General features: G+C 61.7%; 43 protein-coding genes and 1 pseudogene (1 of these 44 running past the window's edge). 7 read left to right on the forward strand and 37 right to left on the reverse strand.

What is annotated here, in order from left to right; all coding sequences use genetic code 11:
* Positions 1-212: 212 nt before the first annotated feature.
* Genes HWX91_RS38825 through HWX91_RS38835 form a run of 3 tightly spaced genes read right to left on the reverse strand, consistent with a single transcriptional unit; the run spans position 213 to position 3,062 of the window.
* Positions 213-938: a winged helix-turn-helix transcriptional regulator gene (locus tag HWX91_RS38825; RefSeq protein WP_030103424.1), complete on the reverse strand. Its 726-nt coding sequence runs from the start codon at positions 936-938 to the stop codon at positions 213-215.
* Positions 939-973: 35 nt separating this feature from the next.
* Entirely contained in the window at positions 974-2,371 is a 1,398-nt protein-coding gene (locus tag HWX91_RS38830) for a HAMP domain-containing sensor histidine kinase (RefSeq protein ID WP_102857332.1), read from the reverse strand.
* 13 nt (positions 2,372-2,384) lie between these two features.
* A complete protein-coding gene (locus HWX91_RS38835; RefSeq protein ID WP_030103422.1) occupies positions 2,385-3,062 on the reverse strand; it encodes a response regulator transcription factor in 678 nt (225 codons plus the stop codon).
* Between the two features lie 357 nt (positions 3,063-3,419).
* Between HWX91_RS38835 and HWX91_RS38840 the strand changes: the two genes are divergently transcribed.
* A complete protein-coding gene (locus tag HWX91_RS38840) occupies positions 3,420-3,767 on the forward strand; it encodes a DUF4148 domain-containing protein (protein ID WP_102857477.1) in 348 nt (115 codons plus the stop codon).
* A gap of 59 nt (positions 3,768-3,826) precedes the next feature.
* Here the strand turns inward: HWX91_RS38840 and HWX91_RS38845 are convergent, their stop codons facing one another.
* The 21 genes from HWX91_RS38845 to HWX91_RS38945 all read right to left on the reverse strand — a co-directional run bounded on the left by HWX91_RS38845 (position 3,827) and on the right by HWX91_RS38945 (position 38,033).
* Complete coding sequence (locus HWX91_RS38845) at positions 3,827-7,027, reverse strand: multidrug efflux RND transporter permease subunit (protein ID WP_102857331.1); 3,201 nt, start codon at positions 7,025-7,027, stop codon at positions 3,827-3,829.
* Between the two features lie 12 nt (positions 7,028-7,039).
* Positions 7,040-7,588, reverse strand: a complete 549-nt coding sequence (locus tag HWX91_RS38850) for a GNAT family N-acetyltransferase (RefSeq protein ID WP_042277644.1) — start codon at positions 7,586-7,588, stop codon at positions 7,040-7,042.
* A 4-nt stretch (positions 7,589-7,592) separates the two neighbouring features.
* Positions 7,593-8,195, reverse strand: a complete 603-nt coding sequence (locus HWX91_RS38855) for a GNAT family N-acetyltransferase (RefSeq protein ID WP_028200686.1) — start codon at positions 8,193-8,195, stop codon at positions 7,593-7,595.
* Positions 8,196-8,199: 4 nt separating this feature from the next.
* A complete protein-coding gene (locus tag HWX91_RS38860; RefSeq protein ID WP_102857330.1) occupies positions 8,200-9,561 on the reverse strand; it encodes a TldD/PmbA family protein in 1,362 nt (453 codons plus the stop codon).
* Positions 9,561-10,997 (reverse strand): TldD/PmbA family protein, encoded by a 1,437-nt coding sequence (locus tag HWX91_RS38865; RefSeq protein ID WP_102857329.1) that lies wholly within the window; start codon positions 10,995-10,997, stop codon positions 9,561-9,563. Before HWX91_RS38865 ends, HWX91_RS38860 begins: the two co-directional genes overlap by 1 nt.
* Complete coding sequence (locus tag HWX91_RS38870; RefSeq protein ID WP_102857328.1) at positions 10,990-12,651, reverse strand: ABC transporter ATP-binding protein; 1,662 nt, start codon at positions 12,649-12,651, stop codon at positions 10,990-10,992. The genes HWX91_RS38865 and HWX91_RS38870 overlap by 8 nt, the downstream gene beginning before the upstream one ends.
* Entirely contained in the window at positions 12,648-13,763 is a 1,116-nt protein-coding gene (locus tag HWX91_RS38875) for an ABC transporter permease (RefSeq protein ID WP_102857327.1), read from the reverse strand. The genes HWX91_RS38870 and HWX91_RS38875 overlap by 4 nt, the downstream gene beginning before the upstream one ends.
* Complete coding sequence (locus HWX91_RS38880) at positions 13,717-14,769, reverse strand: microcin C ABC transporter permease YejB (protein WP_102857326.1); 1,053 nt, start codon at positions 14,767-14,769, stop codon at positions 13,717-13,719. The genes HWX91_RS38875 and HWX91_RS38880 overlap by 47 nt, the downstream gene beginning before the upstream one ends.
* Positions 14,770-14,777: 8 nt before the next feature.
* Positions 14,778-16,721: an extracellular solute-binding protein gene (locus HWX91_RS38885; RefSeq protein WP_244144191.1), complete on the reverse strand. Its 1,944-nt coding sequence runs from the start codon at positions 16,719-16,721 to the stop codon at positions 14,778-14,780.
* Positions 16,722-17,003: 282 nt separating this feature from the next.
* Complete coding sequence (locus tag HWX91_RS38890; protein WP_030103411.1) at positions 17,004-19,745, reverse strand: TonB-dependent receptor plug domain-containing protein; 2,742 nt, start codon at positions 19,743-19,745, stop codon at positions 17,004-17,006.
* A 383-nt stretch (positions 19,746-20,128) separates the two neighbouring features.
* Entirely contained in the window at positions 20,129-20,704 is a 576-nt protein-coding gene (locus tag HWX91_RS38895) for a helix-turn-helix domain-containing protein (RefSeq protein ID WP_028200667.1), read from the reverse strand.
* A gap of 303 nt (positions 20,705-21,007) precedes the next feature.
* The gene (locus HWX91_RS38900; RefSeq protein WP_102857325.1) at positions 21,008-22,213 is read right to left on the reverse strand and encodes a tetratricopeptide repeat protein; all 1,206 of its coding nucleotides are present in this window, start codon (positions 22,211-22,213) and stop codon (positions 21,008-21,010) included.
* A gap of 9 nt (positions 22,214-22,222) precedes the next feature.
* Entirely contained in the window at positions 22,223-22,654 is a 432-nt protein-coding gene (locus HWX91_RS38905; RefSeq protein ID WP_028200669.1) for an ExbD/TolR family protein, read from the reverse strand.
* Positions 22,655-22,712: 58 nt separating this feature from the next.
* The gene (locus tag HWX91_RS38910; protein ID WP_028200670.1) at positions 22,713-23,135 is read right to left on the reverse strand and encodes an ExbD/TolR family protein; all 423 of its coding nucleotides are present in this window, start codon (positions 23,133-23,135) and stop codon (positions 22,713-22,715) included.
* 12 nt (positions 23,136-23,147) lie between these two features.
* A complete protein-coding gene (locus HWX91_RS38915) occupies positions 23,148-24,053 on the reverse strand; it encodes a MotA/TolQ/ExbB proton channel family protein (protein WP_030103409.1) in 906 nt (301 codons plus the stop codon).
* A 77-nt stretch (positions 24,054-24,130) separates the two neighbouring features.
* On the reverse strand, positions 24,131-24,841 hold the full coding sequence (locus HWX91_RS38920; RefSeq protein ID WP_102857324.1) for an energy transducer TonB: 711 nt from the start codon (positions 24,839-24,841) through the stop codon (positions 24,131-24,133).
* Positions 24,842-25,814: 973 nt separating this feature from the next.
* Entirely contained in the window at positions 25,815-31,712 is a 5,898-nt protein-coding gene (uvrA, locus tag HWX91_RS38925) for an excinuclease ABC subunit UvrA (RefSeq protein ID WP_102857323.1), read from the reverse strand.
* A gap of 332 nt (positions 31,713-32,044) precedes the next feature.
* Positions 32,045-33,547 carry a cysteate racemase gene (cuyB, locus tag HWX91_RS38930; protein WP_028199803.1) on the reverse strand — a complete coding sequence of 501 codons (1,503 nt, stop codon included), beginning with the start codon at positions 33,545-33,547 and terminating at the stop codon, positions 32,045-32,047.
* Positions 33,548-33,653: 106 nt separating this feature from the next.
* The gene (locus HWX91_RS38935) at positions 33,654-34,973 is read right to left on the reverse strand and encodes an MFS transporter (RefSeq protein WP_028199804.1); all 1,320 of its coding nucleotides are present in this window, start codon (positions 34,971-34,973) and stop codon (positions 33,654-33,656) included.
* A 76-nt stretch (positions 34,974-35,049) separates the two neighbouring features.
* Positions 35,050-36,270 carry a CaiB/BaiF CoA transferase family protein gene (locus HWX91_RS38940; protein ID WP_042276799.1) on the reverse strand — a complete coding sequence of 407 codons (1,221 nt, stop codon included), beginning with the start codon at positions 36,268-36,270 and terminating at the stop codon, positions 35,050-35,052.
* A complete protein-coding gene (locus tag HWX91_RS38945) occupies positions 36,267-38,033 on the reverse strand; it encodes an acyl-CoA dehydrogenase family protein (protein ID WP_028199806.1) in 1,767 nt (588 codons plus the stop codon). Before HWX91_RS38945 ends, HWX91_RS38940 begins: the two co-directional genes overlap by 4 nt.
* Before the next feature lie 110 nt (positions 38,034-38,143).
* On the opposite strand from HWX91_RS38945, the gene HWX91_RS38950 reads away from it, so the two are divergent.
* The gene (locus tag HWX91_RS38950) at positions 38,144-39,016 is read left to right on the forward strand and encodes a LysR family transcriptional regulator (protein ID WP_028199807.1); all 873 of its coding nucleotides are present in this window, start codon (positions 38,144-38,146) and stop codon (positions 39,014-39,016) included.
* Positions 39,017-39,749: 733 nt separating this feature from the next.
* On the opposite strand, the gene HWX91_RS38955 is transcribed toward HWX91_RS38950, so the two are convergent.
* Positions 39,750-40,055: a single-stranded DNA-binding protein gene (locus HWX91_RS38955; RefSeq protein ID WP_028200666.1), complete on the reverse strand. Its 306-nt coding sequence runs from the start codon at positions 40,053-40,055 to the stop codon at positions 39,750-39,752.
* A 152-nt stretch (positions 40,056-40,207) separates the two neighbouring features.
* The gene (locus HWX91_RS38960) at positions 40,208-41,104 is read right to left on the reverse strand and encodes a LysR family transcriptional regulator (protein WP_028200665.1); all 897 of its coding nucleotides are present in this window, start codon (positions 41,102-41,104) and stop codon (positions 40,208-40,210) included.
* A gap of 175 nt (positions 41,105-41,279) precedes the next feature.
* Between HWX91_RS38960 and HWX91_RS38965 the strand changes: the two genes are divergently transcribed.
* Positions 41,280-42,023, forward strand: a complete 744-nt coding sequence (locus tag HWX91_RS38965) for an SDR family oxidoreductase (RefSeq protein WP_028200664.1) — start codon at positions 41,280-41,282, stop codon at positions 42,021-42,023.
* 163 nt (positions 42,024-42,186) lie between these two features.
* On the opposite strand, the pseudogene HWX91_RS38970 reads toward HWX91_RS38965, so the two are convergent.
* The 3 genes and pseudogenes from HWX91_RS38970 to HWX91_RS38980 form a co-directional block, all read right to left on the reverse strand.
* Positions 42,187-43,210, reverse strand: a pseudogene (locus HWX91_RS38970) (aldo/keto reductase).
* Between the two features lie 67 nt (positions 43,211-43,277).
* On the reverse strand, positions 43,278-44,987 hold the full coding sequence (locus HWX91_RS38975; RefSeq protein ID WP_028200663.1) for a tetratricopeptide repeat protein: 1,710 nt from the start codon (positions 44,985-44,987) through the stop codon (positions 43,278-43,280).
* Between the two features lie 203 nt (positions 44,988-45,190).
* Positions 45,191-45,739 (reverse strand): DUF4142 domain-containing protein, encoded by a 549-nt coding sequence (locus tag HWX91_RS38980; protein WP_028200662.1) that lies wholly within the window; start codon positions 45,737-45,739, stop codon positions 45,191-45,193.
* A gap of 403 nt (positions 45,740-46,142) precedes the next feature.
* Here HWX91_RS38980 and HWX91_RS38985 point away from each other — a divergent pair, with 403 nt between their 5' ends.
* Together HWX91_RS38985 and HWX91_RS38990 are read left to right on the forward strand one after the other, a co-directional pair.
* Entirely contained in the window at positions 46,143-47,126 is a 984-nt protein-coding gene (locus HWX91_RS38985) for a chemotaxis protein CheV (RefSeq protein WP_028200661.1), read from the forward strand.
* Positions 47,127-47,866: 740 nt separating this feature from the next.
* Positions 47,867-48,646, forward strand: a complete 780-nt coding sequence (locus tag HWX91_RS38990) for a hypothetical protein (protein WP_028200591.1) — start codon at positions 47,867-47,869, stop codon at positions 48,644-48,646.
* Between the two features lie 48 nt (positions 48,647-48,694).
* Here HWX91_RS38990 and HWX91_RS38995 read toward each other — a convergent pair whose 3' ends face one another.
* Together HWX91_RS38995 and HWX91_RS39000 are read right to left on the reverse strand one after the other, a co-directional pair.
* Complete coding sequence (locus tag HWX91_RS38995; protein WP_028200590.1) at positions 48,695-49,804, reverse strand: asparaginase; 1,110 nt, start codon at positions 49,802-49,804, stop codon at positions 48,695-48,697.
* A gap of 50 nt (positions 49,805-49,854) precedes the next feature.
* Positions 49,855-50,775, reverse strand: a complete 921-nt coding sequence (locus tag HWX91_RS39000) for a LysR family transcriptional regulator (protein ID WP_028200589.1) — start codon at positions 50,773-50,775, stop codon at positions 49,855-49,857.
* A 122-nt stretch (positions 50,776-50,897) separates the two neighbouring features.
* Here HWX91_RS39000 and HWX91_RS39005 point away from each other — a divergent pair, with 122 nt between their 5' ends.
* A complete protein-coding gene (locus HWX91_RS39005; RefSeq protein ID WP_028200588.1) occupies positions 50,898-51,803 on the forward strand; it encodes a DMT family transporter in 906 nt (301 codons plus the stop codon).
* Between the two features lie 7 nt (positions 51,804-51,810).
* Here HWX91_RS39005 and HWX91_RS39010 read toward each other — a convergent pair whose 3' ends face one another.
* The 6 genes from HWX91_RS39010 to HWX91_RS39035 form a co-directional block, all read right to left on the reverse strand.
* The gene (locus HWX91_RS39010) at positions 51,811-52,434 is read right to left on the reverse strand and encodes a pyridoxamine 5'-phosphate oxidase family protein (RefSeq protein WP_028200587.1); all 624 of its coding nucleotides are present in this window, start codon (positions 52,432-52,434) and stop codon (positions 51,811-51,813) included.
* Between the two features lie 157 nt (positions 52,435-52,591).
* Positions 52,592-53,854, reverse strand: a complete 1,263-nt coding sequence (locus HWX91_RS39015) for an MFS transporter (RefSeq protein ID WP_028200586.1) — start codon at positions 53,852-53,854, stop codon at positions 52,592-52,594.
* Positions 53,855-54,019: 165 nt separating this feature from the next.
* Positions 54,020-54,271: a hypothetical protein gene (locus tag HWX91_RS39020; protein WP_028200585.1), complete on the reverse strand. Its 252-nt coding sequence runs from the start codon at positions 54,269-54,271 to the stop codon at positions 54,020-54,022.
* A gap of 86 nt (positions 54,272-54,357) precedes the next feature.
* Complete coding sequence (locus HWX91_RS39025; protein ID WP_028200584.1) at positions 54,358-54,666, reverse strand: hypothetical protein; 309 nt, start codon at positions 54,664-54,666, stop codon at positions 54,358-54,360.
* 148 nt (positions 54,667-54,814) lie between these two features.
* On the reverse strand, positions 54,815-55,591 hold the full coding sequence (locus HWX91_RS39030) for a maleate cis-trans isomerase family protein (RefSeq protein WP_028200583.1): 777 nt from the start codon (positions 55,589-55,591) through the stop codon (positions 54,815-54,817).
* Positions 55,588-56,832 carry a D-amino acid dehydrogenase gene (locus tag HWX91_RS39035; protein ID WP_028200582.1) on the reverse strand — a complete coding sequence of 415 codons (1,245 nt, stop codon included), beginning with the start codon at positions 56,830-56,832 and terminating at the stop codon, positions 55,588-55,590. The genes HWX91_RS39030 and HWX91_RS39035 overlap by 4 nt, the downstream gene beginning before the upstream one ends.
* Positions 56,833-57,104: 272 nt before the next feature.
* Between HWX91_RS39035 and HWX91_RS39040 the strand changes: the two genes are divergently transcribed.
* Positions 57,105-57,671: the start of a branched-chain amino acid ABC transporter substrate-binding protein gene (locus HWX91_RS39040; RefSeq protein ID WP_028200581.1), read on the forward strand. The gene runs 633 nt beyond the window's last position; 567 of the gene's 1,200 nt are visible here — the first part of the coding sequence; its start codon is at positions 57,105-57,107; the stop codon falls past the right edge of the window.

A 57,671-nucleotide genomic window follows, 5' to 3' on the forward strand; every position in this document is an offset into this window, starting at 1 on the left:
AATAACGTTTCATCTTCCATTCGCTGTCCGCCCCCCATCTTTACATCAATCGGTTCGGGTGAGGCGACAACTAGCCTGACATGGGGGGGCGGCGGCAAAGAAAGTAAGTGCCGCCCCGCACAGGGGCAACGCTAATAGACCACTAACAAAACAAGGAAAGGCCAAAGCCCCAGATCAACAACAAAAAGCGCCGAACAGGCAAAAAACCACCACTACAAAACCGACACCTGATACCCAAACCGGCTAACAGTCTCAATCCTCACCTGAGGCACATCATCCGAAAGCTTCCGCCGTAACCTCGAAACAACCAGATTGACACTGGAAGGATCGACATCCTCCTTCTCGGGCCACGCATACCGGATCAATTGATCCCTCGCCACCGGCGCGTTAATCTGCCTCAGCAAACATTCAAGCAGCAAAAACTCCCGCCGCGTCACGGCAACCCGCCGTCCGCCGCATACCAACTCGCGAGTAGCCGCATCCAAAGAAGGCCCCCCAAACGAAGGCAAAACAGAAGCAGAAGCAGCAGAACCAGCAGACGCCGTAGCAGAAAAAAAACCGGCGCCCCGCGCGCACCCGACTCGCTGCAATGCAGCCATCCTCTCGTGCATTTCGATAAACGAATAAGGCTGGCAAAAACACGCATCCGCGCCGGCCCGCAAAGTCCTGGTGCGATCCTGCGCCGTAGCAGCCCCCAGCACCGCAACAATCGCAGCACCACTCCCGGCAGCAGCAAACTCCCCAATGAACCCCTGCAAGGAAGAATAAAACCCCACCTCGAGCACCATCAGAACAATCGCGTCGAACGGTTCCTGCGATGCAAGAAAAACCCCATCCCGCAGATCATCGGCTCGCTGCAAACTATGAGCGCTCTCCTGCAGCGCCTTGAAAAGCCATGCCGCTTCCGGATGAGAAGGCCCAACGAACAGAATGCGCATTCACCACCCTGTCAGGATAAAAAAAACGCATAAGCTCATGCCAGCGTCCTCGACCAGCATTCGATGGAGATCCTCGCGCCAGGCTGCGCATTGCCGATCTTCATCGTGAAGTCATGCACCCGCATCACCGCCGAAACAATGCTTAAACCGAGCCCCGAGCCGGCCAGGTGCCGCGTACTCTCCCCGCGATAAAACCGCTGCAGGACCGCATCGCGCTCGTCCGCGGCAATCCCCGGCCCGTTATCGACAATATCCACCTGCGGCCCCGCTGAAGTCTGCCGAAGCTCCATACGTACCGCACCACCCTCCGGCGTGAACTTGATCGCGTTGTCCATCAGATTGCTCAACGCTTCGAACAGCAACGCGCGATCGCCATGAATCGCGTCGACCGGTTGCGCATGCACGGACAACTGAATCAGGCGGCTCTCGGCGAGCGGCTCGTAGAGTTCACCCACTTCCTGCACCAGCGTCTCCAGTTGCACCTCGCCGAATCCACCGCGACGCTGCAGCGTGCCAATCTCGGAGATACGCAACATCGCGCGAAACCGGTCGAGCAAGGCATCGGTCTCCATGCGCGCACGTTCCACCAATTGCGATAGCGCAGGATCGTCAAGCGAGTCGGTATGCTCCGCCGCATGCGCGAGCAAGGTTCGCACATGCGCGAGCGGCGTACGCAAATCATGCGCGATACCGTCGCACGCGCCCTTCACTTCATTCATGAGACGCTCGACTTCCGCGAGCATATGGTTCACCAGATGCGCGAGCATATCTACTTCGTCGCGTCCGCCGATCGGCAGGCGTTGCGCAAGATCGCCCTGAGCAATACGCTGCGTGACGCGCCGGATCGCTTTCAGGCGGCGCATCTGCCGCACGCTCAGTGCGAGTCCACCCGCCACGCCTGCGAGCAGGCACACGATGCCGCCGCCCACCAGCGCGTTGATGATGGTCTCGCGAATCCGCAGAATATGCGTCAGATCGCGGCCGATCACGAGCGTCGATCCGTCCTTGCGCCGCTCGGCCATCGCGCGGACCACCGGCACCTGCTCGTTGCGTCCCTTCGCGAGCGCGAGATCGAGCGTCTTGCCGGTGCGGTTGGTGGGAAGCTGCGTCGGATACGAGAGAAGATCGCCGGCCAGCAGTTGGCCGTCGGCCGCGAACAGGCCGTAGTAATTCGTATGCATACGCTCGTGTTCGATACGCCGATGAATCGCGTCCGCGAGGCCGGCATCAGGCACCGAATCGAAGTAGACCAGTTGCCAGTCCATTACGACATCGGTCTCGCGCTCCATATCGCCAGTCACGGCCCAGCCGATGTAGCCCAGCAACAGCATCACCGAAAGCGAAAAGATAACCGCGTAGACCGATAGCAGGCGAAAGGTGGTGGAATGCCAGCGCCGCCCGAGCGCAGATTGAGCCGGGAAGGTTGTGTCCATCAAAATGGTCTGCTCATGCGAGGATATAACCCGAGCCGCGCACGGTCTGGATCATCGGCGTCACGCCGGGTGGGTCGATTTTCTTGCGCAGGCGGCCCATGTGCACGTCGATCAGATTGGTGCCCGGGTCGAAGTGGTAGCCCCACACCGCCTCGAACAGCATGGTGCGCGTGATGGTCTGTCCGGCATGCCGCATCATGAATTCGAGCACGCGATACTCTGTGGGCAGCAGGACGATCTCTTCGCCGTCGCGCTGCACCTTGCGGGAAATCAGATCGAGTTCAAGCGGACCGACCCGCAGATGCGTTTCGAGCGGCGTAGCCGGCATTTGACTGCGACGCAGCAAAACTTCGAGACGCGCGGTCATTTCCTCGGGGTCGAACGGCTTGGTCAGATAATCGTCGCCGCCAGCGCGCAGCCCGCGCACCCGTTCGTCCACATCGCCCAGCGCGCTTAGCATCAGCACCGGCGTTTGAATGCCGATACTGCGCATGGTGGTCAGGATCGTGAGACCATCCACGCCCGGCAGCATGCGGTCGAGCGTGATCACGTCGTACTCCTCGCTGATCGCGCGCGCCATGCCGTCGCGGCCGTTAGCCACCCAATCCACGGTGAAGCCGCGACTTTTCAGCTCCCCGACAATTTCATTCGCGGTAATTTCATCATCTTCGATCGTCAGTACTCGCGACATGATCATTGCATGCGCCGCCAGCTCAACCGATGCAAGCGGCGGGCGCGACTGGTTATCAGTAGGAAGACATGATGCCATATTCGGCTTGCGCGTTCAGAGTACGGGCGTGCGATTCGACGGGTGTCGCCGCTTTGTCCGGTGCCTGCCTGCAGGCTACGCGCGTGCGCATGGCGGATGAACATCCGCTTCATGAAGAAAAATTTAAGTTCGCCGCAAGGCGGCAGGAAACGGGCTGCAGAACGATAAAACATATTTCATTTTGCCGACGCTGCTTCGGTAGGCCGCCTCGACTAGCCTACTGCCATCCCGCTACTTTCTTTTGCGGTCCGACTCGAACCTTATCGTGATGGTATGAACATGAAGCTCGCAACCAGAACACTCGTCACTACCCTTCTGCTGATCGGCAGCGCGTCCGCAATGGCCGCGCCGGGTCTCACGCAGCAGCAATGCAACGACTACCCGTTCAAACAGCTCAAGACCGAAGTCACCCATAAGCAGTTGATGAACGAGCTCAGTGAACTGGAAGCAGTCGGCTACAGCCCGAGCGACGACGACGACGAATATCCGAGCGATCTGGACGAGGCGGAGCAAAAGCTGCAAGCCGAATATCGCGCGGACTGCATGCCGGTCGCGCACGCGTCCACAACCGCTACGCAAATGCCGGGCGGTGCAGCGCCCGCAGCAGCGAATCAACCGGCTGGCTGAACGCTGCGCTCGACGCCGACGACGGCGCGGCGCCGAAGCGCCGCACGATCGCCGTCACGTCATCGGCCGTTGGTCAACTGACCGCTTTCGCTCGCCGCCCGCTGGGCGCGCCGCTCGTTACGCTTGCGGCGCAGCTCTGCGAGCCGCCGCCTGCTATAGGTTAGCGAGGCAACCGCATGAAACGCGACCGGCGCGAACACGAGGCCGAACAGCGTGGCCGCCAGCACCCCGCCAAATACCCCGGTGCCGATCGAGCGGCGGCTTTCGGCACCCGCCCCGCTCGACACCACGAGCGGCACGACGCCCAGCAGGAACGCCGCCGAGGTCATCACAATCGGCCGGAAGCGCGCCGCGGCCGCTTCGGTGACAGCACGCGTCAACGGCAGCCCCTGGCCATACAGGTCGCGCGCGAACTGCACGATCAGAATCGCGTTTTTCGCCGCGAGACCGATTACGGTAATCATGCCGACCTTGAAGTACACATCGTTCGGCATGCCACGCAGCAGCACGGCGGCAACCGCGCCGATCACGCCGAGCGGCACGACCATCAGCACGGCAAGCGGGATCGTCCAGCTTTCGTACAGCGCAGCCAGCGCCATGAACACGGCCAGCATCGACAAGCCGATCAGCAACGGGGTAAGCCGCGCCGCCGCGGTTTCTTCACGCGCCGCGTCGACCCAGTCGTACGAAACGCCGAGTGGCAGCGAAGCCGCGAGCCGCTCCATTTCCGCCATCGCCGCGCCCGAACTGTAGCCAGGCGCCGCGTGACCGCTCACGTCGAGCGACGGATAGCCGTTGTAGCGGCTCAGCATCACAGGTCCAATGGACCAATGGCGCGACGCAATCGCTGACAGCGGCACCATGCCGCCCGTCGAGTTCGGCACGGAGAGCGCCATCAGATCGTCTTCGGTCATGCGGGTGGCGGCGTCGGCGGAGATCATCACCCGGCGCATGCGGCCACCGGCAGGAAAGTCGTCGATATAGGTCGAGCCGAAGGTGCTGCCCAGCACGTCGGAGATACGATCGAACGACACGCCGAGCGCGTACGCTTTCGCGCGGTCGATAATCAGCTCGACACGCGGCGCATCCGGCAAGTCCTCGGAATGCACCGATGCCAGCACGGGGCTCGCCTTTGCCTGCGCGAATAGTTGCTCGCGTGCGGCCTTCAACGCGTCCAGCCCGACTCCACCGCGATCTTCGAGCCGGAACACGAAGCCGTCCGAATGCCCGAGACCCGGCACGGAAGGCGGCAATTGCGCCTCAACGTCGCCGTCGAGAATCTTGTCGAACTTCTCGTTCAAGCGATCGCGCAACGCCATCGCATCGGTGGCGCGCTTGCCCCAGTCTTTCATTTCGACGAAACCCATGGCCACGTTCTGGCCGCTGCCGGTAAAACTCCAGCCGATCACACTGGTGACGTGCGCAATCGCGGGCTCCATATGCAGGATGCCTTCCATCCGCTTGACCACGGCGAGCGTACGCGCCTGCGTGGCACCGGCCGGCAATTGCACCATCACCTGCAATTGGCCCTGGTCTTCGCTCGGCAAAAAGCCGCCGGGCATTTGCCAGTACAGCACGCCGCATACGCCGACCAGCACGGCATAAATGGCCAGCATCGGTCCGATTCGGCGCAGCGTTCTCGCGGTCAGCCCACGATAGCCGCTTGCGGCGCGATCGAAACCGGCGGTGAAATGACTCGCCGCGCGCGCCGCGAAACCGAGCGGGCCGCGGCGGGCATCGCGCTCACTCACCGGATGCTTGTGCGCTTTCAGCAGGTTCGCGCATAGCGCGGGCGTCAGCGACAAAGCCATGAAAGACGACACCAGCATCGAGGCGATCATCGACACAGCGAATTGCCGGTAAATACCGCCGACACCGCCTGGAAAGAATGCCATCGGCACGAACACGGCAGTCAGCACCGCGGTCACGCCGACGATCGCACCGCCGATTTGCGACATCGCCTTACGGGTCGCCTCGCGCGGCGGCAAGCCTTCTTCTTCCATCACGCGATGCACGCTTTCCACCACCACGATCGCATCGTCGACGAGGATGCCGATGGCAAGCACAAGGCCGAACATCGTGAACACATTGATCGACAGGCCGCACACGTAAATCGCGAGAAACGCGCCCATCAGCGTGACCGGAATCACCACCGTCGGCACCAGCGTGTAGCGCAGATCGCGCAGGAACAGCCACATCACGAAGAACACCAGCACCACCGCTTCCGCCAGCGTGACCAGCACTTCACGAATCGCGATCTGCACGAAATGGGCGTTGTCGAACGGGATTTCGACCGCCACGCCAGGCGGCAAGGTTTTCGAAAGTTCAGCCAGCCGTGCGCGGATCGCGTTGGACGTCTCGAGCGCATTGCCGCGCGGCCCGAGTTGAATACCCACGGTGGCTGCGGCCTTGCCGTTCAGGCGGGAATAGTAGGAGTAATTGTCGCGCCCGAGTTCGACCCGCGCGACGTCCCGCAAGCGCACGGCCGAGCCGTCGGGCAATGCCTTGAGCACGATCTGTCCGAACTCGGCGGGCGAGATCAGTTGCCCCTTCACGCTCACCGAGGCGGTCAATTGCTGCCCCGGAACGAACGGCGCGTCGCCCAGCGTGCCTGCCGTTACCGTGGCATTCTGCGCGGCGATCGCGGCGTTGACTTCGGCGGCGCCGAGCCCGTATTCGCGCAGCTTCATCGGATCGAGCCAGATGCGCAGTGCTTCGTCGGCGTCCCACAACTCGGCCGCGCCCACACCCGGCGCGCGCTTCAGTTCGCGCAAGACGTAGCGGCTCAGGTAATCGCTCAATTGCACGGAATCGCGCGAGCCGTCCGTCGATGTCAGCGCGACCAGCATCAGGAACGTATTGGCCGCCTTGAATACGCTAATGCCCTGCTGCACGACCTGCTGCGGCAAGCGCGGCTCGACCTGCTTGAGACGGTTCTGGATGTCGACCAGCGCGAGATCCGGGTTGGTGCCCGGTGCAAAGGTCGCGTCGATCTCCAGATTGCCGAGATTGTCGCTGGTTGTTTGGTAGTACAGCATATTGTCGGCGCCATCGAGACTTTCCTCGATGATGCTGCCGACGTTGGCATCGACCACCTCCGTGGCGGCGCCCGGATAGGTGGCGCTGATCACGATGCGCGGCGGTGCAAGACGCGGATACTGCGCCACCGGCAATTGCGGAATGGCAAGCGCGCCCGCTACCACAATAGCGAGCGCAACTATCCATGCGAAGACCGGGCGGTCGATGAAAAAAAATGGCACGCAATAGTCCGTTCAGATTGACTGGAGGCGCGGCGCGTCAACCAGGCGGGCCATATGCAGCACGTCGGCCAGTATGCCGTCGCGCATCGCAAAACCGCGCGAGCGGCCTTCTTCGACAAAGCCGAACTTGCGATACAGCGCGATTGCCGGCGCGTTGTCGAGAAACACCGTGAGGTCGATGCGGCGCAAACCGAGCGATGCGTCCGCGCAATCGGTCAGCCCCTCCAGAAGCGCCGAGCCGACGCCGCGTCCATGATACGCGTCATGCACCGCCAATCCTAAGTGTGCGCAATGCGCACGGCTGGGCCGCTGGAGCTCCAGACTTGCGTGGCCGACCATCTGCCCGCCAATCGTCGCGCACACGTTCACCCCGTCTTTGAGGCGCTGCTCGTACCATGTCTTGAGTTGCTCGGCGCTGCGGTAGCCAACCGACAACGTGCCGCGCCGCACGCCAGGCAAGCTCATGATATCGGCGAACGCGTCCATATCGGACGATTCGAGTGCGCGAATCGTAATACGATTGTCGAACATGGCGCCGTGCTGCACCGTTTCTTCTTTCATAGTCCTATTCCGCTGCGACGCTGGCGGCTGCCGGCTCGATGTGGGCGGCCGGTGGCGTCGACATCCATGGCGGCGCCTCGCGCAGCCGCGCCATGAGATACCAGTCGATCAGTACGCCACGGCGCAACACCGCACCTCGCTGATGCGCTTCGATCTCGAAGCCGAACTTGCGATAGAGCGCGAGCGCCGCATGGTTGTCGGCGAAGACATGCAACTCGAGACGGCGCAGACCGAGCCAGTTGTCGGCCAGATCGAGTAGTTCGCCCATCAGCGCAGAGCCGATGCCACGCCGATGCCACGCGTCGTGGACACTAAGGCCGATCGACGCGGCATGCGCGCGGCGCCCCTTGAAAGGCGTGAGCTCCGCTGCACCTGCCAGGGTATCGCCAACCGTCGCCGCGATCGCGATCTCGGGGGGCGCGAGTTTTTCGAGGTATTCGCGCGTGCTCGCAAGCGTCTGAAACGGTACGTGCGGATTGCCGTTCGCCACGACCGGCGACTCCCACATGGCATGGAATTGTTCCGCGTCGGAAACGCGCAATGCGCGCAGCTTCAGACCCTCGGGTAAGCCCCCTGAACTGGATTTTGTTCTTATGTCTTGATTCATAGGCTCATAACGTCAATTCGAATGACCTCGCCAGGATGCCGGGCAATTGCATGCCGCCCGTAGCGCGCTCGCCCCACGTCGAATCGCTCAATAGCAATTGCGCCTGCGAGCCGAGTTCTTCGAGTTCGCTGCCGAGCAGGCGATACAAGCTGTCGTCGAAACGCATGGCATCCAGCGGCGCAACGATCTGCCCGTTCTCGACCCAGAAGGTCGCGAAACGCGTCATGCCAGTCAGGCGGCAATTCATCCGGTCGGAGAAATTCACGTACCACAGATTGCCAATGTAGAGACCTGTATCGAGTTTCTCCAGCACGTCTTCTTCCCGCAGATCGCCTGCTTGCATCGAGAGCGCAGCCGGCGACTCGCCCGCCAGCGCACCGTTAGGCGTCAGGCCGTACTCGCGCGCGCTGCGGGCATTGGTGAGGCGTTCGGCGCTGCGGCCGGCCTGGATCAGCGGGACGCTTTCGCGCAGATAGCCGTCGTCGTTGAAGCCGGGTGTAATGCCGAGATTCAGATCTTCGCTGATCGTAACGCGCGGGTCGACTACGATTTCTCCCACATGCAGCTTGTACAACTCGCTGCGCGAACTCGCCTGGGCGCGCGCGGAGAATCCGCTCCAAGCGGTCACGCCGAGCAGTTCGGCCAGCGCTTCAGGCGCCAGATACGAGCGATAACGCCCCGGCGCCAAGGTGCGCGGCGTGCGCGCGAGCACGGATAGACGCGCCGCGGCCTGCTCAACCTTGCGGGCGAAAACCGCGTCGCTCCAGTCGTCGCCGGCGTAAGTCGTTTTGATCGCGCGACCGCTCGGGTCGTACAGCGACCAGCTGAAATTAAAGTTATCGACTTCGTACCAGCCGCGGCTGCCGCCCGTGGACGCAAAGCCCCGCACGATCGTGCCGCCCGCGTAAAAACCCACGAAATCCAGCCCTTGCGCGCATTCGGAGACGATACGCAACAAGCCAGCCGGCTCCGGCAGCTTGCCCGAACGTTGGGTGGTGCGCGCCCATTGCGTGGTATCGATCAGCAGATGCGGGTCATCCGCCGCACCACGCAGACCTTCGCGCAAGGTGGCGAGCGCCGCGCCCACATCGTCCAGATCCTGTTGCAGATCGCCGCAGATTGTCAGCGTCGAGTAGGCCTGGCGGGCGCCGTCGATCAGGCGCAAGGTCAGCTTGCCTTGCGACACGCTGCCGATCTGCCGAACCCGGCCCAGGTTGAAACGGATGAAGTCGGACTGCTCGCCGGCAAATGAACTCAGCGTGGTTTCCGAGCCCTGCTGGAGGCGCTCGATCGCGTCGGCCAGCGCGGTGAAATGCTGCTGCCAGTCGACCGATGCAGCGGTGCGCGAGGCAATGAACTGGCTCATCAGGCGCCTCCGAACACGTCGATGTTGCTGAACACGCACGCCGGCGACGCGTGGCCGACGCGAATGATCTGCGCCGGTTCGCCCTTGCCGCACATGGACGTGCCGTACACCTCGCGCGTCTGCGCATTGCCCACCGCGCTCAGGCTACGCCAGAAATTCGCCGAAATACCGCGGTAATTCGGCTGTTTGACGACCTGGGTGAGCTTGCCGTTTTCGATCAGCTGACCGAACTCGCAGCCGAACTGGAATTTGTTGCGATGGTCGTCGATCGACCAGGACGTGTTGGTGCGCATCAGAATACCGTGTTCGATGTTGCCGATCATCTGCTCGAGCGAATGCTCGCCGGGTTCGATGTTCAGATTCGCCATCCGGTCGATCGGCGGCCGGTTCCAGTTCGAGGCACGCGAATTCGCCACGCCCGCCATACGCGCGCGTTGCTGCGAAAGCTCGCCGCCGAGCGGACGTTCGAGCACGCCGTCGCGGATCAGATACTGTTTTGTCGCTTCAGTGCCGTCGTCGTCGAAGGCGTATGCGGCGGCTTCTTCGCGCAAATCCGGATCGAAGGTCACGTTCAGCAGTTCCGAACCGTAGCGGTACGAGCCAAACATCTCCTTCTTGACGAAGCTCCAGCCGGCAAAATTGCGCTCGTCGCCGAGAATACGATCGAGCTCGAGCGGATGGCCGATCGATTCGTGAATCTGCAACATCATCTGATCGGGCATAAGCAGCAAATCGCGCTTGCCCGATGGGCAATTCGGCGCGGCCAGCAATTGCAGCGCTTCATTGGCGACACGCGCACCCGAACCGTCGAAGCCGAAACGCGCCAGCACTTCCATGCCGCCCTGTCCAAGCGTGCCGTAGTTGCCGCCGAGGGTACGCACCTGTGTATCGCCGTTCGCGTGGGCGGCCACGCTCAATTGCGGCATCACGAACTGGAACCGCTGATCGATCCGCACGCCGTCGCTGGTGATGTAGAGCTGATCGGTATGCGTGATCTGCACAGCGGCGACACGCTCCACAATGCGCGCATCGAGATTCGCACCCGCGCATTCCACGCTGAGGCGCTCCAGCCACTCGGCGCGGCTCGGCAACGCATGCTGCGCATTCGGCGACACATAGTGGCCGCTCACGGCCGGGCGCGCCACCTCGCGATGGTCGATCAACGACAGAGCCGCGCTCGCCTCCGCGCGGGCCGTGGCGAGATCCAGCGCTTGCTGCAAACCGGCGGCGCTCAGATTCGCGGTGGCCGCATAGCCTGCCCCCGCGCCCACCCACGCGATCAGCATTGCGCCACGATCGCGCACTGTCCGCATGGGTTGCGCGATGTCGTTGCGAATTTCGTGGTCGTCGATCTGTTCGTCGACAATGCGCAGCGACCAGAATGCCGCGCGGCTTCCAAGCGATCGGGCGGCTTGCGCCCAACGTTCGTCAATCATTAGCAGTTCCCGTAGGAGTCTCGATTGCACCCGCCGGCGACACGATCAGCGACGACGCGAGCAACGACTGGGTGTAAGGATGCGACGGCGCGTGCAGCACATCAAGGGTGTCGCCCGCTTCAACGATGCGTCCCGACTTCATCACGATCACGCGATGCGCCATGGCTCGCATCACCGCCAGATCGTGCGTAATGAACAAATAACTAAGCTTGTACTTTTTCTGCAGATTTGTCAGCAGATTCAGCACCTGTTTCTGGATGGATACATCGAGCGCACTGGTCGGTTCATCGAGCACCAGCAATTCCGGCTCGACCGCCAACGCGCGCGCAATCGCAATACGCTGGCGCTGACCGCCGGAAAACTCGTGCGGATAGCGCAGCATGGCGTCCGCGGGCATGCCCACTTCCTCCAGCAAACCGCCCACGCGGGCGCGCCGCGCCCTCGCGTCCATGTCGGGCTGATGCATGGTCAGGCCTTCGCTGACAATCTGCTCTACCGTCATGCGCGGCGACAACGAACCAAACGGGTCCTGAAACACGACCTGCATGCGCGAATACAGCGCGCGGCGCGAACGCGCGGTTTTCAGCGAGGCCAGCGGCAAACCGTCGATATGAATATGACCGGACGCCGGTCGCTGCAAGCCGAGTACGGTTGCCGCCAGCGTCGATTTACCCGATCCGGATTCGCCGACGATGCCCAGCGTCTCGCCGCGCCGCACGCTCAGGTCGACCTCGTGCACCGCCCGGAACGTGGAGCGCCCGAACAGCGAACGCCAACCCTTCGCGGACGTGCTGTAGTCGACCGCGAGTCCCTGCACCTCGAGCAAACGCCGCGCACCCGGCTCGACCGGCGCCACCGCGCGCTGCGGCACGCTGTCCAGCAGGCGCTGGGTGTACGGATGCTGTGGGTTGGAGAATAAGGCCTCGGTCGTATTGGTCTCGACCAGCACACCCTTTTCCATCACCGCGACGCGCTGCGCGAAGCGTTTCACCAGATTCAGGTCGTGTGTGATCAGCAACACGGCCATACCGCGCTCCGCTGCTTCCTGTTCCTGCAAGCCGATCAACAGGTCGACGATCTGCTGACGCACGGTGACGTCGAGCGCGGTGGTCGGTTCGTCGGCAAGCAGCAGGCGTGGCCGGCATGCCAGCGCCATCGCGATCATCGCGCGCTGCCGCTGGCCACCTGACAGTTGATGCGGAAAGCTGTCGATGCGCCGTTCCGGCTCAGGGATACCCGTGCGCCTGAGCAACTCGATACCGCGCTTGCGCGCCGCATTCGGCCGCAAGCCCTCATGCAGGCGCAAACTTTCAGCGATCTGTTTGCCGATCGTGAAGAGCGGATTGAGCGCTGTCATCGGTTCCTGAAACACCATGGCCACGTCGGCACCGCGCAGGCCACGCATCTGCTGCTCGGTTTTCTGCAGCAGATCTTCGCCGTCCAGCAGCATGCGGCCGCTTAGCTCCGCATGCTCGACGAGTCGCAAGATAGACAACGCGGTGACGCTCTTGCCGGAACCCGATTCGCCGACAAGCGCGACGCGCTCGCCCCTCGCGATCGACAGGCTGAGTTCGTTCACCGCAATCTTGTCGCCGAAGCGCACCGAGAAGCGGTCAATCTCGAGCAACGACCGCTTGGCTTTGGCTTCGCTCATCGCGGACCTCCACCGAAGGCAGAACCGCGCTTGCGCGTGTCGAGCGCATTGCGCAGTGCGTCACCCATAAAGGTCAATAGCAGCAATGTAATCACCAGCGCGGCGAAAGCCGAAATCGAAATCCACCAGGCGTCGAGATTGTTCTTGCCTTCCTGAAGCAATTCGCCCAGGCTCGGCGTGGGCGGCGGCACACCCAGCCCGAGGAAGTCGAGACTGGTCAGCGACAGGATCGCCGCGCTCATGCGAAACGGCAGAAACGTAATCACTGGGGTCAGGCTGTTTGGCAGTACATGGCGCCACATGATTTGCCAGTTCGAGAGGCCCATGGTGCGTGCCGCCTTCACATAGTCCAGCGAACGGTTGCGCAGAAACTCGGCGCGTACGTAATCGGACAGCACGAGCCAGCCGAACATCGACAGAAGAATAAAGAGCAGCCATAGCGTCGGCTCCAAGATCGACGCGAAGATGATCAGCAGATACAGGTCAGGCATCGAGCTCCATATTTCGATCAGACGCTGACCGATCAGGTCGGTGCGTCCGCCATAAAAACCCTGCACCGCGCCGGTCAATACGCCGATCAGGACGCCGGAAACCGTGAGCGCGAGCGCCATCAGCACCGAGAGCCGGAAACCATACAGCAGCCGTGCAAGCACATCACGGCCGTACTGATCCGTGCCGAGCCAGTTGCTCCGCGTGGGCGGCGCCGGATACGGATGGGCCGCGAAGTAGTCGATCGTGTCGTAGTGGAAATGATTTGGCGGATAGAGCGCAAAGTTGCCGTTCGATTCGAGCCGCGAACGGATATACGGATCGAGGTAATTCGCACGGGCGGGAAAATCGCCGCCGAAGATCTTCTCCGAATAGTCCTTTACGATAGGGAAATAGTAGTGCCCGTCATAACGGACAATCAACGGACGATCGTTGGACAGCACCTCCCCCAGAAGACTGATAATGAACAGCGATACGAAGATCACGAGACTCCAGTAACCAAGCCGCTGCTGCTTGAAGCGCCACCATGTGCGCCGCCAGGGAGACGGCGACGCCACGTGCGCCGCGCCGGACAGATCAGCGGTCCAGGCGGTTGAATTGGATGCGGGGGTCGACGAGGACATAGCAGACGTCAGCAATGAGTTTGGTTATGAGAGCGATCAGCGTGAACAGGAACAGCGAGCCGAGCACGACCGGATAGTCACGGCGAATCACCGAGTCATACGAAAGTTGACCCATGCCGTCCAGCGAGAACAGGGTTTCGATCAACAGATTGCCGTTCAGGAAGGCCCCTACAAAGGCGGCCGGCAAGCCGGTCAGCAACGGAATCGCCGCGTTGCGCAGCACGTGTTTCCACAGCACATCGCGTTCCGGCGCACCCTTCGCGCGCGCGGTCAGAACGTATTGACGTCCGATTTCCTCGAGGAAGGTATTCTTGGTCAGGATCGTAACGATCGCGAAGTTGCCGACCACCGAAGCCGTGACCGGCAGCACGATGTGCCACAGATAATCGAGCAGCTTGCCGAAAGTACTGAGATCGTTGAAATTGTCCGAAGTCAGGCCGCGCATCGGAAACACCTGCCAGAAGGTGCCGCCGCCGAACAGCATCAGCAACAGCACGCCGAGCACGAAACCTGGAATCGCATAGCCGGCCAGCACCAGGACGCTGGTTACCGTATCGAAGCGCGAGCCGTTGCGCACTGCTTTCGCAATGCCTAAGGGCACCGATATCAGGTACGTGAGCATCACGGTCCATAAGCCGAGCGTGATCGACACCGGCAATTTCGATTTGATGACGTCCCAGACGCTATCGTGCTGATAATAGGACCGGCCGAGATCGAAACTCGCGTACCGCTTGAGCATCAGGACGTAACGCTCGAGCGGCGGTTTGTCGAAGCCGAACTGCTTCTTGATCTGCTCGATCTGCTGCGGATCGACACCCTGGCTGCCGTGATAGCCGCCGCCCCCCGCCCCCGCCTCTCCGCCACGGCCAGCGCCGTGGCGGAGTTGCGTCATCACCTGTTCGACCGGCCCACCCGGCACGAACTGCGTGACGACAAAAGTCAGCGTGACCACGCCGAGCAAAGTCGGCACCATCAACAGCAATCGTCTGAGAATATAGGCAAGCATGGTGTTCCTCAGTGGGCCTCGGCCGTGGTCGAACCCGGGGATTGCGCGGCCTGGAGTTTTTGTGCCGCCTGCGCGCCCGGCGCTTTCACGTACCAGTAGTCGATGACCCAGTCTTCGTACTGGTAGGAATTCGGCACGGTCTTCGGAAATCCGAGGGTGGTCTTGTAGCCAATGCGCGCGCCCGGTGCGTAGTACTCGGGCACGAGATAGAACGAATAGATCAGGACGCGATCCAGCGCGCGGGTCGCGGCTTCCAGATCGTCGAGATTGGTGGCGGTAAGCGCGGAGTGAATCAGCGAGTCGACCGCCTTCGAACGGATGCCCGAATAGTTCTCGGAGCCCACTTCGGATGCGGCCGCACTGCCGAAACGACGCGTTAGTTCAGCACCGGGAATCGTGACTGGCGGATAGATGAAGGTGGTCATGTCGTACTCGAAGTTATCCAGACGCTTCTGGTACAACGCGCTGTCGATCTCGCGCATATGGGCTTGAATACCGAGCATGCCGAGCGCCTGCATATACGGCAGGATCAGACGATCCATGCCGGGCTGGTCGTCCATGATCTCGATCGTCATCGGCGTGCCGTTGGCGTCGCGCAATGCGCCGTCGCGATAGTGCCAGCCAGCTTGTGCGAGCAGATCACGCGCAACGCGCAAATTGCCGCGCAAGGAATTCGGTGGAATCGTGTCGGGTTGCTTCAGCATCGGACCGAACACTTCAGGCGGCACGCTGCCGCGCAACGGTTCGAGCAGCGCCAGTTCCTTCTCGCCCGGCCTGCCGGTTGCGCCGAACGGACTTGCCTCGAAGTAACTGCTGGTGCGCCGGTATTGACCATAGAACATCATCCGGTTCATCCAGTCATAGTCGAATGCCAGCGTCAGGGCATGGCGCACGCGTGGGTCTTGAAACATCGGCTTGCGTATATTCATCAGCATGCCCTGCATCTGCGCGGGACCGTCGGCGAATTCGCCTTTCTTCAGCAGCCCGTTGTCGAAGTTCTTGCCGACATATTTACGCGCCCACTGCGTCGCGCTGTATTCGACGACGACGTCCGCATCGCCCGCCTTGAAGGCTTCGAGTTGCGTGTAATGGTCGCGATACAGATTGAAGGTAATCTGCGCGAAGCGGAACATGCCGCGTCGCGACGGCAGATTCGCCGCCCAGTAGTCCGGATTGCGGCGATATGTGATCTGCTTGTCGTTCTTGCGGCTCTCGATCAGATAAGCGCCGCTACTGATCGGCGGCGTGGAAGAGATTTGATCGAATGGCGGACGTTTGCCGTCCGGCTGCATTCCCCACTTCGGCGAGAAGATCGGCAGGTCGCCGGCAATCAGCGGCGCATCGCGTTCCGCATGCTTGAACTCGAAGCGGATCGTGCTCCTGTCGATTACCGTCGCACTTTTGATGATCGAGAACTGCGCATTGAACAGCGGCGACGCCTGCGGACTCGCTAGCGTGTCGTACGAGTACTTGACGTCGGCGGCAGTGATCGGGTCGCCATTGGAGAAACGCGCGGCGGGATTGATATGGAATGTCGCCGAGGTCAAGTCCGCGGCCACCTCCACATCGTCGGCGATCAGTGGGTACTCGGAGGCCAGCTCGTCCCAGCTGCGCTGCATCAGCGTATCGAACATCAGATTCTGGATGTCGGGCGCAGGCGCACCGCGCACCAGAAACGGATTCAACGAATCGTAGGTCTGCAGTTCGTTATAGTTTTCGAAACTCAGCGAGCCGTTGGCGGGTGCGTCGGGATTCGCGTAGTCGAAGTGGTCGAAGTCAGCCGGGTATTTAGGCTCGTCGTATTGCGCGATCGATGGCTTTGCCTGCGCCGAAACGGCGTTCAAACTCAGGCATAAGCTCAGCGCTGTCAGCCATGCGGTGGCGGCCGTCAGCACCGGCTGACGCGAAACGGACCACTCGGTATGTGGTGAGCGAAACTTCACAAGTCTCATCTTCGGAATGCGCGAGGGCGCGCGCCGGCCTCGAGCCTGCGCGCAGTAGATCGAATCGGCGCGAGCGACGAACTGATGCTGTCGCGCGCGTAGCTTTCCCCGCGGGCGCTGCGCCGCGGGTCGCTGGTCATCGTCGCTCGCTGCGGTCTTGCACGAGCATTGAACACGGAAAACTCCAAAGTACGTTTCTGACAACGTTGAACCGCTCCGGCACCGATGACAGCAAGCCGGAGCGGCTGACCGACTAGACAGACCGCGGATAAGTCACAAACGTCAAAGACTTCAGAAGCGGTACGTTGCACCAACCTGGAAGAAGCGGCCGATGTTGGTATAAAGCGACTGGTCGTAACCCGTGATATCCGGGGTGGCTTGCCACTCCACGTCGAACGGCGGTTTGCGGTCGAAGATGTTGTTGATACCGCCGTAGATCGTCCAGTTCTTGAAGCCGCGATACGATGCCATCAGGTTGAACTGGCTGTACGACGCCACCGACAGCGTGCCGCCGTCGCCGAACTCGGACGCCACCGCGTTGGTGTACGGGCCGGTGTACTGCCACGTCAGCGTGGTGGTCAGCTTGCGATAATCCCAGGAGAGGCTGGTGTTACCCTTCCAGCGCGGATTGGACGCACCGAACGGCTGCAGCAGCGCGAGGTTGTTGCCGGCGAAGTCCTGTGTCGGCGCACCCGGTGAATTCAGCTTGAAGTGCCACACGTAGGCCCAATCGCCTGCCAGCGTGAACGTGCCGTACTTCGTACCGACCGACTTGCGGAAGTTCATGTCAAAACCGTCGGTATCGAGCGAGCCGAGGTTGATGAACTGCTCCTTGATGTAGGCCACCGTGCCGTCCGGATTGCGGATCACGGTCGACGGGTTGTTCGCATCGATCACCGCGTTCGGATCGTTCGTGCCGATCACGCCGTCGATGTGGATCTTGTAGAACGCCGCACCGATGTCCGTCGACGAATCCGGCGACAACTGGAAGCCGATGTTGTAGTTCTTCGTATGCTCAGGCTGCAGCGCCGGATTGCCGTTGACCTGTTCCGTCGTGAAGTGCTTGGTCGGCACGCCGCTCGGGTCATTCGGGTCGACCAGGTTCTGGTGGGCCAGATACGTTGCCTGCGAGTTCTCAACCAGCGTCGGAGCACGGAAGCCGCGGCTGTATGACGCGAACGTCGTGAGCGCCTGGACAGGCTGGAAGCGCAACGCGAAGCTCGGCGAGAATGCACCACCGAAGTCGCTGTAGTGGTCGTAACGCCCAGCCTGCGTAAACGTCAGGTTCCGGATGATCGGAATATCGACTTGATAGTAAACGGCGGCCACGTTGCGCTCGCCGTCGACCGTCTGCACGTTGGCCGGCGCGGTGACCCCAAGCGCGCTATAAGTGCGCGAGTTGATCAGGTTGCTTTCGTGACGGAACTCCGTACCGAAACCGACACCGACCGGGCCACCCGGCAGATTGAACAGGTTGCCCGTCGAGGTCTTCGCCGTCACGCTATCGAGCTTGGAGATCGCCTGCTCGTAGTCGTTCTGGAATACGCCATTCAAACCGTTCGGCGTGGCCGACGGGTTCGAGAAGTTGAACACGCCGTTCTGCAGAATGTTCTCGACGCCTGCAACATTCAGCGCGTTGCCGTAGGTCGTGTCGACCGTACTCTGAGAATGGCCGTAGTCCGCGGACCAGTCCCAATCGCCGAACCTGGCGGTGGTGAACGAGCCCTTCACGCCGGTCATCGCCCGCCAGAAGGTCGACACCGTATCTGCGGAAACGGTGTTCGGGAAAGTGTAGTTGATCTGCGCCGGGGCGCCGAACGGGTTGTACGGGTTGGTTGCCGAGACGGTGCGGTTCAGCGGCAATGCCGAGCCGGTGGCGGGATTGAACGCGTTGGTCTGACTGCTCAGCACAGCCGGACCTTCGTTTTGCACCGTTTCGTTGCGGCTCACCCAGAGGTCCGCGTAAGCCTGAACATCGTCGTTGATCTTGAACGTGCCGCGCACTTTCGCGTTCAGGCGCGTCGTCGACGGGACCAGGGAGGTCTGGCTGGCAGGATTCGATTTACACTCCGCGCCGCCGTCCGCTGACACGCTGCCCGGAGGGCATGGGCTGAGTGCCGTCTTCGTGCCGTCCGGCGCGGTCCAGTATGATTGTTGATTCGGGCCGAGCGGGCCAGCGAGGCCACCAGGGAACTGGCTAAAGTCCTGATTCGCCGTCATGGAGCGATCGGCAAGCGAGGAGCCACTGTCGCGATAGTAGCTCGCTGCAGCGGTCACGTTGAAGCGATCGCCGTTCAGGTCGCCGATGCCGCCGAGCACACTGAAATTACCCTGCGCGTCGCCCGGATGCTGCGCCTTGCCGAGCTGGCCATCGATCTGCAGGCCCTGGAAATCCTTCTTCGTAATGATGTTGACAACACCTGCAATTGCATCCGAACCATACACCGAGACCGCACCGGTCTTCACGATGTCGATGTGGTCGATCATGTTGAGCGGGATCGAGTTCACGTCGAAGAACGTGTCGGTGAAGTTCACCGCCTTGCCGTAATTCGCCACCCGTTGTCCGTCCACCAGCACCAACGTGTACTTCTCGCTCAGACCGCGCAATGCAATGCCGCCACCGCCTTGCGCGGAGCTGTTCATGTTCGTTTGGCCCCAGCTGCTCCCCGAATTCGCAGACGTGCCGCGCAGGAAGTCAGCCACGGTCGTATAACCGCTTTGCTGGATTTCCTTGGGCGTGATGGTCTGCACCTCCGTGTTGCCGACCTTGTCCGACGTGCGGATGAGCGAACCGGTCACTTCAAATTTCTTAAGTTGCTGGACCCCTTTACCCGCTGGCGTCGCGGTGTTGCTATCCGCGGACGGCGTGGCAGCAGTATTTGCTGCCGGCGTGCTTTCCGTCGTCGTGCCTGCCGTAGTGCCGGTGGTGGCCGGCTGGCTTTGCGCAAACGCCGGTACGGCGATTGCGGCCGACAACGCCAGTTCAGCCCAGATTATTCTTTTGATGGCCAGCGCCAATGCCCTTTGTTTCATTTTTCCCCTTCTCGCTCGTCAATTAAGGCCACAGCTGTGTGTGTGAAGAGAGGTCTTGTGAACCTCCCCACTCGATATACGGCGATCTTGCGCCGCGCTCCGTTAAAGCAGGCCCGTTCTTCCGTTGCCCCGCAAACCGGTCAACAGCACACCGGACTGCGAAGACAAACGGGAAGACGGAACACTTCAGATACTTCAATATCGGACTACTTAGTTATTACAAACGAAATACGCAGCGCTTTCTAATCGTTTTCACTTCCACCATTTCGGACTCTGACTATTGAGGCAACACAATTCCAATCAGAGCCATTCCCGATTCAATCCTAAGCAATACTGAAAAACACAGAATGACCGCTTTCGACGAAAGCATGGAACAAAGGCATCTAAAACAATCTTGGCGTGCCTACCCAGACGACCACCGCTTCTTCCCGCGCGGTATTACACCAGGCATGAGGCACAGTGGACTCGTAATGGGCGGTGTCACCTGCCTGCAATACGAACGTTGTACCTTCTAACGTGAGCGATATCTGGCCGCTCATCACGTACAAGAACTCTTCCCCTGCATGCGTCGTAACTTCCGACGGGTTCTGCCCCACCGGCATCCTGACGAGAATCACTTCCAGCTTGCTGCCAACCGACAGATTCGTCAGCCGTCCAAAAAGATTCGCGGTTCCGTCGAACCCGAAGTATTTCAACTCGCTTCCTCGTTGCACCGACTTGCCTTCGGTTGGCGTATCGACAAAGTACTGGACCGTCACACCTAAAGCTCGGGCAATGCCAACTAACGATGTAATCGACGGCGTTGCATGACCTCGTTCCACCTGCGACAAAAAGGGCTTGGAGATTCCCGCCGTGGTTGCCACTTCATCCAGCGTGCGCTTGAGCCGTTGGCGAAGCGCGCGAATTTTGCTACCTATAGAAACTGCGACCTGTGCCTTGTTATCGAGTGGCAAAACCATAGCAAGACAGAATCCCGTAGTCAAAATTAGTTTGATAAAACGAAACTATGTTTCGTTGAGTTCAACATCCTCCCTAAGACATGCACGAGATACCTGGTTGGTTGCCGCGCTGGGCGACTCAATCAAGGCGATGGCGCAGACGCTTTCGTACTTGCTGCGAACCGGGCGATAGTTGCGCACGCAACTGCCCCCGTCTATTCGCAGCGGTCCGTATCCCGTTTGGTGAGAATGTGCCACCCGGTTCGATGCACGGACATCTCGGGGGCACTCCACAGGAAGAAACATGTCTGGACCGGGACGCCGTTACTTCGACGCCACCAGCACCCACAGGCGGGCGAGGTCGGCCGAACCATCGGTACCCTTCACTGCACGGAAGGCTTGCACGGCGCGCGCTTTGTCACCTGCAATGTAGTACGCCTCGCCGAGATGCAGTTGCGCCTGATCCGGATGATCGATTCCGCCTTTCGCGATCGCAGCGTCCATTGCCGCCAGACCCTGCTTGGCCTGGCCCGCGAAGACCTCGTTGAACGCGACATTGACCGGCGCGATGGGGTTCGCAGGATCAGCTGGCGCTTGCGCGCGTTTCGCGGCGAGAGCCTGCAACCGCTTCTCGCGATCCGACTGCGCATCGTGGCCCAGAACCCCCGACGCAAAGCCCTGATCGATGACCTGCTTGCCTTCTGCCGTAGTGCCGGCCACGATCGCGAGCTGCGTCATTTCCATGTAATCGTCAGCGGTAGTGAGCGAGCCGGTCGCACGACGCAGGCGGAAGGTGTCGATATCCAGCGCAGACGAATAGCCCGGCTTGCTGCGAATCGCGTTGAACAGATCCTCCCAGTAAGCCTGCTTCGGATGATAGGCCACCAGCTTTTCGAGCGTGCTGCGGTACGTCGCATCATCTTTCACGCGTTGCGCGCATGTGCCGAGCAGTTGCAGTTGCGACTCGTCGGGTGCGTGACCGGCGCGCACTTGCGCGTCGATGCCCGGTTTGAGCAGGCTCACCACACTGCCGCAATCGTTTGACAGGTAGTAAGACTGCACAAGCAATGTACGCATATCGGGGTCGCTGCCGCCCGACTTCAGATAACGTTGCGCGACCTTCGCCGACTGTGCGTAGTTTTTCTGCTGGAAGTAGATGCCGGCAAGCGCCGCGGTAGTGCGCTGCTCGTCCGCGCCGGTCAGGCGCCCCGAACCCAACAAGGTTTCGTAGGCCTGTGCGGCCACACCGGACTCGCCGGCTGCCGCTGCCGCAGCGCCGCGCATCTCCTGAATCATGTAGCTTTCATAGGGCGTTTTACCCGGCACGGCGTCGGCCTGCTCGATCTTCGTCAACGCGTCCTTGTACTTGTGCGCGCGATACAGATCCTGCGCGGCATTCAGCGGCTTCGCCACATCCGGCCGCAAGGTGTCGGCAGCATGAGATGTGACCGGCAGCACGACGAGCGCGGACAGCCCTCCGATAGCGGCCGCAATGACGGCACGTTTGAACCGTTGATGGATCGTTAGCATTCCACTTTCCTATTGCATGTACTGCTCGTTGCCGATCAGGCCGATTTTCGTCGCGCCCAGTCGTTGCGCGGACGCCATCACCTCCGCGACATCCTTGTACGGCACCAGCTTGTTAGGCCGCAGATGGATTTCAGCCTGAACCGGTTCGGCCGCTACCTGCGCAAGCCTGGATTCCAATGCCGTACGATTCGGCACTGGCTGACCATTCCAGGTCATGGTGCCGTCGAAGTCGATGTCGATCTGCACCACTTCCGGCTGCGTGATCGGCGGCGGCGGATTGCCGACCGGCAAGTTCATCTTGATGGCGTGCGTCTGAATCGGAATCGTGATGATCAACATGATCAGCAACACCAGCATCACGTCGATCAGCGGCGTGGTGTTGATATCGACCATCACATCCGGTTCGGAACCGCCACCGCCTGACGAAACGTTCATTCCCATGGTAGTTCTCCTGTCGATCGGAGTTAGTGCAAAGCTCTTACTCCGATCCCATGCAAAGCTAGCCCCCGCGCGCGGGCGGCTCAGTAATAAACGAAACCTTGGCGATACCCGCGCGCTCGCACGCGGTAATGACCCGGCCGATGAATTCGTAACGCGCGCTCTGGTCGCCCCGCACGTGCACTTCCGGTTGCGGCGTCATAACGGAGACGGTTTTCAGGCGCGCCAGCAGCGTAGGCCCATCCACCTGCTTCTCGTTCCAGAAGAAATCGCCGTCGCGGTTGACCGCGATGACGATACTTTTCGGTGTGGTCTGCAGCGGCTGGATCGTCTCCTTCGGCAGTTGCACCGGCACCGTATGCGTCACCACCGGAATCGTGATCAGAAAGATGATCAGCAGAACCAGCATCACATCGACTAGCGGCGTGGTGTTGATACTGGAGATGACCTCGTCGTTATCATCCTGCCCAACGCTCATAGCCATGACAGACTCCGCTTATTGGACCAGCGATGCTTCACGAGCCGAAGCGCGCGCCGAGCGCCGGCTACCGGCGAGCAGGACAGTGTGCAGTTGTGCGCCGAACGCACGAACCCGCTCCATCACCGACTTATTGCGGCGAACCAGGAAGTTGTAGCCAAGCACGGCCGGCACGGCGACAGCAAGGCCGATCGCGGTCATGATCAGCGCTTCGCCGACCGGGCCCGCGACCTTGTCGATCGAAGCCTGTCCCGCGATGCCGATTGCCGTCAGCGCGTGATAGATCCCCCACACCGTACCGAACAGACCGACGAACGGCGCCGTCGAGCCGACCGTACCGAGGAAGGCCAGACCGTCTTGCAGACGGTTCGACACGTTGGTGATCGCACGCTCGACCGACGTATCGATCCACGTGTTGCGGTCGACGGCTTCGAGCAGTGCTTCGTCGTGGTGCTCGCCTGCCTCGATAGCCGTTTCGGCGATGAAGCGGAACGGCGATGCTTCGTCGAGCAGCTTCGTACCTTCGACCAGCGACGGCGCAGTCCACAGTTGTTCATCAGCGCTCTTCGCACGACGGTTCGCACGGAACTGCTCGAAGAATTTGGTGATCATGATGTACCAGCTGCCCATCGACATGAGCACCAGCAGAATCAGCACGAAGCGTGCAACGAAGTCACCGTTCTTCCAGAGCGCGCCGAGGCCGTACGGGTTATTGACGGTTTCGGAGGTGGCCGGCGCCGGTGGCGGCGTCCCTTCGTCAGCGGCCGGGGCCACCGTTTGCGGTGCGGCGGTGGCAGGCGCCGCAGCCGACGCGGTCGCGTCGCTCGCTTGCGCGTGGGCCATTTGCGGTGCCACAAAGGTATCCACCGTGGTTACGGCGAACAACATGGTTGCCGCCAATGCGGCGAGAGTACGCTTCTTCATGCCTGCTCCAAGTTCATTAGTACAACTTCTAAACCAAGACTGATAAATCGCTACCGGTACCGAACAGCCCGTGGGTTTCAGTTCAGGTTAAACGAGAACGGAACTTGCACACGGACAGCCTGGCCTTGGGAAACGCACGTAAACTGCTTGACCGCATTGAAGGCAGCGCGATCGAGTGAGGAATCGTCCGCCGACTTGGCAACACGTTCATTCGTAATATGGCCCTGCGGGTCGACTACAAATTCAATCAGCACATCACCCGTCACGTTGTTTTCCTGCGCTTCCTTCGGGTAGCGAATCGACGAACGGATCTGATCCGAGTTCGGGCACACAACCCCTACTTCAGAGCTCACGGGCTTGCTCGGCGCGGGAGGCGCCGGCGGAGCGGGAGGCGCCACGGCGGGTGCGGAGACGACCGGTGCGGCCTGGTGCGTGATGGTCGGTTGGGGCGGCGTCTGTACTTGCACTTCCGGCGGCGGCACGAACGGCGGCGGCGGCGGTGCGAACTTCGGCGGCGGCAGTTGCACGGTGGGCAACGGCGGCGGCGGAGGCGGCTTCACCGGCTCAATGATCTTCGTTTCGATAGGATGCTGGATGACCTGCACGACCTTGGTGGCAAGGCCATTGATGAGTGCATAGATCAGCACGACGTGCAGGAGCAGAACAACTGCGATACCGCCAAAGCGGCGTACTGGGTTTTGCTGCTTGCGCCCAAACTCACGCGGGCGTCCTGGCCTCTCCATACGGGCCGTTGCTGCCGGAAATTGCCCTTCGACTTTCGTACCCACCTTTACTCCTCCGGCGTGAACCGTCCATTTCTGTAACTGCAGTGCGCTTACGTACGGCAAACAACGTTCACTTCTGGCGATCGCATCCATAGCCCGGCTTTTTGGTTTGCAGTCCAAAATTTAGCCGCTGGGCCCAAAACTTGATGCAATCGCACGGATAGGTCTGTGAGACGCCGAGACGGCACTTCACGTCGGACGAACAATCATCTAAGTAGAACTACTAATAGATTAAATTCGACCCGCTCATTTCCGTCTGGCATGAACATGCTGATGACAATTTGATCGAAGCGCGCTGCGGCCTTTGAACTTTTTGCGCGTTTGTCACCTGCATTTCATGGGAGGCAACAATAGCAGGACAAAAAATGCGGGGTCAAACTTTTTTTGATGGGAGCATACTAAGTTTAGAGAAGACACTCTAACTAATGCCGTATTCGCGTCGCTTTAAAAGAATAAGCGCGTGTCGAACAGATACGAGCGCGCCTTTCGCGGCTCGCCAATTGGGATGCAGCCGCTAATGCGGACTTACGTGGCACGCAAGGAACTGCTGCCGGGCCACTCGACAGTGCGTGGCGGAAAAGCCTGCTGGGCGGGCATTGCGCGAGGGTGGCGCGGCAGCATCGAGGGATCCCGAACAGATCATCCGACGTGCGTTTCAAGCGCTGCCAGCGGCCTGCGTCAAGGGCGGGAAGATAGCAGAAGAAAAACACCGCTTCCAATTCTTTTTAGCGGTATTTACGACACTCTAAATACATATTTCAATTACACCATTTTTATAATTACAAATGCATTTCAATTAATTACATATAGCAAACGCCAGCGATAGAGCTTAGCTCAGGCCATGCCCGGCATCTCGACGACACGTTTTTCGTGGAACGAAGGTGGCGGCTGGCTTGCGCGTACCTTGCACGCGCCATTTTTCGGGCTGAACAGGCAAACCGGAGCGGCGCGATGCCGATTGCCCCGCTCCGTTGCCTCACTCGTTCGTTTCCTCGCTCACAATGGCTTCGGTGTCATTCCGCGCACGCGCCAGCACGGGACGCAACGCCGCACCGGTATGGCTGGCCGCGACGCGAGACAGTCCTTCGGGGTCCGTCGCGGCGACGATCTTGCCACCACCCACGCCGCCTTCCGGACCGAGATCAATGATCCAGTCCGCCTCAGCAATCACGTCGAGATCGTGCTCGATGACGACGACGCTATGGCCGCCATCCGCGAGACGATGCAGCACGCGAATCAGCTTGGCGACGTCCGCCATATGCAGGCCGACCGTCGGTTCGTCCAGCACGTATAGCGTGTGCGGCGGCTTCTGACCACGGCGCGTGATGTCGTCACGCACCTTGCTGAGTTCGGTGACGAGCTTGATACGCTGCGCTTCGCCGCCCGACAGCGTGGGCGATGGCTGCCCAAGCGTCAGATAACCGAGCCCGACGTCTTTCATCAACTGCAGCGGATGCGCGATGTTCGAGATCGGCGCGAAAAACTCGACGGCCTCATCGATTTCCATGGTCAGCACGTCGCCAATATTCTTGCCGCGCCACGTGACCGCGAGCGTTTCCGGGTTGAAGCGCTGACCATGGCAGACGTCGCACGCTACCTTTACATCGGGCAGGAAGCTCATACCGATGGTGCGTACGCCCTGCCCTTCGCATGCGGGGCAGCGTCCCTCGCCCGTGTTGAACGAGAAACGCGATGCCGTATACCCACGCGCGCGCGCTTCGAGCGTGCCGGCGAACAACTTGCGGATCGCGTCCCACACGCCGATGTAGGTCGCCGGACACGAGCGCGGCGTTTTGCCGATCGGTGTCTGATCGACTTCGAGCACACGGTCGATGGTTTCCCATCCTGTGATCGAATCGCAGCCCTGCCATGCATGCGTGACGTTCAGCTGCGCACGCGGCGCCATGCGCGCCAGCACGCTCGAACGCCGATTCGCTGCCGGTTGGGTCTCGGCGGCCGCGCGAGCGCGCCGCGTGGCCGGCGAAGACAGCACCGAGCGCCCCACGGCATCCAGCAGATTGGTCATCAGCACATCGCGCGCGAGGGTCGATTTGCCCGAACCGCTCACGCCTGTCACCGCGACCAAGCGTGAGAGCGGAATGCCGACAGTGACGTTCTGCAGGTTATGCAGTTTGGCGCCATGCACTGTCAGCCAGTTCTCCGGCACAGCGGCTGTGCGCTTGGTGGGTGCGACCACCTCCCGACGCGGTTGCAATGGATGCACGATCGGACTAGCCAAAAACTGCCCGGTCAGCGAATCGGGTTGAGCCGACAGGTCAGCCACACTGCCCTGCGCGACCAGCGTGCCACCGCGCTTGCCCGCGCCCGGTCCGATGTCGATAATGTGGTCAGCACGCCGAATCGTGTCCTCGTCGTGCTCGACCACCACCAGCGTATTGCCCTTTTCCCCCAGTTTGCGCAGGGCATTGAGCAGAATCTGGTTGTCGCGCGGATGCAGGCCGATGGTCGGTTCGTCGAGCACATAGCAGACGCCCTGCAGGTTGCTGCCCAGTTGCGCGGCGAGCCGGATACGTTGCGCTTCGCCACCCGAAAGGCTCGGCGCCGCGCGATCGAGACTCAGATAACCGAGCCCGACCTCTTCCAGAAATTGCAGGCGGCTACCGATTTCGCTGACCACGTCGCGAGCGATTTCCGCGTCCCGGCCGGTCATTTCCAACGTGTCGATCCACGCACGTGTGTCTGACACTGTCCATTGCGCAACGTCGACAATAGCCTGTTCGCCGAACGTGACCGCGCGCGCGGTGGGGTTAAGACGCGTGCCGCCACAATCGGCACACGGCTCGTCGACGAGACCTTCCGGTTCCTGCTCCTCGGAAGGCAAGCTCTGCTCGCGGCCACGGTTGTCGTCGACGACCACGGTGTCGTCGTACGCCGCGCGTTGTTCGCGTGTCAGTGCAAGGCCCGTTCCGACACACGTGGTACACCAGCCATGTTTGCTGTTGTACGAGAACATGCGTGGATCGAGTTCGGGATAGCTGGTGCCGCATACCGGACAGGCTCGCTTGGTGGACAGCACTTTCACCGTGCCGACTTTCGCCGTGGCGCGGCCGCTGCTGATCGCGTTGTGCAAACCGTCGAGCGGCGCCAGCAGATGCATGACACCCTTGCCGATTTCCAGCGTCTGGTCGAGCGCCTGACGCAGTTCCGCTTCGTTATCCGACGACACCACGAGGTCGGTCACCGGCAATTCGATGGTGTGCTCGCGGAAGCGATCGAGCTTCGGCCACGGGTCCACCGGCACGAACTCGCCATCCACGCGCAGATGCGTATTGCCGCGCGCTTTCGCCCACTTGGCGAGATCGGTATAGACGCCCTTGCGATTCACGACCAGCGGCGCGAGAAAACCGACGTGCTGCCCTTTGTGATCGCGCAGCAACTGCGCCGCGATCGATTCGACGCTTTGCGACGTGACCGGCGTGCCGTCATGGATGCAATGCTGCAGACCGAGTTTCACGTACAGCAGGCGCAGAAAGTGCCACACTTCGGACGTAGTCGCCACGGTGCTCTTGCGGCCGCCGCGCGACAAACGCTGTTCGATCGCGACGGTTGGCGGAATGCCATACACAGCGTCTACCTCGGGCCGTCCTGCCGGTTGCACGATGGAACGTGCATACGCATTCAGCGATTCGAGGTAACGGCGCTGCCCTTCGTGGAACAGAATGTCGAAGGCCAGGGTGGATTTGCCCGAACCGGACACGCCGGTAATCACGTTGAATTTGCCGTGTGGGATATCCACGTCCAGCGCTTTCAGATTGTGTTCGCGCGCATTGACGATGCGCACCACGTCCTCGCCTTCGATCGCCCGCCGCGCCCGCGCCGCGCTCAACGCTTTTTGCAGCGGAATGCCCTGCGATGCCGGTTCGGCCCCCGTATTCATGGCCCGGTCGTATTGCAGCAGCGCCTCGCCGGTGTGCGATTCCGCGCACCGCTTGACGTCTTCCGGCGTGCCCGCGCACAGAACCCTGCCGCCACCGTCGCCACCCTCTGGGCCGAGGTCGATCAGCCAATCGGCCGCGCGGATCACGTCGAGATTGTGTTCGATCACGATCAGCGAATGTCCGCTCGCCAGCAGCTTGCCGAATGCCTGCATCAGCTTGGCGATGTCGTCGAAATGCAGGCCGGTGGTCGGCTCGTCGAACATGAACAGGCGTTTGGCAACCGGTTGTTTCGTGCTGCGCGCGGTGCGCGCCTGCGCCGATTCCGCGAGGAAACCGGCGAGCTTGAGCCGCTGGGCTTCGCCGCCGGACAACGTAGGCACGGGTTGGCCCAGCTTCACGTATTCGAGACCCACGTCGACGATTGGCTGCAGCACGCGCAATACTTCGGCATCCTTCGCGAAGTAGGCAGTGGCTTCGCTCACCGTCAATTCCAGCACATCGGCAATGCTCAACGCACGCGCCGGTTCACCGCGCTCGATTTTCACTTCGAGCAGTTCCGCGCGATAACGGCGCCCATCGCAATCCGGGCAGCGCAGATAAACGTCGCTCAGGAACTGCATTTCGATGTGTTCGAAACCCGAGCCACCGCAGGTCGGGCAGCGCCCGTCGCCGGAATTGAAGCTGAACATGCCCGGACCGTAACCGCGTTGCTGGGCGAGCGGCGCCTTGGCGAAGAGCTTGCGGATTTCATCGAATGCGCCGACGTAGCTGGCCGGATTCGAGCGCGCGGTCTTGCCGATCGGCGACTGGTCGACAAATACCACGTCGGTGACCTGGTCGGCGCCCGTCAGGCTTCTGAATGCGCCGGGCGATTCAGTGGCGAGGCCGAAGTGCCGCGCCATGGCCGGATACAAGACGTCCTGCAGCAAAGTGGACTTACCTGAGCCTGACACGCCCGTCACGCAGACGAGCCGCTGCAGCGGAATTTCGACCGTGACGTCGCGCAGATTATGTTCGGTGGCGCCTTCGAGCACGATGCGCGGCGTGCTGTCATCCACCGGACGTTGCGACCAGTGTGCCGCGTCCGCCACGTGCCGGCGCCCACCCAGGTATTCACCGGTCAGCGTACCGGACGAACGGATTGCCTCAGGCGCACCGTCGTAAATGATCGAACCGCCACGCTCGCCCGGGCCCGGGCCCATGTCGATCAGACGATCCGCCGCGAGCATCACCGAGGGATCGTGTTCGACCACCACCAGCGTATTGCCCGCATCGCGCAGCCGATGCATTGCCTCGACGATCCGGTTCAGATCGCGCGGATGCAGGCCGATGCTCGGCTCGTCAAGCACGAACAGGGTTTTGGTCAGGGACGTGCCGAGCGCGGTGGTCAAGTTGATCCGCTGCACCTCGCCGCCGGACAGCGTGCGGCTCTGCCGGTCGAGCGTCAGATAGCCGAGGCCGACATCGCAAAGATATTTGAGGCGCGTGCGCACTTCGGCGAGCAATAGCTTGAGCGCGTCGTCGAGCAACGCGCTGGGCAGGCTGATTTCGTCGAAGAAACGCCGGATACGCTCGATCGGCATTAGCATCAGATCGTGCACGGTCAGACCCGGCAACGACTCTAACTGCGCCCGCTTCCATTCGACGCCACGCGGCATGAAGCGCTTGCCGGGCGCCAGCACTTCGTCCGCATTCTGCTTGCTGCCGAGACGCCACAACAACGACTCCGTTTTCAGACGCGCGCCGCCGCAGGTTTCACATGGCGTATAACTGCGGTACTTCGACAGCAGCACGCGGATGTGCATCTTGTACGCTTTCGACTCGAGATATTCGAAGAAGCGTTTGACGCCGTACCAATGGCTTTGCCACTTGCCGTTCCAGTCTGGCGACCCGTTGATGACCCAGTCGCGCTCGGCGTCTGTCAGTTCGCCCCACGGCGTGCCGCGGCGGATATCGGCTTTCGCCGCGTAGCGCATCAGGTCGTCCTGACATTCTTTCCAGGCCGGTGTTTGCATTGGCTTGATCGCACCGTCGCGCAGTGTCTTGCGCGCGTCGGGAATCACGAGACCGAGGTCGACCCCGATCACGCGGCCGAACCCGCGGCAAGCTTCGCACGCACCGTAAGCCGAGTTGAACGAGAACAACGCCGGCTGCGGGTCCGCATAGCGCAGATCGCTCTCCGGGCTGTGCAGGCCGGTGGAGAAACGCCAGATTTGCGGCTCGGCAGGATTCGTGGTGCCCAAAGTCTCCGGTGCGTCTGGCGTGGCCGGCAACACGTAAATATTGACGCGGCCGCCACCGCGCTTGAGCGAGGCCTCGATGGCCTCGACCACGCGCGGCTTCTCGACCGCGCTTAGACGGAAGCGGTCGGCCACCACGTCGAGCAGCTTGCGCTTGCCGGTGGGCGAATCGACTTCGCGCTGTGCCTGCACCCGCGTGTAGCCGCTCGCGGAAAGCCATTGCTCCACTTCCTGCTCGGAAGCCGTTTCCGGCAGTTCGACCGGAAACGTGACGACCAGCCGCGGATCATGCTCCGCGGTGCGTTCGAGCAACTCGGCGTAAATCGTTTCGGGCGTGTCGTGGCGCACCTGCTGCGCGGTCTTGCGGTCGAACAGTTCGGCCGCGCGCGCGTAGAGCAGTTTCAGGTGGTCATTGAGTTCCGTCATCGTGCCGACGGTGGAGCGCGAACTGCGCACCGGGTTGGTCTGGTCGATCGCGATGGCGGGCGGCACGCCGTCGACCCGGTCGACTTGCGGCCGGTCCATGCGGTCGAGAAACTGCCGGGCGTAGGCGCTGAAGGTTTCGACGTAGCGCCGCTGCCCTTCCGCGTACAAGGTGTCGAACACGAGACTCGACTTCCCTGAGCCGGACGGCCCGGTGACGACCGTCATTTCGCCGGTTCGTACGTCGAGATCGACGTTCTTCAGGTTGTGCTGGCGCGCGCCGCGAATGCGGATAGTTCCGTTAGATGCCAATTTTTCCGACCGTCTGAATAAGTGGACCACCTCTCACGGACGCCTCGCGACCGCGCAAGTTCGGTACGCCCGGCTGGCGGGAGGACACGCCTGGGAGGCCGGGTTATAGGGGGCTACTATACTGTATATTTATACAGTTTTCCACGACGCGACACAGTTGCGCAGTAACCGCGCCATAGGCCATGACCGGCGGCGCGGGGACGCCCCAATCAGCCGGTCAGCAGGCGTTGAGCCGTTTTAGATGGGGCGCGCCGCGCACAGGAAATGGCGGCGGAAGATGGGAATTGCAAGCTTTTCTGCGCGGCGCCGCGCGCGCATTTGTTCCAGCCGGGTTAGCCAAAGACACTTTCCACGCTATGGCGCCCCGCCGCCGGTGCCGCAGCGGCTTGCGTCGCTGGTGTCTCGCCGAGCGCATAAGCCACGCAGCGTTTTGCCAGCACGTCGGTCGGATCGACAAGCCGCACCACCGGCCGGCCCGGGCGCGCCAGCGTCGAACCGCGCAGCAGCAGCGGCAACTCGGTGCAGCCAAGCACGATGACCTGCACGCCTTGCGCGACCAGGTCATCCACGGCGGCGGCGACATCGTCGTCGCATTCGCCCGACAGGTATCCCGCCTTCGCACCACACGGTCCGTAAATCGCATTCATCAGGCGGGCCTGGGCGGACTCGGCCGGCGCGATCTGCACGAAGCCGCGCGCTGCGAGCGCCGTCTCGTAGACGCGGCTGGCCAGCGTGCCTGAGGTAGCCAGCACGCCGACTTCACGCACGCCTGGAAAGGCCTCGCGCAGATAATCGGCGGTGCAACTCAGCATATTGACGATCGGAATGGTCAGCGACGGCTGGATCCGTTCCACGAATGCATGCGCCGTATTACACGGAATCGCGATGAGATCGGCGCCGCCCTCTTCGAGGGTCTTGCAAGCGGCGTAGAGCGCGAGCGTCGGATCGTCGCCGCCGCCGAGCAGCGCCTCGGTGCGATCGGGAATCTGCGGGTTCTGCTCGACCATGACCTTGATGTGATCCTGATCGCGCGCGGCCGGCGTATTGCGCACCAGTTTCGCCATGAAATCGACCGTCGCCGCCGGACCGACACCGCCCAGCACGCCGACCTTGAAGCGCCGCTGCGGCTGCGCATATTGCGCCGCCGCGACGTACCGCGCATAAACCAGATTGGTATCCACGAACGGCACTTCCAGCGTGCCGAGCACGCGCGCCACCAAAGGGATTTCGGCGAGCCCGGGGACGATGATCTCCGCGCCTTGCGCAATGAGGTCCGCGCAGGCCGCGCGCAACAACTCGACGGGCCGGCCGCTCAGATAACCGCTTTTGATACCGTCGTCGCCATACACGGCGCTGGTGACGCGATCGCCGTCTTCGTCGTGACGCGGATACAGCAGGTCGAACCGGGCACTGTCGAAATGGCGTTCGAAGAGACCGTTGGAACGGATCGTCTCGGAAGTCAGCACGCCAATGCGGCGCACCGACGGAAACGCTTGCCGCACATGCGCAACGAGCGAGGCCATGATGCTGGCGATCGGCAAGGACACGTTCGCCGAGAGCTCGTCGATGAAGGTGTGACTAAGAAAGCACGGCAAGACGATCGCGTCGACGCCGCGTTTCTCGAAGGTGCGGATCGTGTCGAACACGTGAATCTTGAACGGCGCACTCGCCGCGCCTGGCGAAGCCGGTCCCGGCCATGCCTGCTGTTCGAGGATAAAGTCGAAAGGCTTGACCGTGCCGGGGCGGCGCCAGGCGGCCATCATCCTGCTCAACACGTCGGCGCTGGCGAGCGGCGACGCCCCGGTCACGACACCCAGCGAACGATGACGATACATGATGGCTTCCCCCCGTCGTTTTTCAATTCGACTTGATATTAGGATGCTTTTGGGGATTCCGGATAACGTTAACCTCGAAATAGCGGGTTTATGCCTGGCGTCGCGCTCAAACCTCGGCCACTTCGACAACATTTCGCGCCGTGCCTCGCTTACGGCGCTCCAGGGTACTGATGCAAACCAGCGAAACCCCGGCGAGACAGCTATAGAACACGGCCAACGGCCACCATGCGCCGGGATATCGATGCGCGAGCAACGTTCCGATCAAGGGCGTCAATCCGCCGGCCAGTGCGGCGCATACCTGGTAAGACAATGAAATCGCCGAATACCGGACTCTCACTGCAAATGCAGTCGACATAAACCCGGCCATCACCGCATAAGAACTCGACATGCACATCACCGCCAGTGCGATGCCGACCACAATCGCGACCGGCCGCCCGGTCGATACCAGCGCGAACATCGGGTAAGGCGAGAGCATCGCCAACGCTGCCGCGCCCTTCAAAAACCTTCCAGTCCCGACGCGTTGTGCGAACCACCCCGAGCCCAGTTGCGTGAACAACTGAATGAACGCCACCACGAACAGACAATCGAGGATCAGCGAACGGTCGAGCCCAAGCGTCTGCGTCGTGTAATTGAGCATGAAGGTATTGACGAACCACGCACCGGCCACGCCGATCACGTTCGCGCCAAGACACAGCAACAGCGTGCGCCACGCGTCGCGCACCACCTCGGCGACCGGCAGCGCCGCCACTCGCCGCTCGGCTTTGAGCGCCTTGAATTCCGGCGATTCGTCGACGCCCGCGCGGATCAGCAGGCCGACCACCAGCAGCACCGCGCTTGCGAGAAACGGCAGACGCCAGCCCCAACTGAGAAACGCGTCCTTATCCATCGACGCCACCGCGCGAAACGCGAGCAGCGACAGGATCAGGCCCGCGGGACTGCCCAGTTGCGCGAACGAGGCGAAGAAAGTACGCCGTCCCTGCGGCGCATGTTCGCTTGCCATCAGCACCGCGCCGCCCCACTCGCCACCGATCGCGATGCCCTGCGCAACCCGCAGCAGCACCAGCAAAACCGGCGCCCATACGCCGGCGCTCGCATAGGTCGGCAGAAAGCCGATACCGACCGTGCCGATGCCCATAATCGCCAGCGTAGCCACAAGCGCCTTCTTGCGGCCGATGCGGTCGCCGAGGTGGCCGAATACGAGCCCGCCGAACGGCCGCGCAAAAAAGCCCACCGCGAACGTGCCGAATGAAGCCAGCGTCGCGAAGAAAGGATCGCTACCCGGAAAGAACAGCTTGCCGAAAATCAGCGCGGATGCCGTCGCGTAGATATAAAAGTCGTACCACTCGATCGTAGTACCGACAAATGCCGCGGCTGCGGCGCGGGTGGGTTGCCGCTCTGCGGCGAGGTCGTCTGGCTCGCGATTCATGTCTTTCGTCTCCAAGGTCTTTCTTCTGGATGGCGCGGCTTCTTCGTGCCGTCACCGGAACACTGCTTTCTTACGCTCAGGCTTTCAGTACGCCTGCTTCGAGCAAACGTTGCTGGGTTGCCTCATCGATGCCCAATGCGTCGAGTACCTTGCGTGTGTCGCCGCCCAGCGCCGGCGGCGCAGTGCGATACGTGGCCGGCGTGCGCGACAGTTTGATCGGCGACGCCGTGCCGCGATACGCGCCCATCTCGATCACCATGCCGCGATGCAACGTATGCGGATGACGCGCGACGACGTCGACGGTTTGCACCGGCCCGCACGGCACGCCTGCGTTGATCAACGCCTGCGCGAGCGGCTCGCAGTCGTGCGCGGCAAGCAGACTTTCCAGCGCGGCCTTGAGCGGCTCGCGATGCGCGCAGCGACTGCGGTTGTCCACGTAGCGAGGATCGTCCGCGAGTTGCGATGCGCCGAGATGCGCGCATAGCCGCGCGAATTGCCGGTCGTTGCCGACGGCAAGAAAGATCGGTGCAGTCGCGGTGCGATAGCTGTCGTACGGCGTGATGTTCGGATGCGCGTTACCGCTGCGCTGCGGCGTACGGCCCGAGCCGAAATAGTTCGGCAAATGCGGATGCAGAAGCGACACGCCGCAGTCGTATAGCGCGATATCGATCGACTGACCGTGCCCGCTTTTCGCACGCTCGGCGAGCGCCAGCAGAATGCCGGCCAACGCATTCAAACCCGTCACCATGTCGACAACCGGCAGGCCGACACGCGTGGCTGGTCCGTCGCGTTCACCGTTGACGCTCATCAAGCCGGTCATTGCCTGAATCGCGGCGTCGTAGCCGGGCAAGCCGCCGAGCGGGCCGTCGGGACCGAAACCCGATACCGCGCAGTGAATCAGCTTCGGGAAACGTTCACGCAGATCGCGCTCGTAGTCCATGCCCCAGCGCGCCAGGGTGCCGGGCTTGAAGTTTTCAACCAGCACGTCGGCGTCTTCGAGCAGTTTCCACAGAATGTCGCGACCCGCTTCACACGACAGATCGACCGCGATGCCCTGCTTGTTGCGGTTCACGCCGGCGAAGTACCACGCCGTATCACCGTAAAACGGCGGCCCCCAGCCGCGCGTTTCGTCGCCCCCAGGCGGTTCCAGTTTGATGACCTGGGCGCCGTGGTCGGCCAGTGCCTGTGTGCAGTACGGACCGCCGAGCACGCGGCTGAGGTCGATGACCTTGATGCCTTGCAACGCACCTTGCGTGGTTTGCGTGCGCTGCGCGGTGTCGTTCACGGATGCGGTCATTGCGCGCTCCGTGCCGGCAGCAGTTGCAGCGCCTGGTCGAGCGTCACGGTGCGGGCATTGACCAGTGCCTCGATGACGTCACCGCTGTCCGACGCCGTTTGCACGTCGAGCGGATCGAACGGCAGCAACTTGTGGCGCAACACCAGATGACTCAGCGCGAGGCGCCGGAAATCCGGTGCGAGGCGCGTGCCTTCGCAAGCCATGAATACCGCTGTGCTTGCGTGATACAACGCCGTGGCCGCCTGCCTGACCGATTCATCGCGTCCGCACTCGGCAACGCTCAAGAGGGCATCGCAGGCGCGCGTCAAGGTGGCGCGAAGCACGCTGAGACTCGCGGCGGGCAATCCTGCGGCGCCGAGCAGATCCAGCAGGTACGCGCGCAGCGGTTCGAGCGCGCCGTCGCGCTTGGCCGCGCGCGCGACGTCGAGCGCGACGATGTTGCTGGTGCCTTCCCAGATCGACCCGAGATGCGCGTCGCGCACGAGACGCGCGTCGCTCCACTCCTCGATGTAACCGGTGCCACCGCGTACTTCCATCGCGTCACCGGTCACGCGGCGTGCGTCGCGGCACGCGCGAAATTTGATCAATGGGGTGAGGATGCGCACACATTTCGCCGCCTGCCGATCGCCGGCGTCGGCCTTTTCAAGCAGCAGCGCGATCTGCATGAACATCGAGCGAGCCTGCTCGGCGGGCAGCATCATCTTGAGCAATTGCCGCTGCATCAGCGGCATATCGATCAGCTTGCGGCCGAACGCTTCGCGATTGCGCGCGATGTGCAGCGCCTCGGTCAGCGCGCGGCGCATCAGGCCTGCCGCCCGCACACCGTTCGACAGACGCGACATGTTGATCATGTCGGCCATCTGGTGAAAGCCGCGCCCCACTTCGCCGATCAGATGCGCGGCGGCGCCTTCCAGTACGATCTCGCCGCTTGCCATTGAGCGGCTGCCGAGTTTGTCTTTCAGACGGACGATCCGATAGCTGTTGCGCGAGCCGTCCGGCAAGGTCTTCGGCAACAGGAACAGGCCAAGGCCATGGATGCCGGCGGGCGCATTGTCCACATGCGCGAGCACCATCGCGAGATCGGCGTCGGCGTTCGAGCAGAACCATTTGTCGCCGTACAGACGCCACGCCTCTTCACCGTTCACGCCGGTTTCGCGCGCGGCGCGCGTCGCGATGCGGGCCACGTCCGAGCCCGCCGCCTGTTCCGTCATGAACATCGCACCCTGAAACAGCGTGTCGAAATCACGCGATGCCAGCATCGGCAGAAATCGCGCGACCAGTTCGGGCGCGCCGAATTTGCGCAGCGTGCGCGTGAGTGAATCGGTCATGCTGACGGGACAACACAGGCCGAATTCCGCCTGCACGAACAGGAACGTCAGCGCGTACTTGACCAGTGGCGGCGGTGCGTTTTTTCCTTCGCGCGTGTCATGGCTCATCGACGCCAGACCCAACTCCGAGTACGCCACGCGTTCCAGCGCGACGTAATCGGGATGCTTGTCAATGCTTTGCAGCGCTTCGCCGCGCCGTGTGCGATGCCGCAATTGGGGTGGGTTCTTGTCAGCGGACAGTGCCCAGACATCCAGTTCGCCGGACGCTCGCTGACCTAGCGAAACGAGTTGGCCTTCGAGTTCCTGATAGAGCGCGTTGCCCAGATGCAGGTTGAGCAAACGGGCGAAGTCGGGGTCGCTGCTGAAGAAGTTGATGCCCCGGCTATCGGGAATATTGGACGAGCCGTGTGCCGGCTGCGCGATGGTTTCGCTCATGCGTGTCTCCTTTGTGGAAGGAGCATAGAAGCGGCTTCGATAATCGTCTAATACAACTTATATCCGGTACGATAGACGCAGCTTATCGATCAAAAGAACTGGAGATTGCCGTGGACCTGAAGCAACTACGCTATTTCGTGGCGGTCGCCGAGGAATTGCATTTCGGCCGCGCGGCCAAGCGGCTGTTCATTTCGCAGCCGGCGCTCAGTTTCGACATCCGCAAGTTCGAGGACCAACTGGGTGTGCAACTGCTTGCACGCACCAACAAGACGGTGGCGTTGACGAACGCCGGGCAGGTGCTGCTTGGCGAGGCGCGCCGCTTGTTGCTGCAGGCCGGCGAGGCAGAGCGCATTACGGTTCGATCGGCGCACGGATTGGCTGGCCGCTTGCGGATCGGCTTCGTGAATTCGATGTTGTACCGTGGCATGCCGCAGGCTGTGAGCCGTTTCGAGGCGGACTATCCGGGTGTCGAGATCGTACTGAAGGAGATGAACACCAGCGAGCAGGTGCATGCGATCCAGCGGATGCAGATCGACATGGGTTGTGCGCATTGGGGCAATTTTCCGTCGGATGTGATTTCCACGCCGATTTTTTCCGAGCCGTTTCTGTGTTGCTTGCCGGTGGATCATCCGTTGGCGCGCAAGCGCAAGGTCGATTTGCGGGCGTTGGCGCAGGAGCCGTTTATTCTGTTTCCGCGCACCGTGTCGCCGCATTATCACGATTTGATTATTGCGCAGTGTGTGGGGGCGGGGTTTAGTCCGTTGATTCGCCATGAGGCGCGGTTATGGCAGACCGTTGTGACGATGGTCGGGTTTGGGATGGGGGTGGCGTTGGTGCCTTTTACCTTGCGGCAGGTGCAGGATCCAAGGGTTTGCTTTTTGCCCTTGCAGGGCGAGACGCTTTTGTCGCAGGTTTTGTTGTTGCGGCGGAGTGGTGATTCGGAGCCGGTCGCTGAGCGGTTTGTTGAGTATCTAACGAAGTGACTTTTTTTTCGCCTGCCCGGCGGGAGGGGGTCTTTGCGGCGCTTTTTGTTGTTGGTCCGGTACTTTGGCTTTGCTTTGTTTGTGGTCTGTTCTGGGGTCGGTCTTTTGGTCTTTCCTTGCTTTGTTTGTGGTCTGTTTGGGTTTGGGGTTGGTCTTTTGGCCTTTCCTTGTTTTCTTATCGGTCTATTAGCGTTGCCCCTGTGCGGGGCGGCACTTACTTTCTTTGCCGCCGCAAAGAAAGTAAGCAAAGAAAGCGGCTCACACCGCTAATTCTTAAGCGGGTCCCCCGCGCAGCCACGGTAGTGGTGCATCTGGAATCCGTGCCCCCGCGCACTCCGCGCTGTTGACAAAGGACTCATCAGCTCCCACTCCGCACTGCGTGCGTCGCGGACGGGTCTGCCAGGGAAACCCCACCGATGCTTTGCATAACTGATGGTTTTTTGAGCCGGGTATCGGTGCGCGTAGCGCCGCCGGAGGTATGACGGCCTTGTCACTGAGGTGGAGTGTGCGAGTGCACGGATTCCAGATGCACCACCACCGTGGCTGTGCGGGGGACCCGCTTATGAGCTGGCGGTTTGAGCCGCTTTCTTTTGCCTACTTTTCTTTGCGGCAGGCAAAGAAAAGTAGGTGCCGCCCCGCACAGGGGCAACGCTAATAGACCACTAACAAATCAAGGAAAGGCCAAGAGACCAAAAGACCAACCCCAGAACAGACCACAAACAAACCAAAACCTTTACCCCTCCCCCCGATACCCCACCAGCACTTTATGTGCAACCATATCCACTGCAGGCTTCACCAACCCATTCTTGTCAGTCCAAACCTTGGGCGTCAACGCCCCACTAAGCGCCACACTATCCGCGTCACCCAGCGCCAGCAACGCCGCCTGCACTTCATCGTCAAACGCAATCACATTGACGAAAATCGTATCGCCATCATTGGTGGTTGCCCGGACCTTGCAGGTCACAAACCGCTTGCCGTTCTGCCCCGTGCGAATCTGCGCCTCACCGTACAAGCGCCCGCCCACCAGCCCATCGATCATCGCCCTGCTCCTCTTTTTCCATACCGTGCAACAAGCAATCCCGCTCAGCACGGCCCGTATGATCCCACGATACGCAGCGCATTACGCAAAACCAAACCACTCGCGCAATAGCACCATTGACCACACGCCTATGCCAACCCACGCGCTCGCCGCTAACCCGCTCCAGCAGCCTCAAAAATATCCCGCAACCACTGCGCAAAAACCCGCACCCGCGACGACAACTGGCGATTGTGCGGATACAGCACCGAAACCGGCATCAGCGGCGGCGGAAAGTCCGCAAGAATGATCCTCAGCCGCCCCGCCGCCAACTCGCCCGCGACACGGTATTGCGGCACTTGCACAATGCCAAGACCGGCCACAGCCGAACCCGTGTAAAGATCGGCACCGGTAACCGATACCGCCGACGGCAGGTACATCGCCACATCGCGGCCATCGACTCTGAATTCAAGCGGTACCGGCTTGCCAGTCGCACTCGACAGATAATTGACCGCACGGTGCCCCGACAACGCGGCCGGATCGGCCGGTTCTCCGTATGCCGCCAGATAAGCCGGACTCGCCACCGTCACCTGCGGCAAATGCGCCACGCGCCGCCCCACCATCGACGAATCCTGCAGATTGCCCGCCCGCAACACGCAATCAATCCCCTCCCGCACCAGATCGACCAGCCGGTCGTCCTCGCCGATCGTCAATTCGATGTCGGGAAACCGCGCAAGAAACGCGGGTAACGCCGGCACAACGAAATGCCGGGCCAGCGTGCCCTGCAAATTCACACGCAAAAGGCCCTTCGGCGCGAGGTTGGAAAAAGAACCCTCCGCCTCCTCCATGTCGGCAATCAAGCGCACGCAGCGACGGTAATACGCCTCGCCGTCGTGCGTCAGGCGTACCGAGCGTGTGGTGCGCTCGAGAAGCAGCGCGCCAAGCCGCTGCTCCATGCGCTTCATCAGATTGGTAACGGTGGCGCGCGGGATCTGCAAGTCGTCCGAAGCACGCGTGAAGCTTTGCCGCTCGGCGATCCGGATGAACACCCGCATTTCCTCGAAACGATCCATGGTCAACGCCTTTGTGCCGGGCCAGCGATCCGGCTGGTTACCAGTTGTCGCCCATGGCCTGCCAATCAATTGTTAAAGCAAATGGAATGATGATGGCAAGTCTAACGCGATTATCTCAATGGCAAAAGCGGCCATGATTCGTCTCACCAACCCACCGCACAGGAGGAAACGAATCATGAACACGATCAAAAACGCTCGAGTCGCCATCGTTACCGGCGCATCCCGCGGCATCGGCGCAGCCGTTGCGCAACGCCTCGCCAACGACGGCTTCGCGGTCGCCGTCAACTACGCATCGAGTTCATCGGAGGCCGATGCGCTGGTCGCGCAACTCACGGCGGCGGGCACGAGAGCCATCGCGGTGAAGGCCGACGTGGCAAACGCCGACGATGTGCGCCGCATGTTCGAGACCACCGAACAGCAACTCGGCAAAGTAGATGTACTGGTCAACAACGCCGGCATACTCAAGACCGGGCCGCTCGCCGACACCAGCGACGCGCTCTACGACCAGACGTTCGACATCAACGTACGCGGCACCTTCAATACCCTGCGCGAAGCAGCCGCGCGCATGAACGACGGCGGACGCATCGTCAACTTCTCGAGCACGACGCTCGCGCTGAACATGCCGGGCTACGCGATCTACAACGGCACCAAAGCCGCCGTCGAAGCCTTCACGCACGTGTTCGCCAAGGAATTGCGCGGCCGCAATATCACCGTCAACGCAGTGGCGCCTGGCCCGGTCGCGACCGCGCTGTTCCTCGACGGCAAGACCGAAGAACAGATCCAGACCTTCGCGAAGATGCCGCCGCTGCAGCGCCTCGGTCAGCCTGACGACATCGCCTCGGTAGTGTCGTTTCTCGCCGGCCCGGATGCAGGCTGGGTCAATGGCCAGATCCTGCGCGCCAACGGCGGTGTGGCCTGATTCCGGCTGAAAACACTTCAAGTACCCTTGTTACGGCACGCTTGAACGGCGTATCCCTTTCACGAGCGACCTGTTCACCGCTCCGGCCGACCTCATCAAGCAGGAATCGAACCGGAGCGCGTTGTGACTCTGTCTATGCGGCGCGATCGCCGGCGAAGCGCACTTAAACCGCCGCCGGATTACGCTCCGCAAATCCTTCCTGATGCCAGTACGGATACGCCGGACGCACAGCGCTGGCCGCATCGAGTTTCGCCACCTGTTCGGCTGTCAGATTCCAGCCCACTGCGCCCAGGTTCTGCCGCAATTGCTCTTCGTTGCGCGCCGATCAGCACCGTCGATACGGTAGGCCGCTGCAGCAGCCAGTTCAATGCGATCTGCGGCACGGTCTTGCCGGTTTCGGCCGCAATCTCGTCGATTGCATCGAGCACGCGGAACAGATACTCGTCCGGCACCGGTGGCCCCATGTCGGCGGTTTTATGCAGGCGGCTCGTTTCCGGCAACGGTTGACCGCGTTTGATCTTGCCGGTGAGACGCCCCCAGCCTAGCGGACTCCACACCACCGCGCCCACGCCCTGATCGACGCCGAGCGGCATCAACTCCCATTCGTAATCGCGGCCGATCAGCGAGTAGTAAGTCTGATTCGCGACATAGCGCGGATAGCCATAACGGTCCGCGGTATCCTGCGACTTCATCAGATGCCAGCCGGAGAAATTCGACACCCCGGTGTAACGGATCTTGCCGGCGCGCACGAGATCGTCGAGCGTCGACATGACTTCGACAATCGGCGTCTTCGCGTCGAAACCGTGCAACTGGAACAGATCGATGTAATCGGTTTGCAGGCGTTTGAGCGCAGCGTCCACCGCCTGGATCAGATGAAAGCGCGACGAGCCGACATTGTTCGGACCGTCGTCGAAACGGAAGGTCGCCTTGGTCGAGATAATCGCTTTGTCGCGCTTGCCTTTGAGTGCTTCACCGAGCACCGCTTCGGAAGCGCCGCTCGAATAGATGTCGGCGCTGTCGAACATCGTGACGCCCGCATCGAAACAGATGTCGATCAGGCGACGCGCTTCGGCCACGTCCGTGGCGCCCCACGCCTGAAAAAATTCACCCTTGCCGCCGAATGTGCCGGTGCCGAAACTCAGGACCGGCACCTTGAAACCGGATGCACCCAGATGTCTGTATTCCATTGCTGAATCTCCGTGACCTAGCCGTCGATAAAGGGACATTCAGTCTACGCGTGTCTGGCAAAACGCGTCAGCTAGCGCTCAACTCGACCAGCGCGTCGCGCACGTTTCGAATCACGCTGTCCCAATCACCCAGTGCCGGTTGCCGGAACAATTTCGCTTGCGCATACCAGGGCGTATCGGTGCGCTCCAGCATCCAGCGCCAGCATGTGTCGAAGCGGTTCAGAATCCATACCGGCTTATCCAGCGCGCCGGCCAGGTGCGCGGTAGACGTATCCACCGATATCACCAGATCGAGGTTCGCCACCAGCGCGGCCGTGTCGGCGAAGTCGTCGAGTTCTTCGGTGTAATCGATCACGTCGAGGTGCGAGTCGTCGTGTTGCAATTGCCGCGCGGCCGGTCCTTTTTGCAGACTGAAGAACCGCACGTTCGGCACATCGAGAATCGGTGCGAGCCGCTCGAACGTAATCGAACGCCGCGCGTCGTTCTTGCGAAGCTCGGCGACATGCGGCCGGTTTCCGCCAGCCCAGACGAGCCCTACGTTCAGGCACTTTTGCGCTGGCGCGGCGATACGTTCGTGCCACTCGCGGCTTGCTTGCGGGTCGGCGAACAGATAAGGCGTCTTTGACGGAATACTCGCGAGATCGGTCTTGCACGCGAGCGGCAAACTCAGCAGAGGACAGTGGCAATCGAACGGCGGCAGTGCGTGCCCCGCTTCGATCAGCTGGTTCACACCGTCGAGCGTGGACATGAGCCGCATCAACTCGCGCGGTACTTCCAGCACGACCTTTGCGCCGAGCTTCGACACCGTTTTGGCATAGCGGCAAAACTGCAGCGTATCGCCCAGACCTTGCTCGGCGTGCAGCAGAATGGTTTTTCCGTCGATGGAAAAATTGCCGAGCCACAGCGGTTGTGCGAAGGTGCGCCGGCTTGCCTTGATCCGGCTACGCTCCCAGCGCCATTCGTACTCTGCCCACCCTGCTTCCAGTTGCCCTAATTGCAGCAGACACAACGACCGGTTCCAATGGGTCTCGGCAGCGGCCGGATTCACGGTCAGTGCGCGCTCATAGCTGTGCAGCGCTTGCGCGTGCTCATTCAGATCGACCTGAGTCAGGCCGAGGTTATTCCACGCGTCGGCAAACGCAGGGGCGAGTTCGAGCGCGCGCTGATAACTTTCCCGCGCCTCGTGCGGCCGGTTCAGATCGCTCAACGCATTACCGCGATTGCTCCATGCGTCGGGATAGCCCGGCTGCAAGGCGAGCGCGTGATCGCAACTCGCGAGGGCATCGGCGGCCCGGCCCAGATCGCGCAGCACGCAGGCGCGATTGTTCCAGGCGGGTGCGAAATCCGGCGCCGAGGCGAGCGCGCGATCAAAGCTGTTGAGTGCTTCGAGCGGCAAATTCAGACCGGCTTGCGCATTACCGCGATTGTTGAGTGCGTCCGGGAATCCGGACTGCAAGGCGAGCGCGCGATCGGCACTCGCCAGTGCTTCGTCGAAACGTTGCAACGCGTTGAGCGCATAGGCGAGATTCGAATGAAGGGGCGCCTGCTTCGCATTGATGGCGAGCGCCTTTTTCAGGAATTCGATGCCCTCTTGTACACGCCCCGCTTGCAGCGCGAGCGAACCCAATAACTGCAGCGCGTCGAAATGACGTGGCTTAAGTTCGAGGATCTCACGATAGAGTTCTTCGGCCTCGGCCAATGCGCCGTTCTGCTGTAGCGCGACGGCTTGCCGAAGCATATGGTCCAACTGTTGCGGGAGATTGGCAGGCTTGCCCATGCGGTGAGCTTTGATTGAATGCGCGTGGAATCGGGAAATTGCTGTCGATCTGCCTGAGTCATGCCCGGAGGCACGCAGGCCGAGCGAAAGAACGAAGCCGATTATCGCCGAAAAGAACGCATTCGGCCTGCTGCGCGCGTCGCGCCGCAACGTGACGCGCGTTTGATGCCGCAAACTATGCGGGGTTGCGACCCGCGTGCGGCTTACTGGGCGAAATGTTTGCGTTTGGCGAGATCCTGGGCCATCGCGTAGTGCTCCTGGATGGTCGGCAGTGCCTTCTTCGCTACGTCCTTCAGCTGTTCGTCGCGGCCCGAGGCGATTTCAGCCTGGAATGCCGACAGCGCTTTCTGTTCGCCCGCGAGCGCGACCTGCTCGATGTAGGTCTTGTCGAAATCGGCGCCACGCAGGTTGTTGATGCTCGCGAGCACCGCTGTATTCGGATCGTTCTTCGGCACGTCGACGCCACGCGGGCTTGCGGCGCGCAGCGCGTCCGAGATTTTCGCGTTGTCGTTCGACACGCGTTCGGCGAATGCCTTCACGTCGCGGTCGGTGGAGCGCGAGGTGGCGATGCGTGCGGCATCGCGCTGCGTGGAGACCGCCGCGGTGGCGTCGGTAATGAAGGCCTGATCGGCGGCATGAATACGCACGGCGCCCGGCGCTGCCGGCGCGGTCTGTGCATGGGCTGCGGTAGCGACGATCATAAGACTGGCCATGCAGGCGCTGCTGAGGGTGGCGAGAGGCAAGCGGATCATACGTTCTCCTTGTAGTGGAAGCGAAACGGCGGCGATACACGTGCGCCTCGGCCATTGCATTCGACTGCATTGCCAGCTTGCAAGTCGCTTGCGATTGACTAACGGCGCCGCGCTCTTATCGCTGTGCATTCTAGGAGGCAGGTTACCGGGCATGTGAAACCGCGCTGTCGCTTCTGTAACCTTAGGTAACCTTCATACAAATTACCTGGCTTTCGCGTAGGGCCGCGGTCCTCATTCTGTTCCGGAGATCGACTGGGTGTTAACCAGAAAGCATCGATAAACCGCCTGAATTGACTGAATTTTCCTGTCGATGCGCCGATAACGGAAAGATAGGGCACGCGCCAGGGCCGGACCGACGGTATGCATGGCGCACCACTCGCACCGCAATCCCCGGAGAGTTTCAATGGCAGTCGATCATCGCGTGAACAACGAACGCAGCAACCTGACGAGTTCCAACAAGTTCGAATTGTTGCTGTATCGGCTGGGCTCTGTTCCCGGCAGCGACGCGCATGAGCTTTACGGTATCAACGTCTTCAAGGTGCGCGAAATATCGACGATGCCGCCGGTGACACCGATTGCGGGATCGTCGCCGTATGTCATGGGGGCGGTGGATATTCGCGGGCAGATTATTCCCGTGATCGATTTGCCGCGCCTGATGGGTTGCGAGCCGACGCGCGGTTTGAACATTTTGCTGGTGACGGAATTTGCGCGTTCGACGCAGGCATTTGCGGTTGAGGAAGTGGATGACATTGTGCGGCTCGAGTGGAATCAGGTTTTGTCTGCCGAAGGCGCGGCCGGCGGCAATCTGGTGACGAGCATTGCGCGGATTGACGGCAACACGGGCGACTCGCGACTTGCGCAGGTGATCGACGTGGAGCAGGTATTGCGTGATGTGTTTCCGTCACAGCATCCTAGCGTCGACCCGAGCTCTGTGGGTGAAGCGCTAGGCATCCGCCGGGGCGCGAAGATTCTCGCCGCTGACGATTCCGGCTTTGCGCGCAAGCTGATTGAGCAGGCGTTGAGCGCGATCGGCGCGGACTATGTGATGACCAAGACTGGCGAGGAGGCGTGGCATACCTTGCAGGAAGTTGCGCGTGAGGCGCAGGCTACTGGCGTGAGGGCGAAGGACAGTATTGCGCTGGTGTTGACCGATCTCGAGATGCCCGAGATGGATGGGTTTATGTTGACTCGTCAGATCAAGGCTGACGAGCGGACCCGGGATATTCCGGTGATTATTCATTCGTCTTTGACAGGCGCGGCTAATGAGGCGCATGTGAAGAATGCTGGCGCGAATGGGTATGTGGCGAAGTTTGCAGCCGCTGAGCTGGCTGATGCTATTCGTAATGCGTTGGGGGGGGTGCCTGCGGCGGAGGGGGTTGTCGGTTGATGCGGTTTTGTGCCTGTTCGGCGCTTTTTGTTGTTGATCTGGGGCTTTGGCCTTTCCTTGTTTTTTTAGTGGTCTATTAGCGTTGCCCCTGTGCGGGGCGGCACCTACTTTTCTTTGCCTGCCGCAAAGAAAAGTAGGCAAAAGAAAGCGGCTTTACACCGCCAGCTCATAAGCGGGTCCCCCGCACAGCCACGGTAGTGGTGCATCTGGAATCTGTCGCCTCGCACATTCGGCCTTAGTGACAAGGCAGTCATACCTCCGGCGGCGCTGCGCGCGCCGATACCCGGATCAAAAAAACGATCAGTCATGCAAAGCATTAGCCAGGTTTCCCAGGCAGACCCGTCCGCGACGCACGTAGTGCGGAGTGGGAGCTGATGAATCCTTTGTCAACGGCGCGGAATGTGCGGGGGCACGGATTCCAGATGCACCACTACCGTGGCTGCGCGGGGGGCCCGCTTATGAGCTGGCGGTGTGAGCCGCTTTCTTTTGCCTACTTTTCTTTGCGGCCGGCAAAGAAAAGTAGGTGCCGCCCCGCACAGGGGCAACGCTAATAGACCACCAACAATTCAAGGAAAGGCCAAAAGACCAACCCCAGACCAGACCACGAACAAAGCAACGCCAGAGAGCCAGATCAAACAACAAAAAAGCGCCGCGAAGCCCCCTGCCGGGCAGGCAAAAACCCAATTTCTATGTGACCATACCCAAACCCACCCAACCCCGCACGGAGTGCAAACAAGAAAATGCTACACCCTGACCCACTCCACCCCCTGCGCCCCTTCCTGAAAAACTACGTGTGGGAACACGGCCACATCGGCACTCGCTACCTGAACTGCGCCACCGGCGAAATCAGCTTCGATGACGGCAAAAAATCCCGCTTCGCAGCAGAAAAATACCTCTACATCCCGCTAGATAAAAACGCCCCCGGCGACCCGCTGGCCACCGGTCCGTCAATCCAGGACGCGGCCCTCGCCCGCTTCCTCCGCGCAGCGCAACTCGGCAAACCCGAAGAGGCCGGCTCCGCCGCGGAAGTCCAACGCGCCGTTCACGATTGCGTCGACCTGGCCATCTTCAGCGCCTATCAGCACGACGCGCTGCAAGCAGTCGACCACTACACCCAGGAAGCCATGTTCGACGACGAAATCCGCGCGGCGGTAGTCAGCGATATTCGAAAGGTCTATGGCCCCATGCGCGACCAACTCGCACTCTACGACTTCACCGTGCTGCATGGCCTGCCCACCCCGCTTCTCTTCAGCGACACACCTTTCATCGACTGGCGCATACGCGTCAAGCCAGCCATGCCGTTTGTCTCGCTGCCCCTCGGACCCTACGCGCTACTGGTCGGCACACCGTCTGGCAGAACCAGCCGCGCGGCGCCCGTCGCGTGGAAAACCGCCGTGTCGATGGGCGCGCTAAAGGATCACAATCGTCTGATGGTCGAACGCGCCCGTCTGTGGATCGTGGCCACCAGCGACGATCAACTGGTGTCCATCCAGAACCGCTTCAAGAAAGACGACGCATAAGCAGCGCCGCCCTCCCGGCCCTCCCAGCCCTCCCAGCCCTCACGACCCTCACGCCTCGCGGCGTGCATGCGCTGCGAGCTCGAACGAAAATGCCAGATGGCCGATTTCGACGCCCATGGTGTTGACCATCGGCGGCGCATGGAACGCGCTCAATTGCGCACGCTGTTCAGCGCTGCCGATATCGAGCCGCGCAAGCAGTTCGGCAACGGTCGCGTACAACACGCCGATGTTGCCGTCCTCCACTTTCACCGCGATACCGAGCGCACCGTCCGCGCCAAGCCGCGCTGTCTGCCGCGAAGCCCGCACGCCGATCGCATAGCTGCCGTCGGCGCCGACCTTGCCGATCAGCGCGCCGTCGAATGCCCGCATCAACGTAGTACAGAAGCGCCCCTCGCCGCCCACCCACTCCGGATGCGCCGCCATCGCCCGGTAGATGCGCGCGAGCGCAACGGTGCGTGGCGAAATGGCAGAAGGAGTCCCCGCAGAAGCGGCGGCGGACGCCGATATCTCATCCTCCGCGGCAGCAAGCTTAGCGAACAGCCGGGCAAGACGGTCAAGGGCAAATGCCGGCGTGGGCAGATTGCAACCGTCGATTGACCATTGCACCCCGTCGTCCGGTAAGTCGCACACCTCGGCGACGGTGTGCTTCACGCGCACCTGTAACGGATGCTCCGGCAGTTCATAACCCGCTATCGCCGCGCCGATCGAACGCGCGCCGGCCAGCATGCCGGCGTGCTTGCCCGAACAGTTGCTGCACACCGCATCCGGCTTGAAGTCGCGCTTCAACCAGTCGACATACACGGCGTCGGACAACGGGGGATGCCCGCCGCAACGCAGGTCGGCCTCGCTAACCTGCGCCTTGGCCAGCATCCGCCGCGCACGTTCGATGTGACGCGGCTCGCTGCTATGCGATGCACACATGAGCGCAAGGTCGGCTTCGTCGAAGCCGAAGCGTTCAAGCGCGCCAGTTTCCAGCACCGCGAGAGCCTGGGCGGGCTTTGCCGCGGAGCGCACCAGCGTGATGCGCGATGGGTCGCCAAATGAATACAGCAGACGGCCGTCGGCCTGAACCACCGCAACATGGGCGATATGGGTGTTCTCGATCGCTTCGCCGCGATAGACAGTCGCCGCGATCGGCCCGGTTTCACGCAAGCTCATGTTCGTTCTCCTCCTGATCGCCTCTGTTGTAGCGATCGCTATGAATGGTGTTATGAAGCTTCGTGTAATTGCGCGACGAGGTAGTCGATCAGCACTCTCACCTTCGGCGGCAGGAAACGGTTCGGCGGATATAGCAGCCACACCGACCCTACGTAAGCGCGTGCTTCGAGATTCCAGTCCGGCAGCACCTGCACGAGTTCGCCGCTTTGCAGTGCCTCGGCGGCCGCAAACTCAGGCAGATTGGCAATGCCGAAATCCTGCTGCGCGGCCTCCAGTCGCGCGCCGGCATGGTTGGCAACGTAGCGCCCTTTCACGTCCACGGTTTGCGTCTCCGTGCCGCGACGAAAACGCCAGCGGTTGTCGTCGGCGGTTTCGCCCAGATAGATGCAATCGTGCTTGAGAAGATCGCGCGGTTGCACCGGCGTGCCGCGCTCGCGCACGTAAGCCGGCGATGCAACCAGCAGCCAGCGCACCGTGCCCAGCCTGCGCCCCGCGAGCCCTTGCGGTGGATGCCCGGTCAAACGGATCACCAGATCGACGTCGTCGGCAAGCGGATCGACATCGTGGTCGGTGAAAAGCAGTTGCAGATCGACTTCGCCATAGGTGCGCAGAAAGCCGGGAATCAACGGGTGAATCACCGTCTTCGCAAACGCGGTCGGCGCGCTCACGCGCACCTTGCCTTGCGGTCGGTCGGCCAGTTGCCCCGCGGCATCCACCGCGCCCGATGCCGCGCTCACCATGTCCCGGCAAAAACGCGCCACCTGAGCACCCGATTCGGTGACCCGTACCGTGCGCGTGGACCGTTCCAGCAGACGTGTCGCCAGCGCGTCTTCGAGGCGCTTGATCTGGCGGCTGACCGTGGACGGCGTGCTGCCGAGCTGACGCGCGGCCACCGAAAAGTTGCCGGCATCGACAACGCGCGCGAAAACCGCCATGTCCGGCAGCAAAGCGAAAAGGTCGGTTGGGTTCATTGTCGGACGCTCGCGGCTTGAGCCTATTTATGCATTCGCAACACAAATGCTATGCACAACAACCCGATTATCGCTTTCTATACAAAGTTCGACAATAAGCGTTCATCTGTCCGAGGTCCGCCATGTCGAAACAAGAACGTCTGCTTCTGCTCTCCGATCTGATGCTGCTCGCGGTCGCGGTGGTCTGGGGGACCAGTTACGGGGTCGTCAAAAGCGCCCTGGTGTTCTACCCGGTGCTGGGCTTGCTGGCGATGCGCTTCGGCATCACTTTCGTGATCCTGTCGCCCACCTTGCGTCATTTACGCGCTGCCGATGCCCGCACGCTGCGCGGCGTGCTGAGCGCGGGCGCCCTGCTGCTCGGCATCTTTCTGTGCGAGACCTTCGGCATTCTGCTCACGCGCGCGGCCAATGCGGCGTTTCTGATCAGCCTGTGCGTGGTGCTGACACCGCTCGTCGAATGGTGGATGCTCAAGCGCACGCCGAGCCGCATCGAATGGGGGGCGGTCGCGCTGTCGCTGCTCGGTGCCTGGTTGCTGGCGGGGGACGGGGCATTGAGTTTCAATCCCGGCGACGCGCTGATTCTGCTCGCCGCGCTGCTGCGCGCGCTGAATGTGTGCGTGACCAAGCGCGTGATGCGCGACTCGGCGTTACCGCCTTTGTCTGTGACGGCGGTTCAGTCGGGCGTGGTAGCGTTCGGCAGCGCGGCGGTTGCGCTGCTGTTCGCGCCGCAACAGTGGCAACCGGTGCCGTCGCTCGCCGGGCATGCGATGTTCTGGGGCTACATCGGCTATCTGGTGATAGCGTGCACACTGTTCGCGTTCTTCGCGCAAAACTTCGCGATCAAACGCAGCAGCCCGACGCGCGTGTCCTTGCTAATGGGCAGCGAACCCGCGTTCGGTGCGCTGTTCGCGTGCCTCTGGCTAGGTGAACGGATTTCGACGGCAGCGTGGATCGGCGGCGCCTTGATCGTCGTGGCATCGATTCTCGCCACGGTGCGATGGACGGCGTTGCGGGTGAGCGCCGCCTAAGCTCGAATCACGTGCCCGATGCCGCCCGTAATCGCGCGATTTCCGCTTCCAGCGTCTCGATGCGCCGGTCCCTCTCCGCCAGCGCGGCAGCCACGTCTGCGGCCTCGAACCGCTGCGGAATATGTTGCGGACAGTTCATATCCCACGCGCTGACGGTCATCACGATCACCCGCTCGCCGCGCGCTTTATAGCCCTGTGGCATCAGTCTGGCCAGCAGCTCCGGATCGTCTTCGACCGCGCGCGCGTTGCCCCACAGCTTGATGCGGCGCCGGCGTGCATAGTCGATCAGGAAGAGATACGCCTTCGGGTTGTCGGCAAGATTGCCGAGCGTAATGTACTGGCGATTGCCGGCGAAATCGGCGAACGCGATTGTGTGGTCGTCGAGTACGCGCAGAAAACCCGCAGGGCCGCCGCGATGCTGAATATAGGGCTGCCCTTCTTCATTCGCGGTGGCAAAGAATACGCTCGTCTGTTGCTCGATAAAGCCTGCGACATCCGGCGTAATGCGCGTTTCCCAGCCGCGTTCGCTTTCCATGCGCGCATACGCATCACGCGAACCATGGCGTGCCTGGATCGCCTTCACCGTTGGCGTGAAAGCGATGTCGCTCGGGTACGAGTGTGTGTAGTTCATTGAACGGCTCCTGTCTCGCGGATCAGCCCGCAGCTTGCACGTTCAAAGTTACCGGCTTCCATCTTTAAAGAGAACCCGGTGAAATCGGAAACCCGACTTTCAAAAATCGAGAAGATGAAACGGCGTCCCGTTGAAAGCGAGACGCTGTGCACCTCTATCAATGGCTCGGCACCAACCCCTCCTCCCGTTCAAGCGAGCGGGTTCGCTTGAGTTCCGGAAAGAATCGCATCCACAACAAGGCGACGGCGATCGTTGCGATGCCGCCTACCAGAACGGCCGGCTGCGCACCCCACCACCCCGCCGTCACACCCGATTCGAATTCGCCAAGTTGATTCGACGTCCCAATGAAAAGCGAATTGACCGCGCTGACACGGCCCAGCATTTCGTCAGGCGTACGCAGTTGCACGAGCGAGAGGCGCACCACGACGCTGATCGTGTCCGACGCACCCAGCACCATCAGCGCGAAGAATGACAGGAAGAACTGATGCGACAGACCGAACACGATCGTGGCGGCGCCAAACGCAATCACGCCGCCGAACATCGCAGCGCCGGGCCGGTTGCGCAGCGGGAAATGTGCGAGCCAGATGGTGCCCGCGAGCGCGCCGATCGCGGTGCCCGAGCGCAACAGGCCGAGACCGAGCGGTCCGGTATGCAGGATGTCGCGTGCGAAGACCGGCAACAGCGCCGTCGCGCCGCCGAACAGGACCGCGAACAGATCGAGCGACAGTGCGCCGAGGATCACGGGTTCTTTGCGAATAAAAGCGATACCTGAGAACACCGACTCGAGCGTCACCGGCGCGCGGCTTGCCAACTTCGCCTGCAACGGGATGGCCCACACCGAGACAGCGGCGGCCGCGAACGACAGCGTGCATGCGAGGTAAGCCGCACCGGGGCCGATGCCGTAAAGCAGACCGCCCAATGCCGGACCCGCGATCTGCGCGGACTGATTGGCGGAAGTGGCCCATGCGGTCGCTTTGGGCAATTGCGCGCGCGGCACGACGCCCGGCAACAGCGAAGCGACCGCGGGGGACTCGAAGGCGCGAGCCGCACCCACGCATGCGGCCAGTACATAGATAACCGGCGCGCTGATCCAGCCGCCGAAGGTGCCGACGGCGAACAACAAGGCAGCGACGCTTTCAAGGCTTTGACAGATGGCGGCGATCCGGCGACGGTCATAGCGATCGGCAACATGGCCGACCACGAGCGTCAGCGCGAACATCGGCAGGAATTGAGCGAGGCCGACGAGGCCCAGTGCGAAGGCGCTATGCGTTAGCGCGTAGATATGCCAGCCCATTGCGACGGCGAGCATCTGGAACGACAGCGACGAGAGGATACGGGTACACCAGAAGCGCTGAAACGGAGGATGTTTTGGCAAACTGAAACTGGCGTCGCCGACGGAATCGGCCGGAGGTCGGGGCATGGGTTGCTTGCTCTCTACTAGGCTGGCTGGGGCGGCAGCTAGTTTAGAGCAAGTTTATTTATTTTGTTTTTACCCTGACGCCCGCCGGGCCGCCTGATATCCACGTTTCAATGCAACCGGCGCAGATAAGGGTCGACAGTTTGGCGACCGGCGGCAGACCAGTTCTTAACCGTCCTCGTGAATCCGATCAACGCGCCGCCTGCCTTCAACATAGCCGGCTTCGCGAGCCGCTTCTTCGCTGGGAAACGTGGCGGCCAATTCCTCGAAGCGAATGCTCTGCCCGGCTAAGTGGGCCTGGGCACCGTGCCGACAGATGTACGCCGAGTAATGCCACAAGGTGTCTGGCGCCGGCGGCCCGTAAGCCGGAATCGGCAGGACCCAGACCTCATATCCGTTGTGCTCGATCTTGTCCCACATGACACTCTCCATCCGGAATCTGAAGGAAGCTTATTCAGGTGCCGCAGCATGAAAGCCGAATGCCCACGGCCCTGCTGGTTGCTTCGTCAAACGTGCGGAAGATCGTCGATGGACTTTTCGACACTGCCGTCAGGCTCCTCCGTGTCGATGCCATCAGGGCCATTGGTGTGCGGAACGATCTTTATTTTCGGCCCCAGAAATCTCACGCCGCCGAGGGTAAAGAGGGACCAGCCTACGTCTCCCGCGCGGATCGCCTTGACCACCTCCGCCACCTCGACGATCGAAGTTGGAGACAGGCGGTCGTGCGTCCTCTGGTCGATGAGCGACCAGCGCACGTGCGTGACACGATCAGTTGCAGGGTTAATCCGCACGCCGTCAATAGCAAACGCAGCCATATCAACCTCCATCATTCCGACCAGGAATCCTCGTATTATGCCCCGCTTCTTTCCCGCTTCTTTCCCCGCTTCTTTCCCGCCTCTGCGGCCCGTTTCGGGGCGGGATCATCTGCGTCGGGTGCGATTCGCCGTGACCGATATTCGACCATCACAGCGCGAACAAACGACCCAATCGAGGTTCGCAATCCTCCACGCCTGCGAGGCGCAACGCATGCCACGCCATCGCGAAGTTGCTCGATATCACGGGCTTGCCGAACCTTGCCTCGAGTTCTGGAATGAGCCCGGCAATCCGCAGACTCGTGCAGGATACGAAAACAGCGTCCACGTCAGCGCTCTGTGCGAGATGCCCGACGGCGGCTTCTAAAGACGCGGCGTCGATTCGCGCCACTTCGTTGTCGTTCGCATGCTCGAACGAGGCCATACGTGTGACGCCGACACCGCGCGCTTCGATGTAGTCGCGCATCGTGTTGTTGATCGCACGCACATAGGGCGTCAACAATGCGACGCGCCGCGCACCGAGCGCACGCAGGGCCGTGAGCGCCGCGGTGATCGGCGTGGTGCAGGCGACGCCGGGACGCGCTTCGTGGATGCGCTCGAACACCGTCTCCTCGCCGATCACCATCGATGCCGACGTGCAGCCAAACGCCACGACGTCGATCCGCTCGCCGGGACGAATCAGCGCCACCGCCGCGGCAATACGGGATTCCATTTCCATCAACCGTTCAGGCGTGATATCCGCCGAGTTGTACACGCGGCTTTCGTAGAACGCCACGCCATCCTGCGTCAGCAGCTTGCGCCATTCGTGCTCGATCGTATGGTCGGTCGCGAGCACCACGAGACCAATGGCGGCACGCCGGCAGATGCCGTCGTCCAGCACGAAGTCGAGTTTTGCATACGCGTCGTCGTGCGGTGCATTCATGCTCATTTCAGTGTCATCCCTGTCATGTCGATCTCGGGCTGGCGACCGGCCATGACGTCGGCCAGCAGTTTCGCGGTGCCGCACGACATGGTCCATCCCATGTGTCCGTGCCCGGTGTTCAGGTACAGGTTCCTGTGATGCGTGCGGCCGATCAGGGGCGTCCCCTCCGGCGTCATCGGCCGCAAACCGGCCCAGTAGGACGGGCTGTCATAGTCGGCGCCGTCGGGAAACAGTTCGCGTGCTACCTGCAGCATGGTCGTGAAGTCTGCGGGTGTATGGCGGGTGTCATAACCGGCGAATTCCGCGGTTGCGGTAAAACGCAGCCGCTCGCCAAAACGCGCCCACGCCACGAGATTGTTCTCATCGACACCGCCAAGGTCCGGCGGTCGGTGACCCGGTCGAACCGGGAAGGTGGCCGAGTAGCCCTTTATCGGATACACCGGTAGCCGATAGCCCAAGGGACGCGCAACGATGGGCGACCAGGAACCGAGCGCCAGCACGAACTCGTCACCGCCCACGAGTCCCCGTGGCGTTCGCACGCCAACTACCCGGTCGCCCGAAGCCTCGATTGCGCTGATCGGCGTGTCGAACTCGAAACGCACACCGAGGCGCTCGCACGCCGCTTTCAACGCGCGGGTGAACAGGTGCGCGTCGCCGCTTTCGTCGGTGGGGCAGTAGATTGCCCCGGCAATCCTGGCACGCGCCCCGTCAAGCGCGGGTTCCCGTGCGACAACCTGGGCCGTATCGAGCGTGTCGAGCGGCAGACCGTTGTCCTTGAGGATCGACATGTTCCGTGTGCCTCGCTCAAACGATGCTTCGTCGCGATAGAGATACAACAGGCCGCGGCTAAGGCGGTCGTATTGCAGATGCTCGGCGGCCGTCAACTGTTGCAATTGCATCTGTGCGTAGCGGCAAAGCGCGACCTTGCGCGTCGTGTTCCGGCGGGAGCGTTCCGCGGTGCAGTTTCGCAGGAACTGGAGGCACCAGACCCACATGTGCGGGTCCGCATTAAGCTTGAGCCGCAACGCCTGCCCGTCGACGAAGAGCGACTTCAGCAGGATTTTCGGTGCACGAGGGGACGCCCACGTATACGAGTGGCCCGGCGCAACCAGCCCGGCGTTGGCGAAACTGGTCTCAAGCGCAACGCCCGGCCGGCGATCGATTACCGTCACCTCGCGGCCCTCTTTCGCGAGATACCAGGCGGCTGTAACCCCTGCGATCCCGCCGCCAAGAATGACGCTTTTCATGCGCGACTCCCATCCCGATCGTTCAAATATAGCGCCGCGCACGCGTTGGATGGAGGTTTATACGCGGATACCCTAGCCCGTTCATTCGGCAGCGAGACCTATCATGAAAGGAGCACTTTCGTAACGGCGCCCCGATAAGCCTGACGGCCAGTCCGGCGGGCTGGCGGGCCACGCATGGCATGCGAACGCACGTTTTCGTCCGTTTTCTGATGTCACCGGTCTATCCGCGTGGCGGATCGCTCTGATCCCTTTCACGATAAGGAGTCACTAACATGATTGCTCAGAAGAATGGCGCCGTCTGTGCTGCGAGCGTTTTGCGGCGCACAACAATCGGGGCCATGGCCGCGCTCGCCGTGCTCGCCGGCGCCCTGCCCGGTTCGGCGCGCAGCGAGGGCGCCACGATCAAGATCGGCGTGCCGGTGCCGCTGTCGGGCAGTAGCGCCAACGCGGGCCAGGACATCGTCAACGGCGCCAAACTCGCCGCCGCCAGAATCAATGCGGCCGGCGGCGTGCTCGGCAAGCAGATCGAACTGGTGCCGGAAGACGACGCCTGCGATGCGCAGACAGCAGTACAGGCAGCACAAAAGCTAGTCGATGCGGGCGTCGTGGCGGTGGCCGGCGGTTACTGCTCCAGCGCCGCGCTGCCGGAATTGACAACCTTTCACCGCGCCGGCATTCCTTACGTGCTGGACGCGTCGACCAATCCCAAGCTGACCGAGATGGGTTACGACAACGTGTTCCGCACGATCGGCCGTGATGACGAGCAAGGCCCGTTTGCCGCCAACTTCATGAAAAACTTCCTGCATGCAAAACGGGCGGCGGTCATCAACGACAACACG

The sequence above is a fragment of the Paraburkholderia fungorum genome, from assembly GCF_902833645.1.
In the GTDB taxonomy this organism is placed as follows: Bacteria; Pseudomonadota; Gammaproteobacteria; order Burkholderiales; family Burkholderiaceae; genus Paraburkholderia; species Paraburkholderia fungorum.

Bases quoted from the DNA above. Each gene is read 5' to 3' on its own strand.
- HWX91_RS38825 (WP_030103424.1), bottom strand. From the start codon at position 938: ATGCGCATTCTGTTCGTTGGGCCTTCTCATCCGGAAGCGGCATGGCTT.
- HWX91_RS38830 (WP_102857332.1), bottom strand. From the start codon at position 2,371: ATGGACACAACCTTCCCGGCTCAATCTGCGCTCGGGCGGCGCTGGCAT.
- HWX91_RS38835 (WP_030103422.1), bottom strand. From the start codon at position 3,062: ATGTCGCGAGTACTGACGATCGAAGATGATGAAATTACCGCGAATGAA.
- HWX91_RS38840 (WP_102857477.1), top strand. From the start codon at position 3,420: ATGAAGCTCGCAACCAGAACACTCGTCACTACCCTTCTGCTGATCGGC.
- HWX91_RS38850 (WP_042277644.1), bottom strand. From the start codon at position 7,588: ATGAAAGAAGAAACGGTGCAGCACGGCGCCATGTTCGACAATCGTATT.
- HWX91_RS38855 (WP_028200686.1), bottom strand. From the start codon at position 8,195: ATGAATCAAGACATAAGAACAAAATCCAGTTCAGGGGGCTTACCCGAG.
- HWX91_RS38860 (WP_102857330.1), bottom strand. From the start codon at position 9,561: ATGAGCCAGTTCATTGCCTCGCGCACCGCTGCATCGGTCGACTGGCAG.
- HWX91_RS38865 (WP_102857329.1), bottom strand. From the start codon at position 10,997: ATGATTGACGAACGTTGGGCGCAAGCCGCCCGATCGCTTGGAAGCCGC.
- HWX91_RS38870 (WP_102857328.1), bottom strand. From the start codon at position 12,651: ATGAGCGAAGCCAAAGCCAAGCGGTCGTTGCTCGAGATTGACCGCTTC.
- HWX91_RS38875 (WP_102857327.1), bottom strand. From the start codon at position 13,763: ATGTCCTCGTCGACCCCCGCATCCAATTCAACCGCCTGGACCGCTGAT.
- HWX91_RS38880 (WP_102857326.1), bottom strand. From the start codon at position 14,769: ATGCTTGCCTATATTCTCAGACGATTGCTGTTGATGGTGCCGACTTTG.
- HWX91_RS38885 (WP_244144191.1), bottom strand. From the start codon at position 16,721: ATGAGACTTGTGAAGTTTCGCTCACCACATACCGAGTGGTCCGTTTCG.
- HWX91_RS38890 (WP_030103411.1), bottom strand. From the start codon at position 19,745: ATGAAACAAAGGGCATTGGCGCTGGCCATCAAAAGAATAATCTGGGCT.
- HWX91_RS38895 (WP_028200667.1), bottom strand. From the start codon at position 20,704: ATGGTTTTGCCACTCGATAACAAGGCACAGGTCGCAGTTTCTATAGGT.
- HWX91_RS38900 (WP_102857325.1), bottom strand. From the start codon at position 22,213: ATGCTAACGATCCATCAACGGTTCAAACGTGCCGTCATTGCGGCCGCT.
- HWX91_RS38905 (WP_028200669.1), bottom strand. From the start codon at position 22,654: ATGGGAATGAACGTTTCGTCAGGCGGTGGCGGTTCCGAACCGGATGTG.
- HWX91_RS38910 (WP_028200670.1), bottom strand. From the start codon at position 23,135: ATGGCTATGAGCGTTGGGCAGGATGATAACGACGAGGTCATCTCCAGT.
- HWX91_RS38915 (WP_030103409.1), bottom strand. From the start codon at position 24,053: ATGAAGAAGCGTACTCTCGCCGCATTGGCGGCAACCATGTTGTTCGCC.
- cuyB (WP_028199803.1), bottom strand. From the start codon at position 33,547: ATGTATCGTCATCGTTCGCTGGGTGTCGTGACCGGGGCGTCGCCGCTC.
- HWX91_RS38935 (WP_028199804.1), bottom strand. From the start codon at position 34,973: ATGAATCGCGAGCCAGACGACCTCGCCGCAGAGCGGCAACCCACCCGC.
- HWX91_RS38940 (WP_042276799.1), bottom strand. From the start codon at position 36,270: ATGACCGCATCCGTGAACGACACCGCGCAGCGCACGCAAACCACGCAA.
- HWX91_RS38945 (WP_028199806.1), bottom strand. From the start codon at position 38,033: ATGAGCGAAACCATCGCGCAGCCGGCACACGGCTCGTCCAATATTCCC.
- HWX91_RS38955 (WP_028200666.1), bottom strand. From the start codon at position 40,055: ATGATCGATGGGCTGGTGGGCGGGCGCTTGTACGGTGAGGCGCAGATT.
- HWX91_RS38960 (WP_028200665.1), bottom strand. From the start codon at position 41,104: ATGGATCGTTTCGAGGAAATGCGGGTGTTCATCCGGATCGCCGAGCGG.
- HWX91_RS38965 (WP_028200664.1), top strand. From the start codon at position 41,280: ATGAACACGATCAAAAACGCTCGAGTCGCCATCGTTACCGGCGCATCC.
- HWX91_RS38975 (WP_028200663.1), bottom strand. From the start codon at position 44,987: ATGGGCAAGCCTGCCAATCTCCCGCAACAGTTGGACCATATGCTTCGG.
- HWX91_RS38980 (WP_028200662.1), bottom strand. From the start codon at position 45,739: ATGATCCGCTTGCCTCTCGCCACCCTCAGCAGCGCCTGCATGGCCAGT.
- HWX91_RS38985 (WP_028200661.1), top strand. From the start codon at position 46,143: ATGGCAGTCGATCATCGCGTGAACAACGAACGCAGCAACCTGACGAGT.
- HWX91_RS38990 (WP_028200591.1), top strand. From the start codon at position 47,867: ATGCTACACCCTGACCCACTCCACCCCCTGCGCCCCTTCCTGAAAAAC.
- HWX91_RS38995 (WP_028200590.1), bottom strand. From the start codon at position 49,804: ATGAGCTTGCGTGAAACCGGGCCGATCGCGGCGACTGTCTATCGCGGC.
- HWX91_RS39000 (WP_028200589.1), bottom strand. From the start codon at position 50,775: ATGAACCCAACCGACCTTTTCGCTTTGCTGCCGGACATGGCGGTTTTC.
- HWX91_RS39005 (WP_028200588.1), top strand. From the start codon at position 50,898: ATGTCGAAACAAGAACGTCTGCTTCTGCTCTCCGATCTGATGCTGCTC.
- HWX91_RS39010 (WP_028200587.1), bottom strand. From the start codon at position 52,434: ATGAACTACACACACTCGTACCCGAGCGACATCGCTTTCACGCCAACG.
- HWX91_RS39015 (WP_028200586.1), bottom strand. From the start codon at position 53,854: ATGCCCCGACCTCCGGCCGATTCCGTCGGCGACGCCAGTTTCAGTTTG.
- HWX91_RS39020 (WP_028200585.1), bottom strand. From the start codon at position 54,271: ATGTGGGACAAGATCGAGCACAACGGATATGAGGTCTGGGTCCTGCCG.
- HWX91_RS39025 (WP_028200584.1), bottom strand. From the start codon at position 54,666: ATGGCTGCGTTTGCTATTGACGGCGTGCGGATTAACCCTGCAACTGAT.
- HWX91_RS39030 (WP_028200583.1), bottom strand. From the start codon at position 55,591: ATGAGCATGAATGCACCGCACGACGACGCGTATGCAAAACTCGACTTC.
- HWX91_RS39035 (WP_028200582.1), bottom strand. From the start codon at position 56,832: ATGAAAAGCGTCATTCTTGGCGGCGGGATCGCAGGGGTTACAGCCGCC.